The organism is Isoptericola sp. NPDC055881, assembly GCF_053615895.1.
In genome coordinates, this window is the sequence record NZ_JBSHCR010000030.1 from 1 (window position 1) to 49,256 (window position 49,256).

General features: G+C 73.9%; 51 protein-coding genes and 1 pseudogene. 18 read left to right on the forward strand and 34 right to left on the reverse strand.

Annotated elements, in window-relative coordinates; all coding sequences use genetic code 11:
• Positions 1-283: 283 nt before the first annotated feature.
• Complete coding sequence (locus ACWGKI_RS10955) at positions 284-1,432, forward strand: hypothetical protein (protein WP_452186912.1); 1,149 nt, start codon at positions 284-286, stop codon at positions 1,430-1,432.
• Here ACWGKI_RS10955 and ACWGKI_RS10960 read toward each other — a convergent pair.
• Positions 1,386-2,048: an MOSC domain-containing protein gene (locus ACWGKI_RS10960; RefSeq protein ID WP_380243614.1), complete on the reverse strand. Its 663-nt coding sequence runs from the start codon at positions 2,046-2,048 to the stop codon at positions 1,386-1,388. The two genes, ACWGKI_RS10955 and ACWGKI_RS10960, sit on opposite strands and share 47 nt — an antisense overlap.
• Positions 2,049-2,159: 111 nt before the next feature.
• On the opposite strand from ACWGKI_RS10960, the gene ACWGKI_RS10965 reads away from it, so the two are divergent.
• Positions 2,160-3,440 (forward strand): NAD(P)/FAD-dependent oxidoreductase, encoded by a 1,281-nt coding sequence (locus ACWGKI_RS10965; RefSeq protein WP_380243613.1) that lies wholly within the window; start codon positions 2,160-2,162, stop codon positions 3,438-3,440.
• A gap of 25 nt (positions 3,441-3,465) precedes the next feature.
• Here the strand turns inward: ACWGKI_RS10965 and ACWGKI_RS10970 are convergent, their stop codons facing one another.
• The 4 genes from ACWGKI_RS10970 to ACWGKI_RS10985 form a co-directional block, all read right to left on the reverse strand.
• On the reverse strand, positions 3,466-4,893 hold the full coding sequence (locus ACWGKI_RS10970) for an amino acid permease (protein WP_380243612.1): 1,428 nt from the start codon (positions 4,891-4,893) through the stop codon (positions 3,466-3,468).
• A 142-nt stretch (positions 4,894-5,035) separates the two neighbouring features.
• Complete coding sequence (locus ACWGKI_RS10975; protein ID WP_452186915.1) at positions 5,036-6,694, reverse strand: ABC transporter permease; 1,659 nt, start codon at positions 6,692-6,694, stop codon at positions 5,036-5,038.
• Positions 6,691-7,701 (reverse strand): ABC transporter ATP-binding protein, encoded by a 1,011-nt coding sequence (locus ACWGKI_RS10980; RefSeq protein ID WP_380243610.1) that lies wholly within the window; start codon positions 7,699-7,701, stop codon positions 6,691-6,693. The genes ACWGKI_RS10975 and ACWGKI_RS10980 overlap by 4 nt, the downstream gene beginning before the upstream one ends.
• Positions 7,698-8,471 (reverse strand): TetR family transcriptional regulator, encoded by a 774-nt coding sequence (locus tag ACWGKI_RS10985; RefSeq protein WP_452186918.1) that lies wholly within the window; start codon positions 8,469-8,471, stop codon positions 7,698-7,700. Before ACWGKI_RS10985 ends, ACWGKI_RS10980 begins: the two co-directional genes overlap by 4 nt.
• A 74-nt stretch (positions 8,472-8,545) precedes the next feature.
• On the opposite strand from ACWGKI_RS10985, the gene ACWGKI_RS10990 reads away from it, so the two are divergent.
• Positions 8,546-9,811, forward strand: coding sequence for an APC family permease (locus ACWGKI_RS10990; RefSeq protein ID WP_452186919.1), 1,266 nt, complete (start codon positions 8,546-8,548; stop codon positions 9,809-9,811).
• A gap of 9 nt (positions 9,812-9,820) precedes the next feature.
• Here the strand turns inward: ACWGKI_RS10990 and ACWGKI_RS10995 are convergent, their stop codons facing one another.
• From ACWGKI_RS10995 to ACWGKI_RS11020, 6 genes are read right to left on the reverse strand one after another with little or no spacing between them, the layout of a single operon-like run.
• On the reverse strand, positions 9,821-10,726 hold the full coding sequence (locus ACWGKI_RS10995) for a prenyltransferase (RefSeq protein ID WP_452186921.1): 906 nt from the start codon (positions 10,724-10,726) through the stop codon (positions 9,821-9,823).
• Positions 10,723-11,058 carry a lycopene cyclase domain-containing protein gene (locus tag ACWGKI_RS11000; protein WP_452186923.1) on the reverse strand — a complete coding sequence of 112 codons (336 nt, stop codon included), beginning with the start codon at positions 11,056-11,058 and terminating at the stop codon, positions 10,723-10,725. The genes ACWGKI_RS10995 and ACWGKI_RS11000 overlap by 4 nt, the downstream gene beginning before the upstream one ends.
• Positions 11,055-11,462: a lycopene cyclase domain-containing protein gene (locus ACWGKI_RS11005; protein ID WP_452186925.1), complete on the reverse strand. Its 408-nt coding sequence runs from the start codon at positions 11,460-11,462 to the stop codon at positions 11,055-11,057. Before ACWGKI_RS11005 ends, ACWGKI_RS11000 begins: the two co-directional genes overlap by 4 nt.
• Positions 11,459-13,081 (reverse strand): phytoene desaturase family protein, encoded by a 1,623-nt coding sequence (crtI, locus tag ACWGKI_RS11010; RefSeq protein ID WP_452186927.1) that lies wholly within the window; start codon positions 13,079-13,081, stop codon positions 11,459-11,461. The genes ACWGKI_RS11005 and crtI overlap by 4 nt, the downstream gene beginning before the upstream one ends.
• Positions 13,078-14,064, reverse strand: coding sequence for a phytoene/squalene synthase family protein (locus ACWGKI_RS11015; protein WP_452186929.1), 987 nt, complete (start codon positions 14,062-14,064; stop codon positions 13,078-13,080). Before ACWGKI_RS11015 ends, crtI begins: the two co-directional genes overlap by 4 nt.
• Positions 14,061-15,113 carry a polyprenyl synthetase family protein gene (locus tag ACWGKI_RS11020; protein ID WP_452186931.1) on the reverse strand — a complete coding sequence of 351 codons (1,053 nt, stop codon included), beginning with the start codon at positions 15,111-15,113 and terminating at the stop codon, positions 14,061-14,063. The genes ACWGKI_RS11015 and ACWGKI_RS11020 overlap by 4 nt, the downstream gene beginning before the upstream one ends.
• A 73-nt stretch (positions 15,114-15,186) precedes the next feature.
• Here ACWGKI_RS11020 and ACWGKI_RS11025 point away from each other — a divergent pair, with 73 nt between their 5' ends.
• From ACWGKI_RS11025 to ACWGKI_RS11035, 3 genes are all read left to right on the forward strand, one after another.
• Positions 15,187-15,714: a MarR family winged helix-turn-helix transcriptional regulator gene (locus ACWGKI_RS11025; protein WP_380243601.1), complete on the forward strand. Its 528-nt coding sequence runs from the start codon at positions 15,187-15,189 to the stop codon at positions 15,712-15,714.
• Between the two features lie 162 nt (positions 15,715-15,876).
• Entirely contained in the window at positions 15,877-16,974 is a 1,098-nt protein-coding gene (locus ACWGKI_RS11030; protein WP_452186933.1) for a hypothetical protein, read from the forward strand.
• A 142-nt stretch (positions 16,975-17,116) separates the two neighbouring features.
• Positions 17,117-17,287 carry a hypothetical protein gene (locus tag ACWGKI_RS11035; RefSeq protein WP_380243599.1) on the forward strand — a complete coding sequence of 57 codons (171 nt, stop codon included), beginning with the start codon at positions 17,117-17,119 and terminating at the stop codon, positions 17,285-17,287.
• 5 nt (positions 17,288-17,292) lie between these two features.
• On the opposite strand, the gene idi is transcribed toward ACWGKI_RS11035, so the two are convergent.
• Together idi and ACWGKI_RS11045 are read right to left on the reverse strand one after the other, a co-directional pair.
• A complete protein-coding gene (gene idi / locus ACWGKI_RS11040; RefSeq protein ID WP_452186935.1) occupies positions 17,293-17,892 on the reverse strand; it encodes an isopentenyl-diphosphate Delta-isomerase in 600 nt (199 codons plus the stop codon).
• The gene (locus ACWGKI_RS11045; RefSeq protein ID WP_452186937.1) at positions 17,889-18,713 is read right to left on the reverse strand and encodes a tryptophan-rich sensory protein; all 825 of its coding nucleotides are present in this window, start codon (positions 18,711-18,713) and stop codon (positions 17,889-17,891) included. Before ACWGKI_RS11045 ends, idi begins: the two co-directional genes overlap by 4 nt.
• A 175-nt stretch (positions 18,714-18,888) precedes the next feature.
• Here ACWGKI_RS11045 and ACWGKI_RS11050 point away from each other — a divergent pair, with 175 nt between their 5' ends.
• The gene (locus ACWGKI_RS11050) at positions 18,889-20,412 is read left to right on the forward strand and encodes an SDR family oxidoreductase (protein WP_452186939.1); all 1,524 of its coding nucleotides are present in this window, start codon (positions 18,889-18,891) and stop codon (positions 20,410-20,412) included.
• A gap of 9 nt (positions 20,413-20,421) precedes the next feature.
• Here ACWGKI_RS11050 and ACWGKI_RS11055 read toward each other — a convergent pair whose 3' ends face one another.
• The 4 genes from ACWGKI_RS11055 to ACWGKI_RS11070 form a co-directional block, all read right to left on the reverse strand.
• On the reverse strand, positions 20,422-20,775 hold the full coding sequence (locus tag ACWGKI_RS11055) for a hypothetical protein (RefSeq protein ID WP_452186941.1): 354 nt from the start codon (positions 20,773-20,775) through the stop codon (positions 20,422-20,424).
• Positions 20,776-20,879: 104 nt separating this feature from the next.
• Positions 20,880-21,485: a DUF3618 domain-containing protein gene (locus ACWGKI_RS11060; RefSeq protein ID WP_452186943.1), complete on the reverse strand. Its 606-nt coding sequence runs from the start codon at positions 21,483-21,485 to the stop codon at positions 20,880-20,882.
• Positions 21,482-21,859 carry a phage holin family protein gene (locus ACWGKI_RS11065; protein ID WP_380245064.1) on the reverse strand — a complete coding sequence of 126 codons (378 nt, stop codon included), beginning with the start codon at positions 21,857-21,859 and terminating at the stop codon, positions 21,482-21,484. The genes ACWGKI_RS11060 and ACWGKI_RS11065 overlap by 4 nt, the downstream gene beginning before the upstream one ends.
• A gap of 256 nt (positions 21,860-22,115) precedes the next feature.
• A complete protein-coding gene (locus tag ACWGKI_RS11070; RefSeq protein ID WP_452186945.1) occupies positions 22,116-22,979 on the reverse strand; it encodes a hypothetical protein in 864 nt (287 codons plus the stop codon).
• Positions 22,980-23,259: 280 nt separating this feature from the next.
• Between ACWGKI_RS11070 and ACWGKI_RS11075 the strand changes: the two genes are divergently transcribed.
• Positions 23,260-24,042, forward strand: a complete 783-nt coding sequence (locus ACWGKI_RS11075; RefSeq protein WP_452186947.1) for a VOC family protein — start codon at positions 23,260-23,262, stop codon at positions 24,040-24,042.
• 7 nt (positions 24,043-24,049) lie between these two features.
• Here the strand turns inward: ACWGKI_RS11075 and ACWGKI_RS11080 are convergent, their stop codons facing one another.
• The 4 genes from ACWGKI_RS11080 to ACWGKI_RS11095 form a co-directional block, all read right to left on the reverse strand.
• Positions 24,050-24,673 carry a uridine kinase gene (locus tag ACWGKI_RS11080; protein WP_452186949.1) on the reverse strand — a complete coding sequence of 208 codons (624 nt, stop codon included), beginning with the start codon at positions 24,671-24,673 and terminating at the stop codon, positions 24,050-24,052.
• Between the two features lie 105 nt (positions 24,674-24,778).
• Positions 24,779-25,189 carry a TraR/DksA family transcriptional regulator gene (locus ACWGKI_RS11085; protein WP_452186951.1) on the reverse strand — a complete coding sequence of 137 codons (411 nt, stop codon included), beginning with the start codon at positions 25,187-25,189 and terminating at the stop codon, positions 24,779-24,781.
• Between the two features lie 330 nt (positions 25,190-25,519).
• Positions 25,520-27,097 (reverse strand): amidohydrolase, encoded by a 1,578-nt coding sequence (locus tag ACWGKI_RS11090; protein ID WP_452186953.1) that lies wholly within the window; start codon positions 27,095-27,097, stop codon positions 25,520-25,522.
• Positions 27,098-27,141: 44 nt separating this feature from the next.
• Positions 27,142-27,627 (reverse strand): heme-degrading domain-containing protein, encoded by a 486-nt coding sequence (locus ACWGKI_RS11095; protein WP_452186954.1) that lies wholly within the window; start codon positions 27,625-27,627, stop codon positions 27,142-27,144.
• Between the two features lie 85 nt (positions 27,628-27,712).
• Here ACWGKI_RS11095 and ACWGKI_RS11100 point away from each other — a divergent pair, with 85 nt between their 5' ends.
• Positions 27,713-28,648, forward strand: a complete 936-nt coding sequence (locus ACWGKI_RS11100) for a hypothetical protein (protein WP_452186956.1) — start codon at positions 27,713-27,715, stop codon at positions 28,646-28,648.
• Here ACWGKI_RS11100 and ACWGKI_RS11105 read toward each other — a convergent pair whose 3' ends face one another.
• Complete coding sequence (locus ACWGKI_RS11105) at positions 28,649-29,074, reverse strand: hypothetical protein (RefSeq protein WP_452186958.1); 426 nt, start codon at positions 29,072-29,074, stop codon at positions 28,649-28,651.
• Between the two features lie 88 nt (positions 29,075-29,162).
• A complete protein-coding gene (locus tag ACWGKI_RS11110; RefSeq protein ID WP_380243746.1) occupies positions 29,163-29,921 on the reverse strand; it encodes a MerR family transcriptional regulator in 759 nt (252 codons plus the stop codon).
• A gap of 114 nt (positions 29,922-30,035) precedes the next feature.
• Here ACWGKI_RS11110 and ACWGKI_RS11115 point away from each other — a divergent pair, with 114 nt between their 5' ends.
• Entirely contained in the window at positions 30,036-31,427 is a 1,392-nt protein-coding gene (locus tag ACWGKI_RS11115) for a pyridine nucleotide-disulfide oxidoreductase (protein ID WP_452186960.1), read from the forward strand.
• Positions 31,428-31,439: 12 nt separating this feature from the next.
• Here ACWGKI_RS11115 and ACWGKI_RS11120 read toward each other — a convergent pair whose 3' ends face one another.
• Positions 31,440-32,306 carry an alpha/beta fold hydrolase gene (locus ACWGKI_RS11120; protein WP_380243748.1) on the reverse strand — a complete coding sequence of 289 codons (867 nt, stop codon included), beginning with the start codon at positions 32,304-32,306 and terminating at the stop codon, positions 31,440-31,442.
• A gap of 241 nt (positions 32,307-32,547) precedes the next feature.
• Here ACWGKI_RS11120 and ACWGKI_RS11125 point away from each other — a divergent pair, with 241 nt between their 5' ends.
• Entirely contained in the window at positions 32,548-33,228 is a 681-nt protein-coding gene (locus ACWGKI_RS11125) for a hypothetical protein (protein WP_452186963.1), read from the forward strand.
• Positions 33,229-33,245: 17 nt separating this feature from the next.
• Here the strand turns inward: ACWGKI_RS11125 and ACWGKI_RS11130 are convergent, their stop codons facing one another.
• Positions 33,246-34,235 (reverse strand): hypothetical protein, encoded by a 990-nt coding sequence (locus tag ACWGKI_RS11130; protein WP_452186965.1) that lies wholly within the window; start codon positions 34,233-34,235, stop codon positions 33,246-33,248.
• A gap of 180 nt (positions 34,236-34,415) precedes the next feature.
• On the opposite strand from ACWGKI_RS11130, the gene ACWGKI_RS11135 reads away from it, so the two are divergent.
• Together ACWGKI_RS11135 and ACWGKI_RS11140 are read left to right on the forward strand one after the other, a co-directional pair.
• Positions 34,416-35,678 carry an MFS transporter gene (locus ACWGKI_RS11135; protein ID WP_452186967.1) on the forward strand — a complete coding sequence of 421 codons (1,263 nt, stop codon included), beginning with the start codon at positions 34,416-34,418 and terminating at the stop codon, positions 35,676-35,678.
• Positions 35,679-35,688: 10 nt separating this feature from the next.
• Positions 35,689-36,084 carry a YchJ family protein gene (locus ACWGKI_RS11140; RefSeq protein ID WP_380243752.1) on the forward strand — a complete coding sequence of 132 codons (396 nt, stop codon included), beginning with the start codon at positions 35,689-35,691 and terminating at the stop codon, positions 36,082-36,084.
• Here ACWGKI_RS11140 and ACWGKI_RS11145 read toward each other — a convergent pair.
• From ACWGKI_RS11145 to ACWGKI_RS11170, 6 genes are read right to left on the reverse strand one after another with little or no spacing between them, the layout of a single operon-like run.
• Complete coding sequence (locus ACWGKI_RS11145; protein ID WP_452186969.1) at positions 36,057-38,291, reverse strand: beta-galactosidase; 2,235 nt, start codon at positions 38,289-38,291, stop codon at positions 36,057-36,059. The two genes, ACWGKI_RS11140 and ACWGKI_RS11145, sit on opposite strands and share 28 nt — an antisense overlap.
• Positions 38,292-38,333: 42 nt before the next feature.
• On the reverse strand, positions 38,334-39,335 hold the full coding sequence (locus ACWGKI_RS11150; protein WP_380243754.1) for a glycoside hydrolase family 130 protein: 1,002 nt from the start codon (positions 39,333-39,335) through the stop codon (positions 38,334-38,336).
• A 4-nt stretch (positions 39,336-39,339) separates the two neighbouring features.
• Positions 39,340-40,200: a carbohydrate ABC transporter permease gene (locus ACWGKI_RS11155; RefSeq protein ID WP_452186971.1), complete on the reverse strand. Its 861-nt coding sequence runs from the start codon at positions 40,198-40,200 to the stop codon at positions 39,340-39,342.
• 1 nt (position 40,201) lies between these two features.
• A complete protein-coding gene (locus ACWGKI_RS11160) occupies positions 40,202-41,140 on the reverse strand; it encodes a carbohydrate ABC transporter permease (RefSeq protein WP_452186973.1) in 939 nt (312 codons plus the stop codon).
• Positions 41,140-42,411: an extracellular solute-binding protein gene (locus ACWGKI_RS11165; protein ID WP_452186975.1), complete on the reverse strand. Its 1,272-nt coding sequence runs from the start codon at positions 42,409-42,411 to the stop codon at positions 41,140-41,142. Before ACWGKI_RS11165 ends, ACWGKI_RS11160 begins: the two co-directional genes overlap by 1 nt.
• A 44-nt stretch (positions 42,412-42,455) precedes the next feature.
• Positions 42,456-43,466 carry a LacI family DNA-binding transcriptional regulator gene (locus tag ACWGKI_RS11170; protein WP_380243758.1) on the reverse strand — a complete coding sequence of 337 codons (1,011 nt, stop codon included), beginning with the start codon at positions 43,464-43,466 and terminating at the stop codon, positions 42,456-42,458.
• Positions 43,467-43,716: 250 nt separating this feature from the next.
• Here ACWGKI_RS11170 and ACWGKI_RS11175 point away from each other — a divergent pair, with 250 nt between their 5' ends.
• A complete protein-coding gene (locus ACWGKI_RS11175) occupies positions 43,717-44,520 on the forward strand; it encodes a collagen-like triple helix repeat-containing protein (protein WP_452186977.1) in 804 nt (267 codons plus the stop codon).
• Positions 44,521-44,534: 14 nt separating this feature from the next.
• On the opposite strand, the gene ACWGKI_RS11180 is transcribed toward ACWGKI_RS11175, so the two are convergent.
• The 3 genes and pseudogenes from ACWGKI_RS11180 to ACWGKI_RS11190 all read right to left on the reverse strand — a co-directional run.
• A complete protein-coding gene (locus ACWGKI_RS11180; protein WP_380243759.1) occupies positions 44,535-45,473 on the reverse strand; it encodes an oxygenase MpaB family protein in 939 nt (312 codons plus the stop codon).
• Positions 45,474-45,477: 4 nt separating this feature from the next.
• Entirely contained in the window at positions 45,478-46,008 is a 531-nt protein-coding gene (locus ACWGKI_RS11185) for an STM3941 family protein (protein ID WP_452186979.1), read from the reverse strand.
• A gap of 283 nt (positions 46,009-46,291) precedes the next feature.
• A pseudogene (locus tag ACWGKI_RS11190) lies at positions 46,292-46,573 on the reverse strand (FAD-dependent oxidoreductase); the annotation flags it as partial.
• A gap of 113 nt (positions 46,574-46,686) precedes the next feature.
• Here ACWGKI_RS11190 and ACWGKI_RS11195 point away from each other — a divergent pair.
• The 4 genes from ACWGKI_RS11195 to ACWGKI_RS11210 form a co-directional block, all read left to right on the forward strand.
• A complete protein-coding gene (locus tag ACWGKI_RS11195) occupies positions 46,687-46,989 on the forward strand; it encodes a putative quinol monooxygenase (protein ID WP_452186981.1) in 303 nt (100 codons plus the stop codon).
• A 1-nt stretch (position 46,990) separates the two neighbouring features.
• The gene (locus ACWGKI_RS11200; RefSeq protein ID WP_452186983.1) at positions 46,991-48,172 is read left to right on the forward strand and encodes an FAD-dependent monooxygenase; all 1,182 of its coding nucleotides are present in this window, start codon (positions 46,991-46,993) and stop codon (positions 48,170-48,172) included.
• 106 nt (positions 48,173-48,278) lie between these two features.
• Complete coding sequence (locus ACWGKI_RS11205) at positions 48,279-48,887, forward strand: DUF6318 family protein (RefSeq protein ID WP_452186985.1); 609 nt, start codon at positions 48,279-48,281, stop codon at positions 48,885-48,887.
• 1 nt (position 48,888) lies between these two features.
• The coding region (locus ACWGKI_RS11210) for a hypothetical protein (RefSeq protein WP_452186987.1) at positions 48,889-49,256 on the forward strand (368 nt) is incomplete at its 3' end.

Consider the following 49,256-nt stretch of genomic DNA (forward strand, 5'->3'; position numbering starts at 1 on the left):
GTGGCGGGGGGCCCCGGCGCGCCGGGGGCACGGGTCGCGCCGGGACCGGCGGTCCGAGGCCGACGGCGACCGGCCGCCGTGGTGGCTGCCCTCGTCTCGTCGTCTTCGAACATGTGTTCGAGAGTAGCCGCTGGTGCCGACGGCCACAACCGCGACGCGGACCTCTCTCCGGCGGACACGGTCACGCTCCTGGGGGACCCCTCTCCCCCGTCGAGGGGAGGACCGGCCCACCTCGGCGACGGGACCGTGGAGGCATCCACCCCGTCGACGAGAGGCCACCCCGATGACCGCCCCGCAGCACCACCCCTCCCCGTCGCGCCCCGCGCCCCACCGGCGGCTCGCCGCCGCGGCCCTGGGCACGTCCGTCGGCACGGCCGCGCTGGTGGCGTTCTTCGCCGCACGCCCCGACGCCAACCCGTACCTGCTGCCGGACCAGGCGCTGGCGCGCGCGTTCCTGTCCGGGCCGGCGCTCACCTGGACGCTGCTGGTCGTGGCGCTGCTCGGCGTCGTCACGGCCGGCGTCGCGCTCGCCCGACCCGCGGGCGGCGCAGCCGGGCGGCTCGTCGCACCGGTCGCCGTCGTCGAGGCGCTCACCTTCGGCGTCCTCGCCCAGGGCCAGCCCACGCTCCCCGCCGCCGGCTACGTCGTCGCGCTGTGCGTGCCCGTCCTCGCCGTGTGGGCCGGAGTGCTGGCGTTCCGGTCCCGCCCGCGATGGCGGGTGCCGCTCGTGCTCGTCGCCGCGCTCGCCGTCACCGTCGTGGTGGTCGCCCGTGCCGCGTTCGCCACCCAGCTCGGCGGTGTGCTGACCGGGTTCGCCCGCGAGCGCTGGGAGCTCGCCGCAGTGCTGGTCCCCCTGGCGACCGCCACGGCCTGGGCCGGGCTCGCGCTGGTCGGAGCCTGGCGACGCGGCTCGCTGCGCCGCGCCACCGCCTGGGTGACGCGGCACCGCCGCCTGTTCACGATCGTCGCCGCCCTCGGCCCGCTCCCGTACGCCCTCGCCCGCCTCACCTGGCTGACGCCCTGGCCGGCGCTCGCGACCGGCGGCGACCTGCCCGCCGCCGTCCGCATCCAGGGCCTGTCGCTCTCGTCGGGCGCCTGGCTGGGAGTCGTGCTGACCCTCGGCCTGATCCTGCCGTGGGGCGAGCGGTTCCCCCGCTGGTTCCCGCGCCGCGCGGGACAGCCGGTGCCCCCGACCGCCGCCATCGTCCCCGGCGGGTTCGTCGCCGTGATGCTGTGCGGGGCGGCGATCCCGATGCTCACCCTGATGGGGTGGGTCGGGGCGGTGTACTTCCCCGCGTGGTTCTGGGGGCCGGCGCTCGCCCTCGCCGTCTGGGGCTACGCCGGGCACCGGTACGGCGCCGGAGCGCTCGACGGTGACGCCGGGGTCAGCCCTGCAGCGACTGCTCGGCCCGCTGCCGCAGCTCGTCGCTGAGCCGCACCTCGCCGTCGTCGTGCGCCACCAGCAGCACCTTCGCGACGTCGGCGAGGTCGGCCGCGCCGTCGAGACGGTTGTACGCGCCGAACCAGTCGGCGACGGTGACGCCGTGCGACGGCCGGTGCACGACCTCGACCTCGTCCCCCGCGCCCACGTCGCCGTTCTCGACGACCCGCAGGTACGCACCGGTCCGGTTCGCCTGCGCGAACCGGCGCACCCAGCGGGGCGGGGAGCCCAGCCGCCGGGCGAACGTCTGGCACGGCGTGCGCGGCTGGGTGACCTCGAGCAGCGTGGTGCCGACACGCCACCGCTCACCGATCACCGCGCGGCTCACCTCCAGGCCCCGCGTGCGCAGGTTCTCGCCGAAGAGCCCGGGCGTGACGTCGTAGCCCAGCTCGGCGGCCCACGCCTCCGCGTCCTCCTGCGAGTACGCGTAGACAGCCTGGTCGAGGCCGCCGTGGTCCTTCCGGTCCGCCTGCACGTCGGCGTACAGCCCGTACGGCCGAGCCTTCACCCGGCCCTCGACGGGCCGCTTGTCGATCGCGGTGACGCCGATCGTCCCGGCGTCGGGCAGGAGGGCGTGGACACGGCAGACGGCGAGGAGCTCGGGCACGGCAGCATCCTCTCAGGCCCGCCACGGTGGTCCACCACCGGTCCGCCTCCCGTCCGCCTCCGGTCCGCCCCCCCGGCGGCCGCAGCCTCCGGCGTCGCCTACGGTGGACCTGTGACCGATCCTGCCGACCTGCCCCACGTCGTCGTCGTCGGAGGAGGGTTCGGCGGCCTCGCGACGGTCAAGGCGCTCGCCGACGCCCCCGTCCGCGTCACGCTCGTCGAGCGTCGCGTGTACAACACGTTCCAGCCGCTGCTCTACCAGGTGGCCACCGGGGGCCTGAACCCGGGCGACGTCACCTACTGGCTGCGGGGGCTGCGGCTGAAGCAGAAGAACCTGCGGGTGCTGCACGAGCACCTCGTCGGCATCGACCACGACGCCCGCGCCATCCGCCTCGCCAACGACGAGACGATCGCCTTCGACCACCTCGTGCTCGCCAACGGCGTCACCGTGAACTTCTTCGACACGCCGGGCGCCAAGGAGAACGCGCTCGGCATGTACTCCCGCTCGCAGGCGCTGCGCATCCGCGACCAGCTCTTCATCCGGCTGGAGCGGTCGGCGTTCACGCCCGACACCGACGACGGCCTGCGCGTGGTCGTGGTGGGCGGCGGCGCCACCGGCGTCGAGGTGGCCGGCGCGCTCGCGGAGCTGCGCACCGCGGGCCTCGCGCCGGCGTTCCCCGAGATCCACGGCGACGCGTTCGAGATCACCGTCGTGCAGCGCGGCACCGACCTGCTCAAGTCCTTCCACCCGAGCCTGCGGGAGTATGCCGCGCGGGAGCTGGAGCACCGCGGGGTGCGGCTGCACCTGGGGGCGGGCGTCGCGGAGGTGCAGCCGGACGCCGTGGTCCTCACCGACGGGACGCGCATCCGCGCCGACCTCACGGTGTGGTCCGCGGGCGTGGGCCCGCACCCCGAGGTCGACGACTGGGACCTGCCCCGGCGCCGGGGCGGCCGCATCGCCGTCGGCGAGGACCTGCAGGTCGAGGGGCGGCCCGGGGTGTTCGCGATCGGCGACATCGCCGAAGGACCCGAGTGGCTGCCGCAGCTCGCCCAGCCGGCCATCCAGGGCGGCCAGCAGGTGGCGCGCAACATCCTCGCGCTCCTCGAGGGGCGGGCCACCGGCCCGCTGCGCTACCACGACAAGGGCACGATGGCGGTCATCGGCCGCCGGGCCGCGGTCGCCGAGATCACCCTGCCGATGACGTCGAAGAAGCTGCGGCTGACGGCCGGGTTCGCGTGGCTGGTGTGGCTGTTCGTGCACATCATGTCGCTCGTCGGCCCCCGCAACCGCGTCACGACGCTCGCCGGACTGGTCACCCGCTACGGCTTCCCGTTCCACCGCCGGCCGATCCCGATCGTCGGCGACGTCCCGACGATCCGGCCGGGGAAGTAGGCGGCCGAGGCACCCCGGCCCGGCGCTACGCCGTCGCGCCGGACCGTCGCCCTCGCACCCACCGGGTGAGGGCGTAGACGACGAGGATCAGGGCGACCAGTCCGGCGGTCGCGACCAGCTGGGTGCGCGCGGCCGGGTCGGACAGCATGAGGCCGGCGAGCGCGACGAGCCCGGCCAGCGTGACCCAGGTGAGGTACGGGTAGCCCCACATGCGCAGCCGCATCGGCTCGCCGGTGCGTGCGGCCTCGGCCTCGAGGCGCGGGCGCAGCCGCAGCTGCGAGACGGTGATGAGCAGCCACACGACGAACAGCGCCGACCCGACGGCGTTGAGCAGGATCGTGAGGAGCTGCGCCGGCAGCAGCCAGTTGAGCAGCACCGCGACGACACCGAAGATCACCGAGACCAGCACGGCCACCCACGGCACGTCGCGCCGGGACACGCTCGTCGTGGCTGCGGGCGCGTCGCGGCGCTGCCCGAGGGAGAACAGCATCCGCGACGTGCCGTAGACGTTCGCGTTGAACGCGCTGAGCAGCGCCAGCACCACGACCACCTCCATGAGCCGCGCCGCGCCGTCGAACCCGGCCAGCTGCAGCACGGAGACGAACGGCGAGGCCAGGGCCGCGTCGTCGTCCCAGGCGATGAGCGCGACGATGATCGCGACCGAGCCGACGTAGAACAGCAGGATGCGCCACACGATCGTCCGGGTGGCGCGGGCCACGGCGGTGCGCGGGTCGCGCGCCTCGGCCGCCGCGATCGCGACGATCTCGATGCCGCCGAACGCGAAGACGACGGTGAGCAGGCCGGCGGCGATGCCCGCCCAGCCGGCGGGGGCGAAGCCGCCGTGCTCCGCCCAGTGCCCGAGGACGCTGCCCGTCACGGGGATCACGCCGACGACGATCAGCACGCCCACCACCAGGAAGGCGAGGATCGCGGTGACCTTGATCGCCGCGAACCAGAACTCCGACTCGCCGAACTGCCGCACGCCCACCAGGTTGATGCCGCCCAGGACGAGCACGACGACGGCGGCCACGACCCACTGCGGCACGTCCGGCCACCAGCCGTTCTCGCCGCTGACGATGCCCGCGACGCCCGTCACCTCGACGCCCAGCACCATGATGAGCGTGAACCAGTACAGCCAGCCCAGCAGGAACCCGGCCCACCGGCCGAGGGCGGCCTCCGCGTAGACGGAGAACGAGCCCGACGCGGGCAGCGCCGACGCCATCTCGGCGAGCATCCGCATCACGAGGACGACGAGCGCGCCCGCGATGGCGTAGCTGACGAGGACGGCGGGGCCGGCCGTCGCGACGCCGACGCCGGCGCCCAGGAACAGGCCCGCCCCGATCGCGGAGCCGAGACCCATCATCGTCAGATGGCGGGTGCGCAGCCCGTGGGCGAGCGACGCGCCCGACGACGGCTCGGTCGTCGGCGTGCCAGGTGCGGTGGGAGTCGTCACGACCGACCACGCTAACCCGCCCCGCGACCTGTCAGAGCCACGTACCGGTACAGCGGCACGTGGCTCTGACAACTTTCGGTGCCCCAGCGTCGTCAGCACCAGGTGCCGGTAGAGCAGCACCTGGTTCTGACAACTCTGGCAGTTACTTCGTGGCGACGTCCCGCCGTCGGAAGCCGGCGAACGCCAGCAGGAACAGCACCAGCGCGACGGCGCACAGCCCGGCGACGTGCACCGCGTCGACGTCGCCGGTCAACGGGTTCGGCACCCACCAGAACGGCGAGATCTTGCGGGCCCACTCGGGCAGGTGGAACAGGTCGGCGAACAGCGACACGAGGATCGTGTACTCCAGCAGCAGCCAGACCAGCGACGACGCCTTGGGCGCCCAGGCGAACAGTGCGGCGGCGAAGCCGACGAAGACGGCGAGCGCGGGCAGGTAGAGCAGCCCCGCCTCCGTGATCTCCCCGGACGTCACGTCCTGGGCCCCCGCGACGGCCGCGCCCGCGGCGAGGGCGAGGACCCCCGTGACCAGCACGACGACGGTCCCCACCGACGTGACGCCCAGGCTCGCCCCGAGCCAGCGGCTGCGCGAGACCGGCGTCGCGAGCACGTACTCGGCCCGACCCGCCTCCTCCTCCGACTTCGCCCGCAGGGCGGCCACGATGCCGTAGGCCGCGGCACCGAGCGCCGCGTACAGCACGATGATGCCGACGAACGCCTTCGTCACCTCCCCCGTGCCCAGGACGCTCGCGTACACCGGGTTGTCCGCCAGCGAGGCCGTCATCGACGAGATCTGGTCGACGATCGTGCCGGTCGCGAACCACATGAACGCGAGCCCGAGCGCCGTCCACAGCAGGGCCATCCGCTGCTGCACCCACACGAGCACGGCGGGGCCCCGGAGGCTCGGGTGCGCGTCGGCGCGGCCCGGGCGGTCCGGCACCAGCCCCGCCCCGAAGTCACGTCGCGACGCGAGCGCGGACGCCACGACCAGGAGCAGCACGATGACGACCGCGCCGAGCGCCGCGGGCCACCAGCGCAGGTCCACGTACGCACGCATCTGCTGCGCCCAGGCGATCGGCGACAGCCACGACACCCAGCTGCCGTGCGTCTGCTGCATGTCCCCGATGGTCCGCAGCGTGAACGCGGCACCGAGCGCCGCCATCGACAGCCCCGTCGCGCCGCGGGAGTGCTCGGTGACCTGCGCGGCCACCAGGGCGATCGCGCCGAACGTCATCGCGCTCATCGCGACGCCCAGCGAGACGGCGACGGAGTCCACCACCTCCAGACCGCTGCCGATCAGCACCGCGGACGACAGCGCCGCGACGACGAGGTTGACGACCAGCACCACGACCAGGGCCGCGACGACCGCGGCGTGCCGGCCGACAGCGGCAGCGCGCACCAGCTCCGCGCGGCTGGACTCCTCCTCGGCGCGGGTGTGGCGCACCACCTGCATGATGCTCATGACGGCGAGCGCCAGCACCATCCACAGCACGAGCTCGTTGGAGACGGCGGCCCCCACGGTGTAGTCGTCGGTGCCGTAGCCGGGGCCGGTCATCGACACCATGGCGGGGGTCTGGACCAGGGCCGCGCGCGCCTGCATGCCCTCGGGGTCGTCGGCCAGCGTCGTGTACTCGGCCAGCGACGCCAGGTAGAGCGCGGGGATCGCGAGGGACCAGACCAGCAGGCGCACCCGGTCGCGGCGCAGGATGAAGCGGACCTGGCTCCACGTGCCGGTGAGCGTCGTGCCGCCGCGCCCCGGTGCGGCGCGGGTGCCCAGCGGCGGCGCCGCGGTGACGGCGCTCATCGCGCACCCGCCTCGCTGCGCGTCGCGTGCTTGCCCGCGCCGTCCCCCGTGGGCACGCCGTCCGCGGCGAGCTCGTCGCCGTAGTGCCGCAGGAACAGCTCCTCCAGCGACGGCGGCTGCGCGGTGAAGGAGTGCACGCCCAGCGCGCCGACGGCGGGCAGGACCCGGCCCATCTCGGAGTCGTCCACGTCGAAGGTGACGCGGGTGCTGTCGCCGTTCCGCGTCGTCTCCAGGTCGTGCACGCCGGCCATCGCGGCGATCGCGGACGGGTCACGGTCGACGACGGCGGTGACGGACGACCGCGTGAGGTGGCGGAGGTCGTCGAGCGTGCCCGACTCCACGGCCCGGCCGTTGCGGATGATCGTCACGGTGTCGCACACCTTCTCGACCTCGGACAGGATGTGGCTCGACAGCAGCACCGACGTGCCCGCGGCCTTGGCCTCGCGGACCTGCTCGGTGAAGACGGCCTCCATGAGCGGGTCGAGGCCGGAGGTCGGCTCGTCGAGGACGAGGAGGTCGACCTGCGAGACGAGCGCCGCGACGAGCGCGACCTTCTGCCGGTTGCCCTTGGAGTAGGTGCGGGCCTTCTTGGTGGGGTCGAGCTCGAAGCGTTCGAGCAGCTCGGCCTTGCGCCTCTTGTCCGGCTTGCCGCGCAGGCGGGCGAGGTAGTCGATCGCCTCGCCGCCGGTGAGGTTGGGCCAGAGCGAGACGTCGCCGGGCACGTAGGCGAGGCGCCGGTGCAGGGCGACGGCGTCGCGCCAGGGGTCGCCGCCGAGCAGGCGGACGCTGCCCGCGTCGGACCGCAGCAGTCCCAGGAGGACGCGGATGGTGGTGGATTTCCCGGCGCCGTTCGGGCCGAGGAAGCCCGCGACCTGACCGTGCTCGACGGTCAGGTCCAGCCCGTCGAGCGCCTGGACGGTGCCGAAGGACTTGCGCAGGTCGTGGATCTCGATCGCGGGCGCGCTCGCGGCCGAGGTGCGCGCGGTCGATGCAGCCGTGGTGGTCATGGTGCCTCTTCGTCGTGAGTGGGGGTTCCGTCGGCGGGGGCGTGCGCCCCGGTCGGCGGGTCCGGCACGTACAGGAGGTAGTCGTCGAGCATGCGTCGGGTGGTGAGGAAGCCCTCCGTGAAGAGCTCGAGCATCGGGAGGTAGAGGTCGTCCATGAAGGCGCGGACCGCGGCGTTGATGTCGTGCGCGTCCTTCGGGGGGTCCATGGTGACCGAGAGCAGCAGCGCGCCCAGCGACGAGTAGACGAGGTAGCGCACCCGCGCGCGCTCGTCCCGGCTCGGCTTCACGATGCCGTCGGCGACGGCCTCGGCCGTGTACTGCTCCGCGTCGTCGACCATGTGCTCGACGAAGCTCCTGCCGACCGCGCCGCCCGCCTGGAGCGACCGCAGCACGTACCCGACCAGCGGCGCGAGGTCGTCGGTCTGCGCGAGGACCTCCAGCAGCCGCCCGCCCGTCGCCTTGCCCATGTTCTCCCGCTTGGAGGCGGCGATCCACTCGAGCACGTACTCGTCGCAGGCGGCGTGCAGCTTGTCCTTGGACCCGAAGTGGTGGATGACGAGCGCGGCGCTCACCCCGGCGTCGGCGGCGATGGCGCGCACCGGGGCGCCGAACCCGAACCGGGCGAACTGGAGCACGGCGGCGTCGAGGATCCGGGCGCGCGTGCTGCCGTCGGAGCCGGGCGCGGCCACCCGCGGTGCCTGGCCCGGCGCGTCGCCCGGCGCGTCGGCCGGTGCTGGGACCGCGTCCTCGGCGGCATCCACTGAACGCATGTTCAACAGACTAAACAGGTGTTCAGTCGCCAGGCAAGACCTCTCCCCCTCCCCCGCCGCGGGAGGATCGACCCGTGACCGAGCTCGCACGCCGCCTCACCACGTCAGACGCCGTCGTCGTCGGCCTGTCCTCGATGATCGGCGCCGGCGTGTTCGCCGCCTTCGCCCCCGCCGCCGCGGCCGTGCTGCCCACCGGCACCGGCGTCGCGCTGCTGCTCGCGCTCGGGGTCGCGGCCGTCGTGGCGTACGGCAACGCGACCTCCTCCGCACAGCTCGCGGCGCAGTACCCCGCCTCCGGCGGCACCTACGTCTACGGCCGCGAGCGCCTCGGGCCCTGGTGGGGCTACCTCGCCGGCTGGGGGTTCGTCGTCGGCAAGACGGCGAGCTGCGCGGCGATGGCCCTCACCTTCGCCGCCTATGCCGCACCCCCGGGGTGGGAGCGCCCCGTCGCCGCGCTCGCCGTCGTCGCGCTGGCCGCCGTGAACTACCGGGGGGTGACGCGCACGGCCCGCCTGGCCCGCTGGATCGTCGTGGCGGTGCTGCTGGCGCTCGCGGTGACCGTCGCGGTCGCCCTGGCCACGGGCTCTCCCGACGTCGCGCGCCTCGGGTCCGACGGACCGGCGCCCGCCGCCCTCGGCGGCCCGGCCGGCTGGTACGGCGTGCTGCAGGCTGCCGGCCTGCTGTTCTTCGCGTTCGCGGGCTACGCGCGCGTCGCGACGCTCGGCGAGGAGGTGCGCGACCCCGCCCGCAGCATCCCGCGGGCGATCGTCGGGGCGCTCGGCGGCGCGGTGGTCGTCTACGCCGTCGTCGCCGTCACGCTGCTCGCGGTGCTCGGGCTGGCCGGGACGGCCGCGGCCGCCACGCCGCTCGCGGCCGCGGTCGCCGGCTCCCCCTGGGCCGGGGTCGTGGTGAGGGTGGGCGCCGCCGCCGCGTCGCTCGGGGCGCTGCTCGCCCTCGTCGCCGGCGTCGGCCGCACCACGCTCGCGATGGCGCGCGAGGGCGACCTGCCGCGACCGCTCGCGGCGGTGCACCCCCGCTTCGGCGTGCCGCACCGCGCGGAGGTGGCGGTCGCCGTCGTCGTGGTCGCCCTCGTCCTGACCGTGGACCTGCGGGGCGCGATCGGGTTCTCGTCCTTCGGCGTGCTGGTCTACTACGGCGTCGCGAACCTCGCTGCCTGGACCCAGACCGGCGCGCACCGCCGGTACCCCCGGGCGCTGCAGGTCGTGGGCCTGGCGGGGTGCGTCGCCCTGTGCGCCACGCTCCCCGTCGCGGCAGTCCTCACGGGCGCGGCCGTCCTCGCCGTCGGGCTCGCCGTCCGCTGGGCGCGCGTGTCACGGTGATCCCACCCGTCAGAGCCACCCGAGGGAGATCGCGATCAGCAGCTGGGTGACCAGGAAGCCGGTGACGAGGTTCAGCCACAGGAACCGCCGCCAGCCGGCGTGCGCCTCCTCGCAGCGGCCGTCGGGCAGGTTCCGGTAGGGCGCGATGCTCACCACGTACGGCACGACGAGGACGGCGGCGAGCGCGCCGGGCAGGCCGCCCAGCACGAGCACGAGGCCGGCAGCGACGTACAGCGCCATGGCCGCCTGCACGGTCCGGGCCGCGCCGAGCCAGGTGGCCACCGAGCCGATGGCGGCGGCCCGGTCCGCCTCGACGTCCTGCACCGCGCCGAAGGCCTGCGAGGCCATGCCCCACAGGAAGAAGCCCGCGAGGGCGGCGAGCACCGGCCACGTGAGCGACCCGCCGGCCAGGGCCAGGCCGAAGACCGCCGGGCTGACGAAGTGCGTGCTGGACGTCGCCGAGTCCAGCACCGGGCGCTCCTTGAAGCGCAGGCCCGGGGCCGAGTAGGCGACGACGGCGAACACGCTCACCGCGAGCACCGCGGTCGAGGCGGCGTCCCCCACCACGGCCAGGTAGGCGAGGAACGGGACGTTGCTCAGCACGGCGGCCCACACGGTGCGCCGGTGCCACCGACGCGACAGCACGACGCCCTCGATGCCGCCCTTGCGCGGGTTGCGCAGGTCGGACTCGTAGTCCCACACGTCGTTCAGCCCGTACATCAGCAGGTTGTACGGGACGAGGAAGTACAGGGTGCCGAGGACCAGCTCCGCGACGCCCGAGCGCCCCGCACCGCCCGCCATCAGGTACGCGGCGGCGAAGGGGTACGCCGTGTTGACCCAGCTCACGGGCCGCGACGAGCCCACGATCTGGCGCCACGCGGCGGTCGCGTCCGGTGCCGTGCCGGTGGCGGTCACGCGTCGGCCCTCCCTGTCGCCGAGGCACCCGTGCCGCCCGTCCCGACGAGCGCCCACAGCGCCGGCAGCAGCAGGGCGGCCACGACCGGCCACGCGAGGTCCTCGACCGGCGTCAGCCACACGCGCACCCCCAGCAGGGCGGACTCGTCGTACCGGAACAGGTCCGCGGCGATCATGAGGCTGTCGAACACGACCGTGAGCGCCACGAGCACCACCGCGGTGACCGTCGTCGTCGCCCACCACCGGGCGCCGAGGCCCCGCACGCCGGTGGCGACGAGCGCGACGACGACGGCGCCGCCGACGACGGCGGCCGCGAGCGCGGCGTACGTCATCGTGCCTCCCCGGACGGACCGTGCACGGTCGCGGCGACCGGGGTCTGGCCGCGCCCGCCGGGGTGGCCCTCCGCGCGGCGGGCGAGGACACGCCGCAGGAGCCCGTGCAGGACGAGGGTGAGGTAGCACAGGAACGTCACGAAGAAGACCTCTTCGATCGGCAGGTGCGGGGCGAGTTCGACGCCCGTCGTCGCGGCCCCGCCTCGGGAGTAGAACCCCTGGGCGATCGCGACGACGTCCCAGGCGAGGAACACCAGGACGCCGACGACGAGCACGAGGGCGCCGCGCAGCGGGCTCGCGGACCAGAGCAGCAGCCGCGCGCGGCGGTCCACGAGAGCCATCGAGACCAGAGCGCCGAGCAGCAGGCCGAGGTAGAGGAAGGAGGTCCAGTGCAGGGCGATCACTTCCAGGGGTGGAGGGCCGGACGGGCGACGGGGAGCGGGTCGGCCGTCGTGTCGCCGCGCACGCGCTTGACGGCGAGCTCGGCGCTGATGAGGCACATGGGCAGCCCGACCCCCGGGATGGTCGATCCTCCCGCATGGAGCAGACCCGCCACCCGCCGGGACCGGTTTCCGGCCCGGAACATCGCGCTCTGGCGCAGCGTGTGCGCCGGGCCGAGCATGCCGCCCGACCACGAGGACAGGTCGGCGGCGAAGTCACCGGGGCCGACGGTGCGCCGCACGACGACGCGCTCCCGCAGGTCCGGCACGCCCGCCCAGGCGGCGACCCGGTCGATCGCGGCGTCGGCGATCGCCTCGACCGCGGCGTCCCCCGCGCCGTCCTCGCCGCCGCGGCCCAGGCCAGGGTCGGCGGGCACCGGGACGAGGAGGAACAGGTTCTCGTGACCGGGCGGGGCGACGGACGGGTCCGTGCGCGACGGCGCGCAGACGTACAGGGACGCCGGGTCGGGCACGCGGCCCGCGGCGATCGCGCCGAAGTTCTCCTCCCAGTCCGCGGTGAAGAACAGCGAGTGGTGCGGGAGCTGCGGCACGCGCCCGCGGACACCGAGCATCACCAGGACACCACCGGGACCCGGGTCGCGCCGGGCCCACCAGGCGGGCGACCGGTCGCGCAGGGCGGGGGGCAGGAGGTCGGACTCGACGTGGTGGAGGTCCGCGGCGGTCACGACGACGTCGGCCGGGGAGTGCTGCTCCACGCCGGAGGCGTCCACCCAGCGCACGCCCGTGACCGAGGCCCGGGGACGGCGCGGTCCGGGGACGGGGAGCCCGTCCCGTGCCGCCCCCGGGGCGGCCTCGACGGCCGTGGTCGTGATCGCGGTCGCACGGGCGCGGGTGCGCAGCGTGACGCCTGCGCCCTCCGCGAGCGAGGCGACCGCGTCGACCACACGTGCGAACCCCCCCAGTGGGTATCGCACGCCGCCGTCGAGATCGAGGGCACTCATCAGGTGGTACATGCTCGGCGTCCGGTCGGGCGACGAGCCGAGGAAGACGGCCGGGTAGCCGAGGACCTGGCGCAGCCGACGGTCCTGGAAGCTCTTCGCCACCCGCCGCGCGAGCGACGTGCCGAGCAGCGGCAGGAGCCGGTGACCCCGCGCCGCCACGTCCCGGTGCGCGAACGGCCGCCAGGAGGCGAACGTCGTGTACAGGAAGTGCCGCAGGGCCATGTCGTAGGTGTCGTGCGCGGACTCGAGGTAGCGCTCCAGGCGGGCGCCCGCCCCGGGCTCGATCGCCTCGAAGGCCGCGGCGTTGGCGGCACGGTCCGGCGAGACGTCGAGCGGGTCCGTGATCCCCTCGAAGAACACGCGGTACGCCGGGTCGAGGCGGACGAGGTCGAGCTCGTCGGCCGCCGTCGACCCCATGAGCCGGAACCAGTGGTCGAACACCTCCGGCATGAGGTACCACGACGGTCCCGTGTCGAACCGGAAGCCGTCCCGCTCCCAGGACCCCGCCCGCCCGCCGACGGTGGCGTGCCGCTCGAGCAGCTCGACGTCGTGGCCGTCGCAGGCCAGCAGGCCCGCCGTCGCGAGCCCTGCGATCCCGCCGCCGACGACGACGACTCTCATCGCAGCACGTCCCGCGCACAGGCCGCGGCCACGAGCCGCGCCTTGACCGGGCCCGGCACCCGGACGCGCTCGCGCCGGATCGTTGCGGCGGGCGTCGCCGCCAGCCGCCGCGAGAGCTCGGCGAACAGGTCGTGCGCCACGCGCACGGCCCGCCGGGAGCTGCGGGGCAGGTCGCCGATCACGGCCGCCGCGGCGGCCAGGTCGGCGTCGATGTCGGCGAGCAGCCGGTCGCGGGCGTCGTCGTCGAACCCGTCGACGTCGAGACCCGGGAAGTAGGAGCGGCCCCGCGCCTCCACGTCCTCGGCGAGGTCGCGCAGGAAGTTGACCTTCTGGAAGGCGGCGCCGAGCCGCGCCGCCCCAGGCGCGAGGCGGGCGTACGCCTCGTCGTCGCCGGCGACGAACACCCGTAGGCACATCAGCCCGACGACCTCGGCCGACCCGTGCACGTAGGCCGCGAAGCTGGCCTCGTCGTGCGCGCTCACGGTGAGGTCCGCCCGCATGGACGCGAAGAACGGCGCCACGAGGTCGTCGCCGATGCCGAACCGCCGGGCCGTGCGCGCGAACGCGTGGACCACGAGGTTGCTGCTGCGCCCGCACGCCCGGGCGCGGGTGACGTCGCGCTCCAGCTCGTCGAGCAGGTCCTCGCGCTGGGCGGGCGTGAGCGTGGGGCTGATGTCGTCGACGATCTCGTCCGCGACGCGCACCAGCGCGTAGACGGTGCGCACGTGGTCGCGCACCGGCTCGCCGAGCAGGCGGCAGGCCCAGCCGAACGACGACGAGTACGCGCGGATCACCACGGCGGCGCTCTCCACGGCGACGGCGTCGTACAGGCCGTCCGGTCCGACGGCCACCACGTCGCGGACGTCGGCCTCGCGAGCGACCTGGGTGGCGGCGGGCGCCGCCGTCGGGGCGACCTGGGCCGGGGCGGCCTGGGCCGGGGCGGGTGTCGCCGTCCGCGGCGGGGTGGTCGGGAGGGCGCTCATGCGGCGCTCGAGGAGGAGTGCGGGGCCGGGCCGGCGAGCCGTTCGACGAGCGCGCCCAGGCCCAGGTCGGAACCCAGCGCGGCGGCGTCACGCTCGAGGTCCGCCACCAGGCGCTCCACGGCCGCCCGGGCGCCGCACATCGCGAGCAGCTCCCGGGCACGGGCGAGCTGCGGCTCTCCGGCGCGCTGGTCGCCGAGCACGGTGCTCAGCTCGTCCCACGCCCAGGTGCCCCGCGCGAGCGCCACGAGCGGCGTGCACTTGCCCTCGCGCAGGTCGGAGGAGTTGCTCTTGCCGGTCTGCTCCGGGTCGCCGAACACGCCGTCCAGGTCGTCGCGCAGCTGGAACGCGAGGCCGAGGGCGCGGCCGACCCGCTGGACCCCGGCCTCGAGGTCGTCCCGGCCGGCGAGGATCACGGCGATCCGCAGCGGCAGCTCGAAGCTGTACACGGCGGTCTTGCGCTCGGCCATGAGCAGCGCCTCGTCCAGGTCGGCGCACGGGCCGATGCTGAGCCAGACGTCGGCGAGCTCGCCGTCGGCCGTGAGGTGCAGGGCCTCGTCGACGGCGTCGAGCAGGCGTGCGGTGGTCTCCGGGTTCGCGCCGCAGAGCGCCACCGCCCGGACGGCGCCCGCGAGGGCGAGGTCACCGGCCAGGATGCCGGCGGCCGCGCCGTAGCCCGTCGCCTGGTGGTCGCTCGCGCCGGCCTCCACGGCCCGCGCCGTGTACGCGCCGGCGACGTTCGGCCGTCCGCGGCGGACGTCCGCCCCGTCGATCACGTCGTCGTGCACGAGGAAAGCATGGTGCAAGAGCTCGAGGGCCGCGGCGAGCCGCGCCGCGACGTCGCGCGACTCCCGCGGCGCCGGGCCGGCGAGGGCGTCGTAGGCGTCCAGCAGGATCCGCGGCCGCAGCCGCTTTCCTCCGCGGCTCGTGTCGCGCACCGCCGCCCACAGCCGGGTGTCGTCGCGGCGGTCGCCCGCAGCGAGCAGGCTCTCCACCGCGCCCTCGACGATGCCGCCGATCCGGTCGTCTGCGTCGGAAGACCAGCGATGCACGATCCACCCCCTCGTGAGTATTTACCTAGCCTAGCAAGATACTAGCCTCATAAGGGAGTCGTAGGATGACCCCGTGACCCAGGCACCCACGACGGGCGCGTCCTACTGGTACGGGGAGGACGACGCGGAGCCGCGCCTCCTCCTCGAGGCGTTGCGCGCCTTCCGACGTTCCGACGAGGCGATGCGCCGGCGTGCCGGCCGTGACATGAACATGAACCTCACGGACCTCCGCGCGCTCCAGCACGCCATCGCGTGCGAGGAGCGCGGCGAGCCCGCCACCCCGCGCGGGCTGGCGGAGTACCTGGCGATCTCCACGGCGTCGACCACCAAGCTGCTCGACCGCCTCGTCGCGTCCGGGCACCTCCAGAGGCACGCCCACCCCACCGACCGCCGCTCCGTCGTCGTCACCGCATCGAAGGCCGCGCACGACGAGGTACGGGAGCGTCTCGCGTCGGTGCACGACCGGATGCTCCAGACCGCCCGCGCCGTGCCCGCGCACTGCCGCCCGGCCGTCCGGGAGTTCCTCCTCGCCATGGCGGCCGAGGCCGAGCGCGAGCCCGACGACGCCGCGGGTGCCGTCGTCGGTGACGCGACGTCCTGAGCGGCGGCACCTGCCCGCACCCCGGGGTGTGATCGATAAGAATGGCATTTCTGAAACGACCGGGATGGCTCTTGGCAGACCAAAGACCCACTTCTGGAAGAAGTCCGTGCAGATCTCGCACGAAGGACGATCGGCTCGGAATGGCGATCTAGCATCGCAGCCGTGACGATGACGACAAGGCTCACGCAACGCCGGTTTGCCACTACTGCAACAGTTGTCGTAGCGACGTTCGGCCTGGTGTGCACGAGCAGCATTGAGGCTCATGGGGCCGTCGGCGACATGCGCAAGCCCATGGCCGATCACACCGCCGAGGAACACACCTCCGACCTTTCGGTACACCAACGGACCACGCGTGACGGCTTCGACACGATCAAGAAATCTGCTGGCAGGAGGCTTCCGGCCAGCGCGCGCAGGACGATCGGCGGATTAGTTGCAGACTCCGTCCCGCTCCAGAACGGACTCGCGGTGTCCAATGATTCGTTGTCTTCGTTGCCCACCGCCGACAATCCCGAACTGGGGAGCATCTCCCTGGAGACAGGGGACTTCGTGGGGTTCACGATCGACAGCGTGTCCAACGTCGTTGCTTCGGGTGACGCGGTCAGGGCCGAAGCCGGCGAAGATTCCACGGTCGTGGCACACGTGACCGAGCGCGGCATGCAGGTGGTCCAGGTCGCGCACAGCGCTGACGCAGACGACCTGACCCTGGCGACCGAGGTCCCTGCTGGCTCCCGCTGGGTCCATCAAGACGACGGCAGCCTTCTTCTCATGCGTGAGGATCGGTCTCAAGACCCGATCATGGCTATCGACACGCCGTGGGCCGTGGACGCTGACGGACGCGAACTTCCCACGCAGTTCGTCGTCACCAAAGATGGGACGATCACCCAGCAGATCGACACCGCCGGCGCTACGTTCCCCGTCGTCGCGGACCCGTCAGCATGGTGGTGGACCAAGAATGTCGCGGTGTGCGCTGCGCAAGTCGCCTCAGTCATCGTGCCGGGCAAAGCCGTCGCGGTCGCAGCAAAGCTCGCCAGGGCCGCGGCCAAGAGCGTCAAGGTGCGCCAAGCGCAGGCGATCATCAAGAAGCTTGGCGGGTTCGTGAGCGCCATGAAAAAAGTCGCGACATACGTCAAGACCAAGGGCAAGGGGTTGTCCCCGACAAACAGGAGGCGCGTCGAGAACCTCCTCGGTCAGGGCAGCGCGGTCATCTCGGAGATCCTCGGCCTCGGAGGGTGCTACAGAATCTTCGTGGAACTGAGGTAAAGGACTGATGAGCCCGATGGAAATCCTCTTCGCTGTGATATCGGCAGTGTGCGCCGGAATCGTCACGCAGTCACCCTACGTAAGCCCGGCCCGGGTACCGCGATGGGCGTGGAACGCTATACGGGGAGCAGTCTTCCTGACCATGCTCGCTCTCGGCGTCGCGGCCACACCCCTGTTCGGCGGCCCTGAGGACGGTGTCATCGGGTCGGCAGGTCTCACGATGGCCGCCGTGCTGTGGCTTCCACAGTTCGTCATCGGCCTGACGATGGGTCCGATGGCGCGCAGCGAGGACGACCCCCCGCCCTCCGAATAGGCACGTCAGGCACCGAGCGGAGCTCCCCGGGGGCGGTCGCCCGACGCCACCCACTCCACGTCGCGCAGCTCGTGCACCTGCTCCACCATCCACGGGCTCAGCGCCCAGGGGGCGAGCGCCACCAGCGCCTCGAGGTCGCCGGGGGTCACCCAGCGCAGGTCCATGACCTCGTCGGGGTTCGGCTCGGGCTCGCGGTCCGTGGTGGCGAGCAGCACGGGACAGCGCTCGTTCTCGACGACGCCGCCGGCGTCCACCGCGCGGTAGCGGAACTCCGGCAGGACGGGATCGCCACCGGTCACCACGTCGAGCCCGAGCTCGTGGCGCGCGTGGCGCGCGACAGCCTGGGCCAGCGTCTCCCCCCGGCGCGGGTGGCCGCAGAACGAGTTGGTCCACACGCCGGGCCACGTGCGCTTCGACAGCGCACGCCGGGTCAGCAGCACCCGGCCATCCGGTCCGAACAGGTAGCACGAGAACCCGAGGTGCAGCGGCGTGTCCCGCGTGTGCACGGTCGCCCGGGGGGCGAGGCCCACGTCCGTGCCCGCGTCGTCGAGCAGGATGACGTGGTCCTCGATCTCGGCGGCCGAGCGCCGCCCCGTCGCCGTCACGCCTCCACCGCCACGCCGTCGGTCCCGCGGCGGCCCTGCCCGGACCGTCGCACGAGCAGCACCAGCGCGGCGCCGAGCACGGCCGCCGCGGCAGCAGCCGCGGTGACCGCCGCCGGCGTCGACGCCGGGTCGCCCTGCGCACGCGCGACGACCACCCACACCAGGCCCCACGCGATCGCCGCGGCCACCGCGATCCGGCCGCCGCCCCGCACCGCCAGGCCCACCCCGATCCCGGCGACCACCGCCAGGATGCCGACCGCCCACCAGTCGGGCGCCACGGCGCCGCCGTCGAACCCTGCGGCCGCGAGCGCCGCCGCCACGTTCGCGACGGTGGCCACGCAGACCCAGCCCAGGTAGAGGCCGAGGGTCCCGTCGACGAGCACGCGCTCCGCCACGCCGCGCGCGGAGGTCTGCACCAGCACCAGGAACGTCCGGACGAGGACGGCGAGGAGCACCGCGATCACGAGGACGCTCCACCACAGCGCACCCGCCTGGACGACGAGGATCCACGCGGCGTTGAGGACCATCGACGCCGCGACCGGGAGCCGCAGGCGACGCTGCCGGTCGTCGGCGGCGTACGCGGGCAGCCACTGGAGCACGGTGTACCCGGCGAGCCCGAGGTAGATCACCGTCCAGATGGAGAAGGCGGGGGACGCGGGGGCCACGAGGGTGGCGTCGGCCGCGAGCGCGCCGCCGGCGGCCTCGGCGATCGGGGTGCCGCCGAAGACGCCCACCCCGATCATCGACCCGACGACGCAGACCACGTAGCTCACCGTGACCGCGACCTGCTGGGGCCGGACGGTGGCGGGTGCGTTCGCCATGCGGGCTCCTCCTCGTGCGTCGTGCTCGGACGTCTTGCTCAGGACTCTCACCCCTCGTCGACCGTGCCACGTCCCCCGTGGCACGCACCTCACGATGCCATCGCCGCGACAATATTGCTAGCCTGGCTAGCAACTGCGCAGCCCGTCGACCCTGTCGACGAGGGAAGGATCGGCCATGACACCCGAAGCCCCGCTCGTCCTGGTCACCGGCGCCACCGGCTACATCGGCGGTCGCCTGGTGCCCGAGCTCCTCGCGGCCGGGTACCGCGTGCGGGTGCTGGCCCGGCACCCCGAACGGGTCGAGCCGCGCGACTGGGCCGACGCCGTCGAGGTCGCGGTCGGGGACGCGAGCGCGCCCGACGACCTGCGGCGCGCGCTCGACGGCGTGGATGTCGGCTACTACCTCATCCACGCTCTCGGGGCGGGGGCGGGGTTCGCCGACCGGGACCGCAGCACGGCCCGCGGGTTCGCGACGGCGGCCGCCGAGGCAGGGCTGCGCCGCGTCGTCTACCTGGGCGGCCTGTACCCCGAGACCGAGCATCTGTCGCCGCACCTGCAGTCCCGCCGCGAGGTGGAGCAGATCCTGCTCGACGGCGAGGTCCCGACCGTCGTCCTGCGCGCCGCCGTGATCCTGGGGTCGGGCAGCGCGTCGTTCGAGATGATGCGGTACCTCACCGAGCGCCTGCCCGTGATGGTCGCCCCGCGGTGGATCGACAACCGCATCCAGCCCATCGCCGTGCGCGACGTCCTGCGCTACCTGGTCGGCGCGGCGGCCATCCCGGAGACGGTCAGCCGCGGCTTCGACATCGGCGGCCCCGACGTGCTGACCTATCGCCGGATGATGCAGCGCTACGCCGCGGTCGCCGGGCTCCGGCCGCGCGTGATCGGCGCCGTCCCCGTGCTGACGCCGCGGCTGGCGAGCCTGTGGGTCGGGCTGGTCACCCCGGTCCCTCCGGCGATCGCGCGCCCCCTCGTCGGGTCGCTCGTGCACGAGGTCGTGGCCCACGACCACGACATCGCCGACCACGTCCCCGACCCGCCCGAGGGTCTCGTCGGCTTCGACGACGCGGTCGCGCTCGCACTGGCCCGGATCCGTGACCTGGACGTGCGGACGAGCTGGAGCTCGGCGTCGACGCAGGGAGCGCCGTCCGACCCCCTGCCCGACGACCCCGACTGGGCCGGCGGCAGCCTGCTGGTGGACGACCGGTCGCGCGAGGTGGACACGACCCCCGAGTCCCTGTGGTCCGTCATCGAGGGCATCGGCGGCGCGCACGGCTGGTACTCCTGGCGCCTGGGATGGGTGGCCCGAGGCGTCCTCGACCGCCTGTTCGGCGGCCCCGGCCTGCGCCGCGGCAGGCGGCACCCGCTGCGCCTCGAGCCCGGCGACGCGCTCGACTGGTGGCGCGTGGAGAAGGTCGTGCCCGGGAAGCTGCTGCGGTTGCGCGCCGAGATGCGGTTGCCCGGCCTCGCCTGGCTGGAGCTCTCCGTCGAGGACGGACCGGACGACCGGCCCACGTTCCGCCAGCGGGCGATCTTCTCCCCCCGGGGGCTGCCCGGCCAGCTCTACTGGTGGGCGATCAGCCCGTTCCACGGCATCGTGTTCGGCGGGATGCAGCGCAACATCGCCCGCGCGGCGGAGGAGCACGGCGCGGCGCGCGACGACGGCCCGGCCGAGCGGCCGCGGGCGGTACCGCGCTGAGCGAGGCCGTCAGTGCCGCGCGCGCCGCGCGCCGAGCGGGCCGCCGAAGACGAGCGAGATGCCGAGCACGAACCCGACGTCGTACCAGTTGCCGTTGTTGTGCACCTCGTAGACCGACACCGAGTCGGTGAACAGAGACACCACGAACGTGACCGGCAGGATCATGCCCTGCCAGAGACCCCACCAGAACCCGTACGGCCCGTGCCCACCGATCGTGGAGGTGTCCACCCCCGGGTTCGGGCCCGCCGCGCACGCGCCGAGCAGCGCCAGCGCCACCACCACGACCGCCGCCGTCGTCGCGCCCCGTGCCCGCGGTCGCGCCACGGGGGCGTCCGCACTCTCCCCAGACCGTCGCCCAGCCATGCGTCCACCATGGCACCGCACGGGCACGGGCGCCCGCGGGCCGACGGCGCGACGACGGCCCCGCCCGGTCGCACGGACCAGGCGGGGCCGCCGTCGTCGGGTCGTCAGGCCTGGCCGGAGCTGCCGCCCTTGACCTCCTGCGCGACGTCCTGCGCGGCCTGCCGGCCGTGCTCGGCCATGTCGTGCCCCGCGCCGCTCACGGAGTCCTTCAGGCCCTCGGCGTGCTCCTGCGCCGTTCCCTTCAGCTCCTGGGCCATGGAGGCGCCCGCCTCCTTGAGGTCGTCGACCAGCGGGGCCGCAGCCTCCTTGACCCGGCCCGCCGCCTCCGCCTCCTGGCGGGACGCCGGCACGAGCGACGCCGCGATCAGACCGAGGCCGAAGGCCACCAGCCCGACGGCCAGCGGGTTCCCCTCCGTCTGCTCGCGCACGACGCGCGGTGCGCCCGAGACCGCGTCCCCCACGCTGCCCGCCGCGTCGCGCACGCTGTCGGTGGCGTGGTGGACAGCATCCGTCGCGTGTCGGGACGACGAGCCCGACGTGCCCATGACGCGCTCCCGCAGACGGCTGACGCCCGCTCGCGCGCGCTCCGTCTGGCGGCGGGCGACCGCGCTCGGCCGCACGTGCTCCTCCAGGGTGTCGACGTCGCGGCTCAGCTCACGGCGCGTCCGTTCGATGTCGGCGCGAACCTGCTCCGGGTCGGTGGTGCTCATCGGTTCTTCTCCTCATGTCCTTGGAGAGCGTTCGGGATCTTGCGGAGGGTGTCCGTGGTCTGCGACAGCCCGGGCGCCTGCTGGATCTCGCGGCGGCCGACGAGGGCGAGCACGGCTGCGATGATCGCCCAGACGACAGCCACGACGAGCGCCGACCACCCGAGCCCCATGACGGTGCCGAGCGCCCACCAGAGCGCCAGCGACAGGAACAGCAGGACCATCCCCGCCCCGTAGCCCGCGCCGGCCAGCATCCCGGCGCCCTTGCCCGCGCTCTTCGCGGACTCGGCAGCCTCCGCCTTGGCCAGCGTGATCTCCTGCCGCACCAGCGTCGAGAGGTCCCGCGTCACCTCGGCCACGAGCTGGCCGAGGCTCAGGCCCTCCGGGTCGCCGAACCGGCCCGCAGCCGGGGACGACGGCTCGGCCTGCGGCCTCTCGTCCTCCGGTCGCGTCGGGGGGACGTCCGCGACGGGGCGGTCGAACACGGGCGCCGTGGACGCCGCGCCCGGTGACGTCGGGGGCGCGACGCCGGGCGGGACGCCCGCAGGCCGGCCGACCGTGCCCGGGGCCGTGCCCCCGCTGTCGTCGGCGCCGTCCGCGCCGAGACGGCCGGCAGCTGCCCCCGCACGGGGATCAACGGACGACATGACCCTCACCTCCCGTCCCGACCCCCGCGGCGGTGCCCGCCGCGCCCGTGGACGGCATGCCGCTGGGCGCGGCCGTCGGCGCCACCCCGGTCGTCCGGCGCGTGGTGGGCACGGGAGCCGCGACCCCGGAGGTGCCGGAGGCGCTGGAGCTGCCGGAGACTCCCGGGCCGCCGGTGCCGTCCGTCCCGCCCCGCTCGCCCGAGCTGCGGTCGGGAGCGTCCTTGACTCCCCGGAGCAGACGACCGACGAGGAGGCCTGCCCCGGCCGCCAGGACGAGGAACGTCCCGGGCCGGCGCCGGGCGAAGTCCTGCACCTCGTGCAGCACGTCGCCGGGCTCGCGCTGCTCGAACCAGTCCGCGAGCCGGTCGGCGGCCTCCGAGCCCCGGTCGGCGACCTGGCTCGCATACCCGGGGTCCTCGCTCGCGCGGCTCATGTCCGTGAGCTCGGACCCGAGGTGGCGCAGGCCCGCGGCCAACCTGCCCTGCTGCGCGGTGGCCTGCGAGGAGACTTGGTCCCGCGCGTCGTCCAGGAGGCTCCTGGCCCGGCGACCGGCCTCGTGCGCGACGTCGCCGACCCGCTCGGAGGCCTCGTGGGCCATGTCCTTGCCCGCGTCCGCCGCGTGCGACGCGGCAGACGCGGCACGGTCGCGGACGCCCTCGTCGTCGCCGGACGAACCTGTGGACGAACTCGTGGATGAACTTGTGGATGAACCTGTGGACGAACCGGAGGAGGCGCCCGGGGCCGGCGGGTACGCCGGGGGCACGGTGGGGGGCGGCACGGACGGGTCCGGGGGGACCGGTGCCGCCGGCGGCGGGGTGCTGCCGTGCTGGGGGAACGGTGTGTCGCTCATGCGTCACTCCTCGGAACGGCCCGCGCGGGGCGGGCAGGAGTGCCGGACGCGATGCTGCGCTGCTCGCGACAGCGAGAGGACGAGGTCCGCAGCCGTCGCCTGTCCGGCGGGGCCGCTTCCTGACCTCTCTCCACCATGGGGCCACCCGCGCTCGCTCACATCTTCAGCGACCCCCCGAGGCTCCGACCTGGTGGTGGCCCTCTCGTGCGGGTGTCGGTGGGTCGCGGCAGTCTGACGAAGGTGTCCGGCGCCTGGCCGGACCTGTCGCCAGGAGGGCGAGATGAGCGAGAGCACTGCGACGTCCGGTCCCCAGCACCCCGGTCCTCAGCACCCTGGTCCCCAGCACCCCGTCGCCGTCTTGGACGCGGTCGTCTTCGACGTCCCGGACGCACCCCGCGCCGCCGACTTCTGGCAGCGCCTCACGGGCGCGGAGGTCGAGCAGCAGGGCGACGGGGACGACTGGATCACGCTCCGCACGCCCGACGGGTGGTCGCTCGCCTTCCAGCCGGCCCCGGACCTGCAGCCGCCGCAGTGGCCCGAGCAGGACCACCCCCAGCAGCTGCACCTCGACCTGCGCGTGCCCGACGTCGCGGCGGCCGTGGAGCGCGCGGTCGGTCTCGGCGCGACCGTGCTGCGCGAGAACCCGGAGTGGACCACGTTGGCCGACCCGGCGGGCCACCCGTTCGACCTCTGCCACGCCCCCGACAACGACGGCCTGACCGTCATGGGGGTGACGCTCGACGTGCCGGACGCGTCCGCCGCGGCGGCGTTCTGGTCGCGCGTGCTGGCCGAGCCGGTCGTCTACGACGCCGAGGGTATGGCGATGCTCGGAGGCGAGCGGGCGCTGCTGTTCCAGCAGGTGGAGGGCTACACCGCCCCGCAATGGCCCGACCCGGCGCACCCGCAGCAGCTCCACCTCGACCTCGCCATCGGCCCGCAGACCCTGGACGAGGCGGAGGCCGCAGCCCTCGCCGTCGGGGCGCGACGCCTGCCCGGGGACGAGGACTCGTTCCGCGTGTTCGCCGACCCGGCCGGGCACCCGTTCTGCCTCTGCCGCTTCTGAGCGGCGGTCAGTCGCGCAGGACGAGAGCCGGCCGGTCCGGGTGGTCCACCCGGATCACGACGTCGGCCTGCCGCTCGGGCTGCACCTCCCGGCGGTAGCGCCCGTACGCGGCGAGCGTCCACGCGTCGTCGAGCGGGGTGTTTCGCGTCTCCGTCGCCGGTCGCAGGGCGAGGTGGACGACCACGTCGACGTCGAGCCCACGGCCCAGGGCGAGCGAGCCGTCCAGCACCACGACCGTGCCGGGCGCGGCGTCCACGTACGTGGCGCGCGTGGCACGGTCGGTGACCGGGTCGCGCAGCGTGGGCAGCCACCGCCCCCGGGCGACGACGCCGGTGAGCACCTCGCGGTTCAGCCCGCCGACGTCGATCCACTCCTCCAGGAGGGCGTCCGGGTCACGACGACCGCGCTCGAGCCGCAACGACGCCGGCCGCAGGAAGTCGCGCACCCGGACGCGCGCCACCGGGCGCCCGGCAGCGCGCAACGGCTCGGCGAGCGCGTCGGCCAACTCCTCCGGCCTGGTCGACGGGTGGCCGTCCACGAGCACGCGCACCGGCCGGTCGCTCGCCTGCGCCAGGACCCGCGTCACGACGTGCTCGACCACACCGACCGGGGTCACGGGCTCCACGCGCACGCCGCCATGCTGCCATCCGTGCACGCCGACCGCCCCGCCCGCCCGGCACGGCGCCAGCTCGTGTGGTCAGGTCGTGCGCTGAGGTCGTGGGCTCAGTTCGTGGGCTCAGGTGGCGTGCTCGACGCAGCGCGTCGCGCCGGGACGCGCCTCCAGCCGCGCTGCGGGGATCGGTCGACCGCACACCTCGCACACCCCGTACGTCCCTTCGGCCACCCGGTCGAGCGCGGCCAGCAGCTGGTCCCGCTCGCGCTCCGCCTCGGTCGCGAGCGCCGCCGCCTGCTGCCGTTCCCAGGCGAGCGTGGCTCCCTCGGGGTCGTGCTCGTCGTCGACGTTCGCGTCCCGGGCGGACTCGACGATCCCCGCGACCGCACGGCGCTGCGCCGTCAGCCGAGCCTCGACCTCCGCAAGCCGCGCCCGCAGCCGCGCCCCGGCGCCGTCGCGCGCGCCCGTCCCCTCGGCCGCCGCTGCCTCCCCCGGCTCACCGGTCCCGCCCGAGCCCCCCTGGTGGTGCACCATCCCGGCAGTGTCGCACCACGCGCCCTCGCGCTCACGGACGACCGAAGAAGCACCAGACCTGCCGAAGTAGTGCTGAACCTGCCGAGGTAGTGCTGAACCTGCCGAGGTAGTGCTGAACGCGCCGAGGTAGTGCTGAACGCGCCGAGGTAGTCGAGAACATGCCGAGGTAGTCGAGAACATGCCGAGATAGTGCTGAACCTGCCGAGGTAGTGCACTACCTCGGCAAAGGGGGGACTACCTCGGCACGATCTCGACTACCTCGGCAAGAGGGGAACTACCTCGGCCCGATCTCGACTAACTCGGCAGGAGGGGGACTACCTCGGCGACGAGTCAGAGGGCGCGGTGCGTCCAGCGGCCCGCGACGATCGTGCCCGCCACGGCGGTGGCCCGCAGCGCGTCGGCCAGGGCGGCAGGGTCGCCGGTTCCGGGTCCGCCATCGTGCGCGGCGGCGTGCCCGGCGTCGTGCCCGGCCTCGTGCCCGACGTCGAGGGGGTCGGCGTCCAGGACGGCGAGGTCGGCCGGGCCCCCGACGGCGAGGTCCAGCGGCCGGCCGTCCACGGACGCCTCGAGCGCGGCACGCACGTCGATCCGCTGCTCCGGGTGCCAGGGATCGCGGCCGTCGCGCGAGCGCGTGACGGCCGCGGCGACGGCGACCCATGGGTCGAGCGGCGCGACGGGCGCGTCGCTGCCCAGCGTGAGCGGGACCCCCGCGGCGCGCAGCTCGGCCAGCGGGAACGCCCGGTCGTGCCGGTCCGGCCACAGCTGCTCGGTGACGTCGCGGTCGTCCATCGCGTGCTCGGGCTGCACGCTCGCCGTCACCCCCAGGGCGGCGAAGCGGGCCACGTCCGCACGGCGCAGCAGCTGGGCGTGCTCCACCGACCCGCGCGCGCCGGAGGCCTCGAAGGCGTCGAGCGCCAGGGCGTTGGCACGGTCGCCGATGGCGTGGATGGCGCAGCGCAGCCCCCCGGCGTGCGCGCGGGCCATGAGCGGGACGAGCCGGTCGGTCGCGATGTTGAGGACGCCGTGCGCGTCCGGGCCGGCGACGCCCGCGTAGGCGTCGAAGCAGAACGCCGTCAACGTGTTGAGGGACCCGTCGCTGATCACCTTGAGCGGTCCCTGCGTGACGAGGTCGGAACCCTCCGGGCCGCCCAGCACGTCCCCGGTGCGCAGCCCGGCGTCGAGCACCCCACCCAGGTGCTGCTCCCACACGCCCGCGCGCACGCGCAGGCCGTCCCAGCCCGCGGCGACGCGGCGGCGCCAGGTGGTGAGGTTGTCCGCCACCTCGAAGTCGACGACGCCGACGACGCCGCGCTCGGCGGCGGCCCGTGCCGCGTCCGCGACGAGGGCGTCGGCCACGGCGTCGTCCACGGTGACGATGCGCGGGCTCGCGGGCATCCACTCCTCCTCGCGCAGCAGCCCCGTCGGGTGGTGCGCGATGCCGAGGAAGCGCAGGCCCGCCGTCGAGGCCCACGCACTGTGCAGGTCGCCCGACAGCAGCACCACCGGGACCTCGCCCGCCACGGCGTCGAGCAGCTCGGCAGCCGGCTCGTCCGGCCAGGTGGCCCAACGGAACCCGTACCCCACCAACGGCGCGCCGCCGGTGGGAGGTGCCGCACGGTCCAGGCGGTCGCGCACGAGAGCGGCGGCGTGCGCGGCGCTCGTCGCGGCGGACACGTCGAGCCGCTGCCGCACCATGGCCCACTGCGTGAGGTGCGTGTGCGCGTCCCACAGCCCCGGGACGACCGTGCGGCCGTCGACGTCCACCTGTTCCGGGAGCGTGGACACCGGCACACCGGCGCCCGTCCCGGCAGGGGTCACCGCTTTGATGCGGCCGTCGTCGAGCAGGACGTCGACAGACCGGTCGGAGCGGCCCGCGAGGCGGGCGTTCGTCAGGAGCAGCGCGGACACGGGGCCACCGTAGACGCCCCGGGTCGCCGGTGGCGCCGAGGCCGTCAGGCGCCGCCGGCGGCGTGGACGCGCAGCGCCTCCACGACGAGCGCATGGTCGTCGGCCTGCGCGAGCCCCGAGACGGTGACGACGCCGACGACACCGACGCCGTCCACGCGCACGGGGAACGCGCCGCCGTGCGCGGCGAACTCCTGCAGGGGGAGCTGGTGCTGCGCGGCGAAGTCGGTGCCCTTCGCCCGCGCCCGCAGGCCCACGAGGAAGGACGACGCGCCGAACCGCTCCACGACCCGCACCTTGCGCTGGACCCACGAGTCGTTGTCCGGGGTGGTGCCCTCGCGTGCGGCGTGGAACACCTGCTGCGTGCCCTTGCGCACGTCGACCGTCACGGCCAGCCCGCGCTCCGTCGCCAGCTCGACCAGCAGGCAACCGAGCTGCCACGCGTCGTCGTGGGTGAAACGCCTGAGCACGAGCTCGCGCTCCTGCTGCTCGACCTCGGCGACCAGGGCGGCGACGTCCTCGGGGTTCCCCATGGCGACAGCGTCCCACGCCCGGTCACGACGACGCACACGGCCCGTCCCGCCGGGCGGGGCGGCGACCGTCGGTACGGTCGCGGACGTGACCCGACTCGTGCTCGTCCACGGCCGCGACCTCGCCGGACACGACCCCGACACGCTCGAGGCGCAGTGGCTCGGAGCCCTGAGCGCCGGGCTCGCCGCCGCAGGATCGGCGTTCCGCCCCACCGACGCGGGCTCGTCGTTCGTGTACTACGGCGACACCCTGGCGCGGCTGGTCGACGGTGGCACACCGCCCGCGGTGACGGTCCACGCTCTGGGAGCGGGGGCCGGGCCCGCGGACCTGCCCGCGCTGCCGGAGGGCGAGCTCCGGTTCGTGCTCGACGTCGCGCGCGAGGTCCTCGCAGGCGCGGGTCACCGCGACGCACCGGTCGTGGCGGAGGGTGCCGTGTCCGACGCGCTCGTCGAGGCTCTCGTCGCCGCGCTCGCGCTGGTGGACCGGTACGTGCCCGGGGTCGGCGCCGAGGTGCTGCTGGTCCTCACCCGCGACGTCTACGCCTACCTGCACGACGACCACGTCCGACAGGTGATCGACGACGGTCTGGCCGACGCGCTGAGCGGCGACGAGCCCGCCGTCGTCGTCGCGCACTCGCTGGGCAGCGTCGTCGCCTACGCGGTGCTCACCTCCGGGTCCTTTGCCCGCGCCGGCGGACCGGACGTCCCGCTGCTCCTCACGCCCGGCTCGCCGCTCGGGATCCGGGCGATCCGCGACGCGCTGCAGGCGCGGACGGCGCTGACGTTCCCTCGCGGCGTGCGCCGGTGGGTGAGCCCTCGTGACCCGCGGGACCTGCTCGCGCTGCACGACCTCACGCCCGACGCGTTCCCGTTGCCGGCGGGGTCGCCCGGCATCGAGGTGCTGCGGGTGACGAACCGCGCGCCCGGGTTCCACGCGGCGGCGTTCCCCCTCGACGACGGCGCATGGGCCGGGTACCTGGCCCTGCCGGAGGTCGCCGCGCCCGTCGGCGAGGCGATGACGTAGCTACGTCGTGGGCGCCTGCCAGCCGGGCAGCACCCGCTGGAGCGCGGCGACGAGCTCGATGGAGCTGCCGTCCTTGCCGCCCGCGCCGAGGATCATCGGCGGCCGTTGCGGGGTGACGTGCGCGCCGCGCACCCGGTCCAGCAGCGTGAGCGGCGCGGTGAGCACGTAGAACGTACCGTCGCTCGTGACGGCGGCGGTCCGGTCCTGGCGGAGGTACCAGCCGCGCAGCGACGTGCGCGCCGTCCCGCGACCGCCGTACCCCTTGACCTGCAGCGGCTCGGGCTCCAGCCCGGCAGCCGCGGCGGCCCGGACGAAGTCGTGCAGCAGCGCTTCCGCCTGCGCGTGCTCGACGTCCTGTCGCGCACGCAGGCGCTCAGCCTGCACGCGCGCGGCCTCGGTGCGCTGCGCCGCCCAGTCGTCGCTCACCGGGGCATCCTCCCACCTCCGACCTGTCAGACCCACGTGCCGGTATGGCGGCACGTGGGTCTGACAACTCTCGGGTCAGAGCTCGCGGTCAGAGCTCGCGCTCCGCGTACGCGACGAGGGCGTCGCGCACGAACGTGGCCCCGTCCGTGCCGCCGTAGTTCTTCGCGAACCGAGGGTCGGCCACGTACATCTCGGCCAGCCCGACGACGTACTCCCTCGTCGGTCGCCCCTGCTCCGCGCCGGGCGTGCCGGGGATGCCGCCGAGCCAGTCGGCGTGCCGGGCTGCGAGACCCTGCGCCTCGTCGGACGTCGGGTCGACGCCGCGGCGCGCGGCGTCGGCCCAGGCCTCACCGAGCGCCTTGGTACGCGCCTGCCACTCCCGCTGTCTCTCCGGACCGAGCCCGCGCCACCACGCGTCGCTGGTCGCGTACGCGTCGGCGCCCCAGCGCTCGGTCACCTCCTCCTCGTACTGCGTGTGGTCGAAACCGTCGAGCATGTCCTCGGCCATGAGCTGTTCTCCCTTCTCGATCGCGGTCACGGTCCGCTCCACGGACGCGACCTGCCTCGCCAGGCGGTCCTGCTCGGCGCGCAGCTGCTCGAGGTGGCGGCGCAGCGCGCCGGCCTCGTCCGCCTGCTCCTCGAGCACCCTGGCGATGTCGGTCAGCGGCAGGCCCAGGTCGCGCAGCAGCAGGATGCGCTGCAGTCGCCGGACGGCTGCGGCGTCGTACTGCCGCAGCCCGCCCGTCCCGGTGCCCGACGGCGGCAGCAGGCCGATCTGGTCGTAGTGCCGCAGGGTGCGGCTGCTGACCCCGGCGAGCCGAGCGACGTCCTGGATGGAGCGGTTCATGACCCGACCGTAGAGGTTGACGTCGCGTCAACCGCAAGCGTGATTCGCCGAGGCATGCGAGATCACCCTCGCCGGGCGTTGACCGGCACTCCGGCCCGGTGGGTCACTGGAGACATGGACCGCTCGGTCGACACGGACTATCTGGTCGTCGGCGCAGGAGCGGCCGGGATGGCGTTCGTCGACGCGCTGGTCGACCACGACCCGACCGCGCACGCGACGCTCGTCGACCGGCGCGCGACGGCGGGCGGCCACTGGCTCGACGCGTACCCCTACGTCCGGCTGCACCAGGCGTCCCAGTTCTACGGCGTCGCGTCCACCCGCCTCGGCACCGGGCAGGTGCAGGAGTCCGGCCCCGAGCAGGGGCTGCACGAGCGTGCGACCGGCCCCGAGATCTGCGCGTACTACGCGGGCGTGCTCGAGGAGCGTCTGCTGCCCACCGGCCGCGTGGAGCTGCTCGGCGGGCACGAGTATCGCGACGGACACCTGGTCGAGCTCGCGACCGGGCGGGAGGTCGAGGCCCGCGTCCGCCGACGCGTGGTCGACGCGCGCTACCTCGCGCCCTCGATCCCGGCCGAGGGACCACCGCCGTTCGCGGTCGACGACGGCGCCCTGGTCGTCCCCGCCGGGGGCCTGCCCGAGGTGGCGGACGCCCCGAGCTACGCCGTCGTCGGGTCGGGCAAGACCGCCACCGACGCGGTGATCTGGCTGCTCGGCCACGGCGTGGACCCGGACGCGATCCACTGGGTGCGGCCGCGCGACCCGTGGATGCTCGACCGTGCCGCGGTCCAGCCGGACCCGGCGGTCTTCCTCGGCATGGCCGCGACGCTGATGACGGTCGCCGCCGACGCGACGTCGGCCGACGAGCTCTTCCTCCGTCTCGAGGACGCCGGCATCATGACGCGGATCGACCGCACGGTTGTTCCCCTGATGGCGCGTACCCCGACCCTCGGACGCTGGGAGCTCGAGCTGCTGCGCTCGGTGGAGCACGTCGTGCGGCGAGGCCACCTCCGCCGGGTCGCGCCGGGCAGCCTGGCGCTCGACGGCGGCACGGTCACCGTGCCGCCGGGCACGGTCGTCGTGCACTGCGCCGCCTACGGCCTGCACGTGCGCCCCGCCCTCCCGATCTGGGACGGCCAGATCACGCTGCAGTCGGTCCGCGCCGGGTTCCCTCCGTTCTGCGCCGCCCTCATCGGCTACGTCGAGGGCACGCGTCACGACCGCCCTGACGAGGAGAAGAACCGGCTCTGCCCGCCCACGCCCTACTGGAGCAGCCCGGCCGACTGGGCGGCGATGCAGGGCCGCGGCGCGCGCGCGGCGGCGATTTTCATGGCGGACCCTGACGTCGCGGCATGGGCGCACCGGGTGCTGCTCAACCCCGCCCGCGTGCCTCCCGAGGAGGCGGACCGGCCCGAGGTGCGTGCCGTGGTCGCCCGGTATCTGGAGCACGCGCCGGCGGGCATCGCCGGCCTCGCGCGGATCGGGCGCGACGCGGGCGTGCCGGCCTGACGGGCGAGAAGGTCACCCGGCGAGCACCTTGCGCAGCTGGGCCGCGAACGCGGCCGGGTCGTTGCCCGGCGACCACTCGTTGGAGACGAAGCCCCCGTGGTCGCCGGGGAACACCACCGGCTCGACGCCGAGCTCGCCGGCCAGCGCCTGGCCGCCCCGGCGCGCGAAGGTGCCCTCCCCCGCCTCGCCGATCGCGGGGACGATCTGGACCGTCGAGGCGCGGACGCGGTCGAGGTCCGGCCGGTAGTCCGCGGTCGCGAGCGTGTTGCGGCCGAGGAGGAGGTCGTCGCGGGAGCCGTCGTCCTCGGCAGGGATCCCGAAGGCCGCCGGGTCGGGCGCCGGCTGCGCGAGGTACTCCGCCGTGACCGGCCCGGTGTGCATGACGAGGGAGATGAAGCGCGCCATCGCGGGCCCGTGCCCCTCCCGCATGTAGGTCTCGTAGATCGTGTGCAGCGCCTGGGCAGCTGCCTCCCCGTCCGGGAGCAGCGCGACGAGCGGCGGCTCGTGCGCGACGACGGTGCCGAGGTCCTCGGGGTGCGCGACGGCCCAGTCCAGCGCGGCGGCCGCGCCACCGCTGGACCCGAAGACGTCGACCGGTCCCAGCCCGGTGGCCGCCACGATCCGGTGGTAGTCCTCGGCGTGCTCGCCGAGCGAGACCTCGCCGTCGGGGGCGAGCGTGCTGCGCTCCGTCCCGCGGGGGTCGTACGTGATGACGACCCGGTCGTCGAGCTCCGCGACGAGCTGTTCGAAGCCCGACGCCGCCATCGGCGAGCCGAGGACGAAGATCGGCCGGTGCCCGCTCGGGTCGGTCGGCGTGCGGACGTCGTAGGTCAGGACGGCGCCCGGCACGTCCAGGGTGTGGGTGGTGAGCTCGCTCATCGGGGGCCTCCGTGGCTGTGGGGGTGTCCATCGTGTGCTGAGGGTCAGACACTGCGCGACCCCGGAATTCATCGGTACTGACCAGGCAGGACGCGGACGCGACCCGGCGGGCGGGGAGCCTGCCCCCAGGCGTGGGTCGTCCACAGGCAGGGGTCCGGCGGCGTCCCACGCCCGCGTCGCGGGCACAGGCTCGGTGTCGAGGCGCCCAGCCGGGCGCCCCGCACCGAACGAAGGAGCCGCCATGCCTGTCACGACGATGCCGCCACCCTCGCGCCCGGCACCCGAGCGGGACTGGCCCGCCGCCCGGTTCACGCCGCCCGACCTCCTCGACCTGCGCACCGCCTGGACCCGCGAACGGGAGCTGGCCACCTGCCCCGGCGCCAGGCACGACGCCGCCCCGGTCGCACGCTGCCCCGGCCGGCACGGCCGCCTGCTCGACGACGGGCTCGACGAGCTCCTCGACCCCGTGCTCGGGCCGAACGCCACGCCGGGCTACTACCCGTTCAGGGACCTGGGGGCGCACACCGCGGCGGGGCTGCTCGGCCGGCTGGACCCGGAGGTCCTCGCGTCGGAGCGCCAGAACCTGGGGCCCACCCTGGGCACGGTGCTGCGGGCCGTGGTCCGCCACCCGGACCGCCTGCTCGCGGAGGGATACGTCATCGGTCCCCTGCGCTGCGACGAGCGGGTCACCGTGACCGCGGTGCTGCTGCGCACCGACCGTCCCCTGCGGATCGAGCGGCGGCACGACGACGGCTGCGAGTGCGACGACGTCCTGCGGACCCTCACGGCGCTGGGCGTGGACGACATGGACGCGCCACCGGACGAGATCACGCCGTGCTGGGGGCCAGCGTGCCTGGCCACGCCTCCCGGGGCCGAGGGCGCCGACGACGACGAGCCCTGGTACCGCGCATGGTGGGACTGAGCAGCGTTTGCGCCCCGTCAGAGCGGGCCGAGGCGGGCGGCCGCCTCGTCGCGACGTCGGGTGGCGTCCGCGAGGGTGCGCTCGGCACGCTGGCGGGCGACGACCGCCCCCCGCAGCTCGGCGTCGACGGCCGCGGCCTCCTCGTCCAGCTCCGCGAGCCGACGACGGACGGCGTCGCGCTCGGCGTCGGTACGGTGCGCCACCGCCTCGATGCGGCCCACCTCCGCGGCGGCGGCACTGCCGGCGTCGCGCGCGGCCGCGACGTCGTCCTCCGCGTCGGCCAGCTCCTGGCGGGCCCTCTCGCGGGCTTCCTCGCGGGCCTTCTCCTGTGCCTTCTCCTGAGCCTTCTCCTCGGCTGCCGTGTCGTCCGACGCACCCGACGCCTTCGCGCGTCCGCGCTTGCGCTTCTGCGCGGCCGGCAGGTCGGGGACGGCGTGCAGGTGCCGCGAAGGCGCCTCGTCGTCGTCCAGGGGCGCGATCCCGAGCGCGTCGGGGACCGCGACGGCGGACGCGACGTCGGCACGCCCGATGCCGGTGGCCTGCAACGGACCCACCAGGAGGCCGAGGCGCACCGCCCGCCCGGCGTCCGGGTCGATCATCGCGGCCGTGAGCGTGGACTCGACCTGCGCGAGCACCGCGCCCGACACCACCGCCCCCCGCTCGACGGCGAGCGAGCGCGCCCGCGCCGCGACGGCAGCGACGAGCTGCCGACGCTGCCGGGTGAGCTCGCGCAGGCGCGGCCCGTCGAGCTCGTCCTGAGCGGCGCGGAACGCGCCGCCGAGCTCCACCACCTGCTCCACCTGGTCGGGGTCGGCGTGCGCCAGGAGGTTGACCACCCAGGCCGCCGTCGACGGCTTGCGCAGGCGCTTCACCCGGTCGGCCGCCTCCTCCTGCCCCTCGGCGCGCAGCGCGGCGGCACGCGCGTCGCGCGCGGGGACGAACTCGCCCGGCTCCAGGGCGTAGAGCGCGCCGGCGGCGTCGGTCAGCACCTCGGGCAGCGTGGGCACCCTCCGAGAATCCGGAAGCCCCGCCACCGGCGCAACCCCACCCGCACGCTGTCAGAGCCACGTGGTGCCCCGCGCCGTCCTGGTTCTGACAGCCCCGGAGCTCCCGCCGGCTGTCAGAACCACGAGCGGGAACAGGGTGACGTGGGTCTGACAACTCGCCTTAGGATCGTTTCGATCCCCATGACCGAGAACCTTCCCAGCACACCTCCGCCGTCGACGACGTCGCCTGCCCCGGCGCCGCCTGCCTCGACGTCCCTGCCATCCCTGCCGTCCCTGCCCGTCGACGAGCGCCGCGCGACAGTGATCCTGCTCGCGATGGCGCTGTCGACGTTCCTGTTCGTGACCGTCGAGTCGCTCCCCTCTGGCCTGCTCACGCTGATGGCCCCCGACCTGGGGCGATCCACCTCCGAGATCGGGCTGCTGGTGACCGGCTACGCGCTGGTCGTGCTGATCACGACGGTGCCGCTGGCGCACTGGGCCCGCCGCATCCCGCGCCGCTGGGTGCTGTCCGCCTGCGCGGGAGTGGCGGCGGTCGCGACCCTGTGGGCGGCGCTCGCGCCGAGCTACGAGCAGCTCCTCGTGGCGCGGCTGGTGACGGCGACCGCCCAGGCGCTGTTCTGGGTGGCGGTGGTGCCCGCCACCACCGGCCTGTTCCGGCCGGTCGTGCGCGGCAAGGTGATGGCGCGCCTGGCCCTCGGCAACTCCCTCGCACCGGTGCTCGGCGTGCCGGCCGGCACCTGGCTGGGCGAGCACACGTCGTGGCGGTGGACGTTCGCGGCCGTCGCGGCGCTCTCGCTGGTCGTGACGTTCGTCGTGCTGGCCCTGTTCCCCACCCTCACGCCAGCGGAGGGCGGCGCCAGCCGGTCACCGCACCCGAGCGCCCGCCGGTTCGGCTTCCAGATGGTCACGACCGGCCTCGTGCTCACCGGCGCGTTCGGCGTCATCACGTTCGTCACGCAGTACTTCATCGAGGTCACCGGGTTCGTGCAGGCGGACATGCCGCGGCTGCTCCTCCTGCAGGGCGTGGCCGGGGTGGTGGGAGCGATCGTGGTCGGCCGGTTCCTCGACTCGCGCCCGGTGGCCGTGCTCCTCGTCGCGCTCGTGGTGCTCACGGTCGCCCTGCTCGCGCTGTGGGCGTTCGGCGAGAACGCCGCCGTCGCGGTCTCCGCGCTGGCCCTGTTCGGGTTCTCGTTCTCGTGCGTCCCGCCCGCGCTCTCGCACCGCGTGATGCTCGTGGCCCCCGGGACCACGAACATGGGCGTGGCCGTCTCGTCGTCCATGTTCAACGTGGGCATCGCTGCCGGGTCCGGCCTGGGAGCGGCGCTGGTCGCCGCGGTCGACGTGCGCGTCGTCCCGCTGGCGAGCGCCGCCGTCGTCGTGCTCGCCCTGCTCGTCGCCCTGGCGGAGGAGCGGTTCAGCCCGCGCCTGCCCGGCGCCCACTGACAGGAGGACCGTGCACGACGACGACCGCTGCCCCTGCGGCTCCGGCGACACCTACGGCGCGTGCTGCGGCCCGCTGCACCGCGGCGACCGGCCTGCGCCTACCGCGGAGGCGCTCATGCGCTCGCGGTACAGCGCGTTCGCCGTCGGGGACGCCGCGTACCTGCGCGCGACGTGGCACCCGCGCACCCGTCCCCGGGCGCTGGAGCTGGACGACGACCAGGAGTGGCGGCGTCTCGTCGTCCTCGCCACCCACGCGGGCGGCCCGTTCGACGACGGCGGCGAGGTCGAGTTCGTCGCGCAGTACCGGTCCGCCGCCACCGGGGAGCGCGGTCGCCTGCATGAGGTGAGCCGGTTCGTCCGCGAAGGCGGCCGCTGGCTCTACGTGGACGGCGACGTCGGGGCCTGAGCGACAAGGACGACGACGTCGTCCGGGGCGAGCGTCGGCGCCACCCCGTGGCCGGCTCCCGCTGCCAGGTCCGGGTCAGAGTTCGGTCCCGGGCCCGGGTCCGCCAGGTCTGCCCGGCCCGCCGCGAGGTCGTACCGGGCGCCGTTGAGCACGTCGTCGAGGACGGTCGCGGGACGCACGGGCTCCGGGCCGGCCGCGAGCGCAGCGGTCAGGTCGAGGCGTACGGGCCGGTCGGTGTGGTTGATCGCGACCAGCGTCCGGCCGCGCCACACCGTCTCGACGCCCGGCTGCTGGCCACCCGGCGGGACGCCCGCGCTCTCGAGCACCGCCCGCAGCACCGTGTCGAGACCCCCGTCCTCGGCAGTCGGACGCCCGCCGGCCAGGTGCTCGACAGCCCGGTACTCGACGGCCGGGTGCCCGGCCGCGCGGCGCGCTGCGCCGAGGTCCGTGCCGACGTACCAGGCACGGCCGGCGCCGTGGTCGTGGCGCGCGACGGCGACACCGCCGGCGAGCGGGCCGTCGTCGTACGTGGCGAGGACGGTGGCGCCGTCGGTGCGGGTGCGCTCGCCCAGGACGGCGGCGGTGGCACGCGCCCCGGCGGACGCACCGGCGGTCCAGACGACGTCGCTGCCGCCGTCGGGCAGGGGCACCCACTCCTCGGCGGACACCCCGAGCACGTGCCGCAGCAGCGCCGGGGAGCGTCCGAGGTGCAGGTGCCCGTGACCGTCGGCGACCCCGCCGAACGGCCCCCACACAAGGTGTCCGCCGCCGGCGACATAGGCGTCGAGGCGGTCCGCGTCGTCCTGCTCGAGCACGGCGAGGGCGGGGGCCAGCACGACGTCGTACGCGTCGAGGGTGGCGTCGTCCTGCCCGGGTGCGACGACGTCGGCGACGACCCCGAGCCGCCACAGCGCGCGGTGCCAGGACTTGAGGGTGGCGAGGGGATCGAGCCGCGCCGTCGGGAGGGCGACCTGCGTGGCGGCCCACCACGACGGCCAGTCCCACAGGAGGGCGACCCGGCTGTGGACGGGCTCGCCGACGAGCCCGCCCAGGTCGCGCAGCTCGGCGCCGATCCGACGGACGCCCGCGTGCACCGCGGTGTCCGGGCCCGCGAGCGGCAGCATCGCGGAGTGGAAGCGCTCAGGGCCGGAGCGCGCCTGGCGCCACTGGAAGAACAGGGCGCCGTCGCAGCCGTGCGCGGTGGCCTGCAGCACCTCGGCGCGCAGCCGTGCGGGCGACTTCGTGAGGTTGTGCTCGCGCCAGCTCACCGCGCTCGCCGCCTGTTCCATGCGCAGCCAGGGTCGGCCGCCGGCGAGCCCGCGGGCCAGGTGGTTGACGAGCGCCGCGTCCGCGGGAGCGTCGGGGGACGCCGGATCGGGATAGGCGTCGTCGGCGACGACGTCGAGGTCGGCGCGCCACGCGTGCGGGTCGACGCCGCCGAAGAAGCCCATGAGGTTGGTGGTGACGGGCCGGTGCGGGTCGTGCCGACGCACGATCGCCTTCTGCTCCCGGTACAGGTCCAGCAGGAGGTCGGAGGAGAAGCGCCGGAAGTCGAGCTCCTGCGCGGGGTTGCGGTGGTAGGGCGCCGCACGCGGCGGGAGGACCTCGGCCCAGTCGCCGTACTCCTGGGACCAGACCGGCGTGGCCCACGCCGTGTTGAGGGCGTCGAGGCCCTCGTACCGCGCCCGCAGCCAGTCGCGGAACCTCGCGGCGCACCGGTCGCAGAAGCAGACCTGCCCGTACTCGTTGCCCGCGTGCCACATCCTGACCGCGGGGTGGGGGGCGTACCGGGCGGCGAGCTGCTCGGCGATCGCCGCGGCCGCGGTCCGGTACGCGTCCGACGACGGGCAGAACTGGTTGCGCGACCCGTAGCTCAGCACCGTGCCGTCCGCCGTCGTCGGCAACGACTCCGGGTGCAGGTGGCCCAGCCAGGGCGGCGGGGACGCGACCGGGGTCGCCAGGTCGACGGCGATGCCCGCGTCGTGCAGCAGGTCGAGGACGTCGTCCATCCACCCGAAGCGGTACTCCCCGGGCCGAGGCTCGTAGTGCGACCAGCTGAACACGCCGACCGTGACGAGGTTGACCCCCGCCTCCCGCATCAGCGCGACGTCCTCCTGCCACACGGCCGGGTCCCACTGCTCGGGGTTGTAGTCGCCGCCGTAGAGCATGCCCAGCTCGTCGGTGAGCCGTGCGAGGCCGATCGTCATCGTGGTCCCCCGGGTCGTCGTCGAAGCGCTTCGACCCGCACCCTAGCCGGGCTCGGGGAGATCGCGCAGACCCGCACCCCACGGACGCGCCGGATCATGGACGGCGACCGCCAGCGTGGTGTCGGACTGGCCGTAGTAGGCGAACCACTTGCCGCGGAACTGCACCAGGCCCTCGACGAAGGTCACGTTCGACACGAGACCGTTGCGGTCCTCGAAGGTCTGCGGCCGCAGCCACGGCTCCTGCAGCCGCGCCAGCACGCGCGTGGGCTCGTCGGGGTCGATGGCGATCTGTCCGCAGCGGTAGTCGACGTCCACCGACCCGTCCTCGTGCACCGTGCGCGTGGCGCCGTTCGTGAGCATGACGAGCAGCCCGTTGTCGGTCAGGACGGGCGACGTGCCGATCTCGACGAGCGCCTCGTCGAACGTCCCGGGAGTGGGCGAGTACATCGGCTCGGTGTCTGGCGTGCCGGGCGTCCAGTGCACCAGGTCGTCGGACGTGGCCCAGTAGATGGCGCCCTCGCCGAAGTACATCCACCAGCGGCCCTGCATCTTGACGGGGACGATGACCCCCGCCTTCGACCAGTTGAAGCCGCGCGGGTCGACGGTGGCGAAGGTGTCGAAGTCCTCGAACAGCGGGCCGTGCTTGGTCCAGGTGCGCAGGTCGGTCGACGTCGCCAGGCAGAGCTGCGCGGACCGCCGGTCCCACCCGGTGTAGGTCAGGTAGTACGTGCCGTCGACGAACGCGATGCGCGGGTCCTCGCAGCCGAACCTCTCGTAGTCCTCGCTCGGCGAGAGGATCGGCTCCTCCTCCCGCTCGAAGTGGTACCCGTCGCGGCTTCGTGCGAGCCCGATGTGGGACACGATGTCGTCGGCGTGCGCCCGGTACAGGAGCACCACCTCGTCCCCGTCGACGAGCGCGGCCGGGTTGTACAGGTTCGCAGACTCCCAGCTGCCGCCGCGGGGGCGCAGGATCGGGTTGTGCTCGTAGGGGACGAACGGGCCGAGCGGGAACGCGGCGTGGGTGAACATGCTGGTGACGGTCATCGGGTCATCCCTTCACGGCGGAGCCGAGGTCAGAGGCGGTGAAGTACCGCTGGAACAGGCAGAACAGGACGACGACGGGGAACGCCAGGGTGGTGGCGCCGGCGAGGATCGCCCCGTTGGGGTTGGCGGTGGACTGCGCCACGTTGGAGATGTAGTTCGCCAGCGACACGGCCAGGGGCTGCATGGAGGCGTCCTTGGTGATGAGGAACGGCCACAGGAACTCGTTCCACGGCCCGATGAACGTCACCAGCACGACCGTGGCGAGCGCCGGCTTCACCAGGGGGACGGCGATGGTGCGCAGGATGCGCAGCTCGCCCGCGCCGTCGATCCGCGCCGCCTCGAACATCTCGCGCGGCAGCGCACGGAAGAACTGCGCGAAGATGAAGACGGCGGTCGTGTTGATCGCGAAGGGCAGGATCATCCCGAGGTACGAGTCGCCCAGGCCGTACCCGCGTGTGACCTGCACGTACAGCGGGATCATGAGCAGCTGGAACGGCACCATCTGGACCAGCAGCATGAGCACCCACACCGCGCCCCGCCCGCGGAAGTCCAGCTGGGCGATCGCGTAGCCGGCCAGCAGACCGAAGACGACGGTGCCGCACAGCACACCCAGCGTGAACACCAGGGAGTTGACCAGCGACCCGCCCAGGTCGATGCGCGCGTCGATCTGCGCGAAGTTGTCCAGGGTCCAGCCCGACGTCGGCACGAGCGCGTCGGGCGTGTTGGTCGGGCTCTGCTGGAACGCCCCGACCACCATGAAGTAGAAGGGGAACGCGAACGCGACTGCCGCGACCGTCAGGAGCAGGTAGCGCAGCCCGGTCCAGCGCGAGCGGTCCCGCAGGCCCCGCGTGGTGGTCCTGGTCATGTCAGGCCTCCCGGTTCAGGCGGTTGGCGGCCAGGGACAGCAGCCCGACGACGATGACGAGGACGATGCCGATGGCCGACGCCAGGTCCGGGTTCTGCTGCTGGATCCCCTTCTGGTAGATGAGCAGGACGGGCGTCGTCGAGGCGCCGTCCGGCCCGCCGCCGTTGGTGAGGAGGTAGGGCTCGGTGAAGAGGTTCGCTCCCGTGATGATCGCCAGCACCAGCACGAGGGTCGTCGCCGTGCGTACGCCCGGGACGGTGACGTTGAGGAACCTCTGGAACGCGTTCGCGCCGTCGGTCTCCGCCGACTCGTGCAGCTCGCGCGGCACGTTCTGCAGCGCAGCCAGGTACAGCAGGATGTACAAGCCGAGCTGTTTCCACGTCACGTAGAGGGCGATGGTCGGCATCGCGAGCCTCTCGTTGACGAGCCACGACGGGTCAGGGGCGAGCCGGCCGAGGACCGCGTTCACGAGGCCGTCCGAGGAGAACAGCAGCATCCACACCCCGACCAGCGACACGCTCGCCGTCAGGTACGGCACGTAGAACGCCACCCGGTACGCCGACGCCCAGCGCACGCCACGGTCGAGCGCCGTGGCAAGGACCATCGACAGCACCACGGTGAGGGGGACGTTGATGACGAGGAAGACCGCGGTGTTGCGGAACGACTCGAGCACCTGCGGGTCGGTGAGGACCGTGACGAAGTTGTCGAGGCCCACGAACGGCTTCGGCACGTCGACACCGGGCGCCGTGAAGAAGTAGTCGTGAAACGCGATGTAGACGGCGAACGCGAGCGGGTAGGCGAAGACGGTCAGGACGAAGACGAGGTAGGGCAGCGCGAAGACGGTGCCGACCGGTTGCGCACCCCACCATCGCCGCCGCGTCGCCCGCTCGGGGCCAGCCGGGCGCGCCACCGGCCGCGGCGCCGTCGAGGTGGCGGACATCAGCCCTGGACGAGACCGTCGACGGAGTCGGCCGCCTTCGTCAAGAACTCGTCGACGGACCCCTTGCCGAAGATCACCGCCGACGAGTACGCGTCGCGGAACGCCTGCCAGGCCTCCACCGAGTTCGGGATGCTCGGCACGTCGCCCGTGCGCTCGGCCTGGGCGGCGAACGCCTGGTAGTCGGGGTTGGCCTTGAAGTAGTCCGCGTACGTGGCTGCCAGGTCCTGTCGTAGCGGCATCTGGCCCGTGGCCTCGAGCAGCTTGCCGTCGTTCTCCTCGCTGGTCGAGAACTTCAGGAACTCCCAGGCGGTGCCCTGGTTCTTGCAGGAGGTGAACATCGAGACGTTCTTGGAGTCGGCGAAGGTCACCGGGTCCGCCCGCCCGTCCGACGTCGGCACGGGCATGAACCCGACGTCGACGGTGTCGGCGTAGGAGGCGATCGCCCACGGGCCGGCGAGCTGCATCGCCGTCGTGCCCGCCGACATGGCGTCGTCGGTCGACGCCTCCTTCGGCGCGAGCCCCTCGGAGTAGACCGTGGCCCAGAAGTCCCCGACCGCGCGGCCCGCGTCGTCGTCGAACGTCGCCGCGCCGTCCTCGACGAGCGACGTGCCGTCGGTCTCCGCGAGGTACAGCGGGTAGAAGTCGAACCACGGCTGGAAGAACTCGTTCGTGGGGGACGGCCAGATCGCGCTCTTCGCGGCCCCGGAGTCGACGATCTTGCGTGCCCCGTCGAGGAACCCGTCGTACGTCTCCATGCCGGGGTCGGCAGGGTCGAGACCGGCCTTCGTGAACAGCTTCTTGTTGTACATGACCATGACCGGGTTGGACTTCCACGGGAGCTGGTAGAACCCGCCGTCGGTCTGGTACACGTCGCTGTCACCGCTGCGCTGGGCGATGTAGTCCGTGCCCCCGTCGATGTCCGACAGGTTCACGAGCCCGCCCTGCCGCACCCAGTCGGGCACCGCCGCGCTGGAGATGTTGTACACGAGGCAGGGTGCGGTGCCGGCCGTGATCGCGGCGGTGATCGCCTCCTCGGACGAGGACCCGGCCGGGATCTCCTGGGCGGTGACCTTCTCGTCGGGGTGCTCGGCGTTCCAGGCCTTGACGACCTCCTTGCCCCAGCCGACCTCCTGCTCGTTGTTGGACAGCCAGATCTCGATCGGGCCGGTCCCGGACGCTTCCTCGTCCGACCCCCCGCCCCCGCCGGAACAACCGGCGGCGAGCGCGACGGCGGCGACGGCTGCCACGGCAGCCGGTCGGATGTGCTTCATCGGTAACTCCTCCTTGAGTCGGGCGGGGCGCGCGGACGCGCACCTCAGTGCCGTTCTGGCGCGCGAGCGTCGGTGCTCGCGCGCAGGCGCAGGACGTTGCAGTCGACGGTGACCGAGCGCGGCTCCTGACCGGCGAGGTCGGCGAGCAGCCGCTCCGCGGCGACCCGGCCGCGACCGAACGGGTCGGTGGACACGCTCGTGAGCGCAGGGGTGAGGTGGGCCGACAGGTGGTCGTCGTCGAAGCCGGCCACCGCCAGCTCGTCCGGGACGGCGAGGCCGCGACCCTGGGCGTACGAGATGCCCGCGATCGCCATCGTGTCGTTGGAGTAGAGGATCGCGGTGGGCCGGTCCTCCAGGTCCAGGAGCTCCTCCGTCAGAGCGCGACCGCTGCCCGCGGTGAAGTCGCTCTCGCGCAGCAGCTCCTTCGACCCGACGGCCTGCACGTAGGCGCGGGCACGGGCGTAGGAGTGCACGTACTGCAAGGGCCCGGCGACGTGCGCGATGCGTTCGTGCCCGAGCGAGCGCAGGTGCGCGACGAGCCGGCCGACGGGCGCGGCGTCGTCCGTGCGGACGCACGAGTAGGCGCTCGGCCGGTCGTACGCGCCCAGCAGGACGGCAGGCACCTTCAGTCGCTCCAGGAACGGCACACGCCAGTCGTCCCGGTGCAGGTCGAGGACGATGACGCCGTCCGCCCGGCCCGCCCGCATGGCCCGGTAGGCGCGCTCTTCCGCCGTGCAGCTGTCCACGACCTGCAGGACGAGGGCGACCTCACGCTCCGCGAGCGCGGACTCGACGCCGGCGATGAACCCGGGGAAGAACGTGTCGGACGCGATGATGGTCGGGTCCCTGCGCAGGATCACGCCGATGGCGTTGGCGCGGCGGACCGCCAGGGCGCGCGCGCTCGAGCTCGGCACCCACTCGAGCGCCTTCGCGGCCTCGAAGACCCGGTGCTTCGTGGCTGCCGAGATCGGGCGGTTGCCGCTGTACGCGTGGGAGACGGTCGCCTTCGTGACTCCTGCGGCACGGGCGACGTCCGAGATGGTCGGTCGGCTCATCACACACCTTCGTGGTCCGGTCACCTCGACGGTAAAAGCGGTTTGACGATCACGACAACCGGTTTGACGATGCGAGCGCAGGAACAGGCTGGTGACACGTGTGGGTGAAAAACGACCATTTGGTCTGGAATCTCACTGTCCGATTGCTACGTTTCACTCACTTTCGCGACGCCAAAGAGCCTCCGGCAACTGCTGCCGGCAGGCTTCGCCGGCGTGCGTACTTTTCCCTGAGAGAGGAACACAAGTAGCGATGAAGCACTTCTCACGGGTGGTCCCGTTCGTGGCCGCCGCCACCCTGGTCGGCGGGCTCGCCGTGCTCGGCACCGCCGCCTCCGCCTCCGCCGCCCACCAGATCGACGGCGGTGACGTCAAGAACAGCTCTCTCACCGGAGCCGACATCAAGAACAGCTCCCTGACGGGTTACGACCTGCGCGACGGGTCGGTCGGTTACGCCGACCTGAGCGACTACACGAAGTCCAAGCTCAAGGGCGCTACCGGTGCGACGGGCAAGACCGGTGCGACGGGCAAGACCGGCGCCACCGGTGCGACGGGCCCCGCGGGCCCGACGGGTCCTGCCGGGGCAGACGGCCAGCAGGGCGAGCGCGGGGACGACGGCATCGTCGGTGTCAAGACGTTCCACGAGTCTGCCGTCGTGGCGCACGTCGGCGGCAAGTGGGGCACGGGCCACACCGCCGTCGGAGAGGTCCAGCTGGAGGCGGGCACGTACCTCGTGTCCGTCAACGGCATCGTCGGCCGGTCGACGGACGACCTGCAGGCGCCGTACGCCACGCCCGTCTTCCAGGTGCAGGTCAACAAGGGCACGTGGGACCAGGACGGCTACCAGACCGTCACCGCGTACACGGGCGAGTTCCCCGAGGCGGGCACCGCAGGCACCATCGAGCAGAACGCGTCGGCCTACGGCGTGATCACCCTCGACGAGGCCACGACGCTGTCCGTCGACGCCTTCGGCTACAACGCCGACCGCTCGTCCGCGGGCAGCGGCGAGTTCACGATGAACGTCGACGCGACGTTCACGCAGGTCGACGAAGGCTGACCCGGCTCCGGCCCTCACCCCTCGGCGACGCGCCGGGGGGTGAGGCCGTCCGGCGGTGCCTCGACCGGGACGCCGGCACGCGGGTAGGTCCGGGTCCGCTCCGACGTCCCCATCCCCCACCGCACGGTGCGCACTGCGAGCGCGCCGGCGGGGCCGCCGAGCGTGCGACGGAACCACGTGTCGAGCTCGAGCGCGTCCCGCGCCCACGCCGGGAGCAGCGAGACCGCTCCTGCCGCGAGGAGCGCGTACGGCAGCCGCGCCGGGCGCGGCAGCGGCGGCTCGCGCAGCAGGAACCCCGCGGCGTCGAGCGCCGCCGGGGACACCTCCAGCTCCGGGCGATACGACTCGATCGTCGCGCGCAAGTCGGCCACCGTCTCCGGCACGACGACGGCGCCCAGCGCCCGGGCGACCCGCGCCGCCTGGCGCACGTACTCGTCGGCCTCGGTCCTGGTGAGCGGCCGTTCACCGAACCTCTGGTGCGCGGTGAGGAACGAGTCGGCCTCCGCGGCGTGCACCCAGGACAGCAGGTGCGGGTCGCCGGCCCGGTACGGGCGGCCGTCCGGTGCCTTGCCCCGCACCCGTTCGTGCACCGACCGGACCTTGTCGATCATCGCCTGCGCGTCGTCGACCGTGCCGAACGTCGTCGTCGCCAGGAAGGTCGCCGTCCGCTCCAGCCGGCCCCACGGGTCGCCCCGGTACCCGGAGTGCCCGGCCACGCCCGCCATCGCCAGCGGGTGCAGCGACTGCAGCAGCAGCGCCCGCAGCCCGCCCACGAACATCGACGCGTCCGCGTGCACCCGCGCGACAGGGCTGTCCGGCGCGAACCACCGCGGCCCCGGCGTCAGGTGGATACGGTCGCGCGACGCGTTCGCGTCGTCGCCCGCGACCTTCTCGAACAGCATCTCCCCCAGCCGCGACCGCAGCTGCTCCACGGGGTTCGTCGCCGTCGTCATCACGTCAGTATCGCGCCATGCCGGGGGTCGGCGCGTGAGTCGCGCGCACATTCTCGAGCCATGCCACGAGCTCACTCTGCCGAGCGAAGGGACCGGGGATACCGAGGTTCGGGACCCCGACCAGGGCCGCGTCCGCACGCATCAACGCCCGTCGCGTCGACGTCGTCGCGAGCCGCATCGCCGCGTCGTCCGTGAGCAGCAGCACCACCATCCTGTTGTGGGCGTGCGTCCACTCAGTGATCGCCGTGAGGTCGCCCCACTCCAGGTCGCATCGCCCGTACCGGATGCCCCGTCTGCTCACCACGAACGTCACCGGCCGCACGAGGCGCCACCCGGAGACCAGCACGCCCAGTCCGAAGAAGCCGCTGCACAGCCACGCCGCCACCACATGATCGCCGTCGCGTGCCATGAAGACGCCTCCCGCGACGAAGACCAGCGACATCAGCAGCACTCCGAACATCCGCCACCGGGATGCGAAGACGCGAACGTGCCCGGTCAGCGCGAGCTGATGGCCCCAGTGCTGGTGATCCGCCATGGCGCGGAGAATAGCGAGCCGCAAGGTGCGCGTCACCACCCCGCGTGCCGGGGTGAGATACCGGGGGCCCCAGCAGCTGTCGCGCGAACATGGGACGCCGATGGAGCACGCCGCGCGCCTCGGCGGCGAGGAGCGTCCGCGTCTTGATCAGCCCCGTGACGGAGGCGACGCTCAGCGGCGGCGCCCCCTCGCGCACGCGGTCCTCGACCTGCGCGACCGCACGGGACCGTCGTCCTGCCCGAAGGAGTGGCGCCACACGGGGTCGCGGCGCGTGAACCAAGGTTTGTGCCACCTGGGAGACCTCCTCCAGCAGCTGCACGGCGGAGATCCCGCCGCCGACGACGGCGACGCGCTGCCCGGCGAGGTCCTCCGCCCGGAGGTAGTCGGCGGTGTGCAGCTGGCGTCCTCGGAACGTCCCCTGGCCCGGATAGGCGGGCCAGAACGGCTTCGACCACGTGCCCGTCGCGTTGACGATCGCCCGCGCGACAACGGTTCCCTCCTGGCCGACGTCCGGCTGCTCGACGCCGGGCAGGTCGTGGATCCCGTACACGGTGCTCATCCGCATGAAGCGCCACCGGTGGCGCCCCGCCCCGCCAGGCCCGTCCTCGGCGTCGAGCACCAGGAACGAGCGCGCCCCTGCCGGGTCGGCACCGTACTTCAGGGCTACCGTCGGGACCCATGACCTATGCGAACGTCGGCACGCTGGGTGCCGCCCCCGGACGCCGCGACGACCTGGTCGCCCACCTCACGCAACGCAGCACGGAACTCGCCGACGCGGGGTGCCTGCTGTACGAGGTCGGTGTCAGCGACGACCAGCCGGACACGGTGTTCGTCTCCGAGCTGTGGACGTCCGCGGAGGCGCACCGCGCGTCGCTGCAGCTCCCGAGCGTGCAGGCGTCGATCGAGGCCGCGCGGCCGCTGCTGTCCGGCGACTTCGGCGGCTTCCGTTTCACCGTCGTCGGCTCACCGCTGCGGGGCTGACATGGCGGCGGGACGTGAGCGCAAGGCCGTCGTGATCGGCGGGGGCGTCGGCGGACTGGCGTCAGGGGTCGCGCTGGCGCGGCACGGGTGGGACGTGAGTGTCGTGGAGCGGGCGACGTCGCTGGATCCCGTCGGTGCGGGGATCGTCGTCGCGCCGAACGCCGTGCGGTCGCTCGACGCGCTGGGGGTCGGGGACGCGACGCGCGACCTGGCCGCGCTGCAGGGCGAGTTCGGCCTCCGCCGTCCCGACGGGCGGTGGCTGGTGCGCGGGCGCGCGGAGGAACCCACGTCGCTGTTCGGCGACCGCACCCTGATGCTGCACCGCGCGCAGCTGGTCGGCCTGCTCGCGGACGCGCTCCCGCCCGGTGCGCTGCGCCTCGGCGCGAGCGTGGAGGTCACCGACCCTGGGACGACGACGCGGGCCGCGCGCGTCACGACGACCGACGCCGCCACGGGGACGACGACGGAGACGGACGCCGACCTGGTGGTCGCCGCAGACGGCATCGGCTCCGCGACCCGGACCCGCTGGTGGGCGAGCGCCCCCCGCCCCGTGGCGGGCGGGTCGACGGCGTGGCGGTTCGTCACACCCCCGCTCCCCGGGGCGAGCGGGGCGGAGATCTGGGGACGCGGCGTCGTCCTCGGGGTCATGCCCCTCGCTGACGGGCGGATCTACATGTACGTGTCGGTGGCGGACGCGGCCGGCGTCCCGCGCGACCTCGACGAGCTGCGCGCCCGCCTTGCCGACTGGTACGACCCGATCCCCGCGCTCCTGGCGTCCGTCGACGACGACGCGGCCCTGCGGCACGAGCTGCGGCACCTGCCCGCACCCCCCGCCTCCCTCGCGACGGGCCGGGTCGCGCTCGTCGGTGACGCCGCGCACGCGATGCTGCCGAACCTCGGGCAGGGCGGGTGCCAGGCGCTCGAGGACGCCGTGGTGCTGGGCGTGCGCGTCGGCCCGGACGGTGACGTCGCCGAGTCGCTGCAACGCTGGTCGGCCGAGCGCCGGCCGCGGGTCGAGCAGGTGATGCGGATGTCGGCACGCCTCGCGACGCCGACCCTGTGGACGTCCCGCGCTGCCACCGCGGCGCGCGACGCCGGCATGCGCGCGTTCGGGCGATGGGCGGGAACCCTCGGCGCGCGCGCCCTGCGACCGGTGATGAGCTGGCAGCCACCGGAGGGCTGAGCGGGGCCGGGCCGCGCCCCTGACGCGGTTATCCACAGGCCCTCGGCGGCGGTGTGCGGGATCGACCTACAGTGACGCGACCTCGCCGCCGACAGGAAGCCTCGTCATGACCCGCACCCGGGCCGTCCTCGCCGCCACCTCACTCGTCACGGCCGCCGCCCTGCTCGTCGCCGGGTGCGCCGACGGTCCACAGTCCTCGCCACGGCCCGCCGCCAGCAGCGCCAGCACCAAGCCCTCGCCGTCGCCGTCGCCGTCACCGTCACCGACAGCCAAGGCTGTCGTCGTGGCACCCGAACGACCCCAAGCGCTGGACGACGACGGGCCCGCCGGCGCCGAAGCCGCCGCGGTCTACTTCCTCGAGCTCGACGACTACATCATGAAGACGGGCGACACCGCCGAGTGGGAGGCCATGTCGCACAAGAGCTGCACGTATTGCGCGAACAGGCTCGACCAGGCACGCGAAATCACGAAGCGGGGAGACATCTTTACTGGCGGGGACGCAAAAGTGCGGGTAACTCAGACATACGCCCAGGACTCCACGACCGGGATCTGGCCCCTTGATGTGAGGATCGATGAGAAGGCCTCCACGATCACCAGCAAGAGCGGAAGGAAGCTCTTCCATCAGGACGCCTCAGAAGACGAGTCCCGCGTCGAGGTCGCCCGAAGCCGTGGACACTGGACGGTCCTCACTGTCGCCGAGATCCCGGGCTCCTGAGATGCGCTCGCTCGCTATAGCCGTCCTCGCCGCGGCGACACTCGTCACCCTGCCCGATCATGCGAGCGCCGGTACCCACCTGCTCGGAGAACAGTTCTCATCGACGAGCCCGCCGACGACACCGTCGTACAGCGGGCGCAGCGACGACCGCAGCAAAGAAGTCGTCGTCGAGGGGGAACTCCCGATGGCGACCATCGACTCCAGCGGAAGCAACGCCTCAGGCGAAGCGAGCGAGGACCGCTACCTGCGCGCGGACGCCACAGCCTGCCTCACCTTCGACGACCTCGAAGCCGTCCAAGCCATCACCACCGCACCCGGCGCCTGCCCCCAGAACACCACCGAAGCCCAGATCACCCCCGCCTGCGACGG

Bases quoted from the DNA above. Each gene is read 5' to 3' on its own strand.
- ACWGKI_RS11135 (WP_452186967.1), top strand. From the start codon at position 34,416: ATGACCGAGAACCTTCCCAGCACACCTCCGCCGTCGACGACGTCGCCT.
- ACWGKI_RS11165 (WP_452186975.1), bottom strand. From the start codon at position 42,411: ATGAAGCACATCCGACCGGCTGCCGTGGCAGCCGTCGCCGCCGTCGCG.
- ACWGKI_RS11115 (WP_452186960.1), top strand. From the start codon at position 30,036: ATGGACCGCTCGGTCGACACGGACTATCTGGTCGTCGGCGCAGGAGCG.
- ACWGKI_RS11110 (WP_380243746.1), bottom strand. From the start codon at position 29,921: ATGAACCGCTCCATCCAGGACGTCGCTCGGCTCGCCGGGGTCAGCAGC.
- ACWGKI_RS11205 (WP_452186985.1), top strand. From the start codon at position 48,279: ATGACCCGCACCCGGGCCGTCCTCGCCGCCACCTCACTCGTCACGGCC.
- ACWGKI_RS11095 (WP_452186954.1), bottom strand. From the start codon at position 27,627: ATGGGGAACCCCGAGGACGTCGCCGCCCTGGTCGCCGAGGTCGAGCAG.
- ACWGKI_RS11045 (WP_452186937.1), bottom strand. From the start codon at position 18,713: ATGGCGAACGCACCCGCCACCGTCCGGCCCCAGCAGGTCGCGGTCACG.
- ACWGKI_RS11050 (WP_452186939.1), top strand. From the start codon at position 18,889: ATGACACCCGAAGCCCCGCTCGTCCTGGTCACCGGCGCCACCGGCTAC.
- ACWGKI_RS10975 (WP_452186915.1), bottom strand. From the start codon at position 6,694: ATGAGCGCCGTCACCGCGGCGCCGCCGCTGGGCACCCGCGCCGCACCG.
- ACWGKI_RS11085 (WP_452186951.1), bottom strand. From the start codon at position 25,189: ATGGTGCACCACCAGGGGGGCTCGGGCGGGACCGGTGAGCCGGGGGAG.
- ACWGKI_RS10985 (WP_452186918.1), bottom strand. From the start codon at position 8,471: ATGCGTTCAGTGGATGCCGCCGAGGACGCGGTCCCAGCACCGGCCGAC.
- ACWGKI_RS11075 (WP_452186947.1), top strand. From the start codon at position 23,260: ATGAGCGAGAGCACTGCGACGTCCGGTCCCCAGCACCCCGGTCCTCAG.
- ACWGKI_RS11125 (WP_452186963.1), top strand. From the start codon at position 32,548: ATGCCTGTCACGACGATGCCGCCACCCTCGCGCCCGGCACCCGAGCGG.
- ACWGKI_RS11195 (WP_452186981.1), top strand. From the start codon at position 46,687: ATGACCTATGCGAACGTCGGCACGCTGGGTGCCGCCCCCGGACGCCGC.
- ACWGKI_RS11175 (WP_452186977.1), top strand. From the start codon at position 43,717: ATGAAGCACTTCTCACGGGTGGTCCCGTTCGTGGCCGCCGCCACCCTG.
- ACWGKI_RS11145 (WP_452186969.1), bottom strand. From the start codon at position 38,291: ATGACGATCGGCCTCGCACGGCTCACCGACGAGCTGGGCATGCTCTAC.
- ACWGKI_RS11200 (WP_452186983.1), top strand. From the start codon at position 46,991: ATGGCGGCGGGACGTGAGCGCAAGGCCGTCGTGATCGGCGGGGGCGTC.
- ACWGKI_RS10980 (WP_380243610.1), bottom strand. From the start codon at position 7,701: ATGACCACCACGGCTGCATCGACCGCGCGCACCTCGGCCGCGAGCGCG.
- ACWGKI_RS11120 (WP_380243748.1), bottom strand. From the start codon at position 32,306: ATGAGCGAGCTCACCACCCACACCCTGGACGTGCCGGGCGCCGTCCTG.
- ACWGKI_RS11000 (WP_452186923.1), bottom strand. From the start codon at position 11,058: ATGACGTACGCCGCGCTCGCGGCCGCCGTCGTCGGCGGCGCCGTCGTC.
- ACWGKI_RS11180 (WP_380243759.1), bottom strand. From the start codon at position 45,473: ATGACGACGGCGACGAACCCCGTGGAGCAGCTGCGGTCGCGGCTGGGG.
- ACWGKI_RS11170 (WP_380243758.1), bottom strand. From the start codon at position 43,466: ATGAGCCGACCGACCATCTCGGACGTCGCCCGTGCCGCAGGAGTCACG.
- ACWGKI_RS11160 (WP_452186973.1), bottom strand. From the start codon at position 41,140: ATGTCCGCCACCTCGACGGCGCCGCGGCCGGTGGCGCGCCCGGCTGGC.
- ACWGKI_RS11070 (WP_452186945.1), bottom strand. From the start codon at position 22,979: ATGAGCGACACACCGTTCCCCCAGCACGGCAGCACCCCGCCGCCGGCG.
- ACWGKI_RS11015 (WP_452186929.1), bottom strand. From the start codon at position 14,064: ATGAGCGCCCTCCCGACCACCCCGCCGCGGACGGCGACACCCGCCCCG.
- ACWGKI_RS11185 (WP_452186979.1), bottom strand. From the start codon at position 46,008: ATGGCGGATCACCAGCACTGGGGCCATCAGCTCGCGCTGACCGGGCAC.
- ACWGKI_RS11060 (WP_452186943.1), bottom strand. From the start codon at position 21,485: ATGAGCACCACCGACCCGGAGCAGGTTCGCGCCGACATCGAACGGACG.
- ACWGKI_RS11155 (WP_452186971.1), bottom strand. From the start codon at position 40,200: ATGACCAGGACCACCACGCGGGGCCTGCGGGACCGCTCGCGCTGGACC.
- ACWGKI_RS11150 (WP_380243754.1), bottom strand. From the start codon at position 39,335: ATGACCGTCACCAGCATGTTCACCCACGCCGCGTTCCCGCTCGGCCCG.
- crtI (WP_452186927.1), bottom strand. From the start codon at position 13,081: ATGAGAGTCGTCGTCGTCGGCGGCGGGATCGCAGGGCTCGCGACGGCG.
- ACWGKI_RS10955 (WP_452186912.1), top strand. From the start codon at position 284: ATGACCGCCCCGCAGCACCACCCCTCCCCGTCGCGCCCCGCGCCCCAC.
- ACWGKI_RS11055 (WP_452186941.1), bottom strand. From the start codon at position 20,775: ATGGCTGGGCGACGGTCTGGGGAGAGTGCGGACGCCCCCGTGGCGCGA.
- ACWGKI_RS11035 (WP_380243599.1), top strand. From the start codon at position 17,117: ATGCTCGCTCTCGGCGTCGCGGCCACACCCCTGTTCGGCGGCCCTGAG.